A 57,671-nucleotide genomic window follows, 5' to 3' on the forward strand; every position below is an offset into this window, starting at 1 on the left:
CCGGTCAGTAGTTGCCCAGGCCGCCACAGACATTCAATGCCTGTGCGGTCACGGCGGCGGCGGCCGGCGAGATCAGGTAGTCGACCATCGCGGCCACCTCGTCGACCTGGACGTAGCGGCCGATCGGCACCCGGGCGCTCACGCGCGCGTGCACCTCGTCGGTATCGACACCCCACAGACCCGAATACACCTCGCGAACCCGTTCGGCCATCGGCGTTTCCACGAATCCGGGGCAGACCGCGTTGACCGTGATCCCGGTCTTGGCCAGCTCCAGCCCCAGCGCCTTGGTGAAGCCGACGACCCCGTGCTTGGAGGCCGAATACGGCGCGCCGTGGAGCACACCCTGCTTACCGCCGGTCGAGGCGATGTTGACGATCCGGCCGCTACCGCGCTCGAGCATGCCGCCGGCGGTGAGCGCGGCCTTGGTGGCGTAGAAGACGCTGTGCAGGTTCGTCTCGATCACGTCGAGCCACAACTGGTCCTCGATCTGCGCGGTCACGCCGCCGCCGCTGCGACCGGCATTGTTGACCAGGATGTCGACCGGGCCGAACCGCCGGACCCCGGCATCGACGTACTCCCGGATCTGCGCGGCGTCGCGAACGTCGCAGCCCACCCCGTCGACCGCGAACCCGTCGTCCTGCAACTGCTTGGCCGTATCGGCCACCCGCTGCTCGTCGCGAGCACAGATGAACACCGCAACACCCTGTGCCGCCAGGTTTTTCGTGATCTGCAAGCCCATTCCGCTGGTCGCTCCGCTGACCAGCGCCACACGCTGACTGTCCGCCATATCTCCTCCATCGGTGCTGGATCCGGTTACGCCGGCCCGTCCGGCCACCAGCGTCGCGAAAGGCCCTATAAGACCGGTCAAATCGGCGCGGGCTCGACCGAATCTCGAGTGCCGTCGGCGACCGTGGAGCGCGATCGAGGTCCGCCCGGAACACCGGCGGCCACACCGTCTTCCGAGGAGCCGTCCATGACCACTGTCGCCAGCCGTGCCGAGCTGTACGCCGAGGTCCAGCAGTTCTACGCCGATCAGATGCAGCGCCTGGACAACCGCGACATCACCGGATACGCCGAAACCTTCACCGAGGACGCCGAATTCGAGCACACTCCGGGCCGCCCGCCCGCGCGCACCCGAGCCGGGATCGTGTCGGATCTGGTGGAGTTCCACAAGCGCTTCGACAGCGATCCGATGCAGCGCCGGCACTGGTTCAACATGATCAACCTCTCCCCGCGCGACGACGGCAGCATCGGCGCCACGATGTACTGCCTGGTGGTCAAGATCCGGCCCGGCGCGGCGCCGGAGATCGCGCCGAGCTGTGTGGTCCACGACGTGCTCGTCCGCGTCGACGGTGAACTACGCACCCTTTCCCGCCGCGTCACCCACGACTGAACGAAAACTTCACCCCCACAAGGAGTTACGCTGTGAGCACCGCTCAGCCCACTACGCACCTGCCCCTCGCGGCCGAAGCCCAGGACCTGTTGTTCCGCACGGCCCGCACCGCCAACACCTTCACCGACGAGCCGGTGAGCGACGAGCAGATCCGCGAGATCTACGAGCTGGTCAAATACGCGCCGACCTCGATGAATCAGCAGCCGCTGCGCATCGTGCTGGTGCGCGGCGCCGAGGCTCGCGCCGCCCTCGTCGAGCACATGCTCGACAACAACAAGCCCAAGACCGAAAAGGCGCCACTGACAGCGATTCTGGCCGCCGACCTCAATTTCCACGATCACCTGCCCAAGCTTTTCCCGCACGCCCCCGACGCCAAGGACTACTTCACCGACGACGACTACCGGGCCGAATCGGCGCGGTTCAACGCACTGATCCAGATCGGCTACTTCATCCTCGGCATCCGCGCCGCGGGCCTGGCCGCCGGCCCGATGAACGGGTTCGACGCCGCCGGTGTCGACAAGGAATTCTTCCCCGAGGGCACGCACAGCGCGCTGGTCGTGGTCAATATCGGCAAGCCGGGCCCCGACGCCTGGTACCCGCGCTCACCGCGGCTGGAATACGACGAGGTCGTCACGACCGTCTGACCCGCGCCCGCCCGAAGCCCGATCGGAATGTCCGATCGGGCATTTCGTGCGTCATCGAAGGGACTTTCGCCTCTTGGGCGCCGCCCCGCGCCTCGGCACAGTTGTCGTGCGTCGAAACGGGTCGGGTGAGCGAGAGAGGTCGATCGGGTGGTGCGGGAATCTCAGGGATGGTCGTCGACAGCGTTCCCGGACATCGTCATCTTCGCCCGCGGGCCGGTGCCCGCACTCGAGGCCGAACGCGTGGCCGGCGCGGTGGGCCGGCTGCTGGCGCGCCACTGCGTCACCGGCGGCGCCCGGGTTCGGATCACCGCCGCTGCCGGCGATGCCGAACCTCTTCTGGTGCAGGTGAATCTCGCCCGGCACGATCGCCCGGTCCGGATGCAGGTGCGCACTCGCGGGCCCAACGAGGTGCTGTCGGTGGTGGTCCGGCTGGAACGCCAGCTCACCGGCGGAACCGTCCGGGACTGGCCGGATCCGGCACGACCGGCGCTGGCGGAAGCCGCCGTCGGAAAGATCGTGCGCCGCAAGGTGTTCGCGCTCGACACCCTCCGCCCGAAGTCGGCCGTGGCGGTGATGGACGCGCTCGACTTCGACGTTCACCTGTTCGTCGACGCCGAAACCGGTGAGGATGCCGTCGTCTACCGGGCCGGTCCGTCGGGGCTGCGGCTGGCGCGCCGGTCGCGAATGCATCCCCCGTCCGATACCGGCGGCCGGATCTTCACGGTGCACTCGCGCCCGACCCCGGTCCTCACCGAGCCCGGCGCGGTGGAGCGGCTGTGCGAGCACGGCCTGCCGTTCCTGTTCTACCTCGACGCCTTCACCGGGCGCGGACATCTGCTGTATCGCCGCTACGACGCGGACCTCACCCTCGTCACACCCTGTGCCGAGGTCGAATTCGACACGGAAAGGTAGATCACCAGCGTGGCACGAGAGTTGACGCAACGGGAAATTCTCACCGAACTCGAACCGGTCGCCGCCACGGCGCTGAACCGGCATCTGTCGATGGTCAAGGAGTGGCATCCGCACGACTACGTCCCCTGGGACGCCGGGCGCAACTTCGCGATGCTCGGCGGAACCGATTGGGAGCCCGGGCAATCCACGCTCAGCGAGGTGGCGAAGGCGGCGCTGGTGACCAATCTGCTCACCGAGGACAACCTGCCCTCCTACCACCGCGAGATCGCCGAGAACTTCTCGCAGGACGGCGCCTGGGGAACGTGGGTGGGCCGCTGGACCGCCGAGGAGAACCGCCACTCCGTCGTGCTGCGCGACTATCTCGTGGTCACCCGCGGCGTCGACCCGGTCGCGCTCGAGAACACCCGCATGACCCATATGACCAACGGCTTCACCCCGGGGGTGGCCCGGCTCCTCGACGGCGCAGCGGGTTTCCTGTATTCGGTTGCGTACGTGAGCTTTCAGGAACTCGCCACCCGCGTCAGCCACCGCAACACCGCCAAGGTATGCGACGATCCGATCGCGGACCGCATGCTGCAGCGCGTCGCACTCGACGAGAACCTGCACATGATCTTCTACCGCACCCTGTGCGCGGCCGCGTTGGATCTCGTTCCCGATCAGGCGATGACGGCCATCGACCTCATCGTCGAGAACTTCAGGATGCCCGGCGCCGGAATGCCCGACTTCCGCCGCAACGGGGTGCTGATGGCCAAACACGGTGTCTACGATCTGCGCCAGCACTACGAGGACGTGCTCGAACCGGTGATCCGGCAATGGAACATCTTCGGCCGCACCGACTTCGGTCCACGCGGCGAACAGGCCCGGGAACGACTGGGCGCCTTCCTCGAGAATATGGAACTGGTGCAGATTCCCCGCTTCGAGGAACACCGCGACCGAGCCCTGGCCCGCGAGCGCGCCCGCGCCTGATTCAGCGGGGACGGCCCGGTATGCGGGTGTGGACGGTGAGCAGCAGATGGTCGAAGGCGGTGAGTGTCTGCGGCTCCGCGTCCGGAAGGGTCGGCAGTTCGGCGATCAGCTGGGCGGCCAGGTCGCGGAGTTTGGTGTTGGTCTCCTGGGAGCGCCAGGACAGGATTTTGAACGCCTGCTCGGCACTGACCCGATACATCCGCATCAGCACCCCCTTGGCCTGTTCGATCACCGCGCGATGCTCGATGACGTCGGGCAGAGCCGCCGACAGCGTCTCGCGTTCGCTCTCGGCGAGGGTCTCGGTCAGGTCGATGTAGAAGCCGGCGGTGCCGGTGACGGCACCGGCCTCGTCGTAGAGACGGTCGGCGACCACCATCACGTTGTGCACAGTGCCAGCGGTATCGATGAACCGATGCCGGCTGGAGAACGATTCCCCCAAGTCGACCGCGCGGGCGATGCGCGCGGCCACATCGTCGCGGTCGTCGGGATGTTTGTGCGACAGCAGCAGTTCGGTGGTCGGCACGACGCTGCCGGGGGTGTAGCCGTGCATCCGGTACACCTCTTCCGACCATTCCCAGCGTCGCGTCGCGAACCAGAACCGGAAGGATCCGACCCGCGGCACGCCGATCGGCTCAGCCGGTGCCGTCTCCCGTGCCGTGTGATCGTGTTCGTTGTCCATGCCGTTGCGCCGCACGAAACGATTATGGCCGGTGGAGACCGTGCGGGTAGCGGAGTCCGGGACGGCAGTGCCGAAAACCGCGCGTCGTTTCGCGATGCTGCTCACATGAAGGGCCACAGGTCCGCGTCGCGGTGAGTGCTCCGCGCCAAGCGGGGGTCGTCGGCGGGACGCAGCCACCGCACCGGCACCCGGATCGGTTCGATCGAGGGCAGGCACGCCACGTGTCCGGTGCGGTCGACAAGCGACCCCACGACGCGATATCCCTGCTTCGGGGCCAACCCCAGAGCGGCGGCCTGGTCGTCGGTGAGCGTGACCTCGGTGTGCGAGCGTTCGATGAGTCGCAGTCCCTCGACCGTCACCGGATCGGTGTCGTAGTCGACGTTGGAGGCCGTGAGCCGGAAACGCGCACCCGTCAACAGGCTCGCCACCCACATCGAGGTCCCCAGTCGCTCGCGATCGGGATAGCGGGCGACCGGCAGTCGATGCGGGACCAGCACCACATAGGTATGCCCGATCTCCACGTCACGGGCGCGCATGGCATCCAGAGTCGTCCTCCCGGCGGACCCGCGCAACGTTGCCGGTACAAGGTCGCGCGCATCGGGGCGGCCGCGGATCGGCACGAGGCCGCGGCACGTGCCCACGATCGCGCGGCCGCCCGCGAACAACGAGTCGAGGCAGCGCGCGAGTTCGGGAACGACCCCGCCGAACAGCCCGTCGACACTGGTGGGACACGTCACAGGCCGGGACGGAAATAGCGCGCCGGGTATCGCGGTTGAACCCCCTGTCGGCGTCCGAACAGCCCCGGGCCGCACCCTTCAGTCGCTACGAGCGACCACTCGCCGAGAGGCGCTTGTGGGACGTCGACCAGATACGGACGCCGCCGGGAATGCCACCCGGCGGCGTTCTGCTGTCGGCTCACCCGGTGTCAGATCACCCAGCGACCACACCTGCGCTGGGCAGATCGTCGTACACCGAGACCATCCGATCCAGACCGGTGACCTGGATGACGCGTTTGGCCGCACCCGATGCGACCACGCGCAACCGGCGGGGAGTCACCGTGGTCGCCGCCGCGTGCAGCACACTCAGCCCGGCCGATCCCAGGAAACCCACCCCGGACAGATCGATCACCGGCGCGGCCTGATCGGCGTCCTCGAATGCCTCGCTCATCCGGTCCAGCACACTCTGCAGTTGATCGGCCGTCATCGCGTCGACATCACCGTGCGCCGATATGACGAGCGCGCCGCCGGTCCGGTCGACCTCGACGCTCAAGCCGCTGTCATCCACCAAGACACTCATCTCCTCGTCACCGCCGTACCTCACACTCGTATACAACCCCCCTCACGCGAGCCCAAACCTCTTTTTTTCGCAGCACTCGTCCGCGGTCTGTGTGCTGTTCCGACTTCGGCGCCGGATTTTCGTGATATTCACGCGAGTGGAGCCGGACGGCCGAACACTCGCGGGCGGGCCGGTAGCTTGGCCTCGCCTCGCCCCCACATCGGTCCGGTGCGGTGAGCGGCACGCGCCAGGTCCGAAGCGATGGAGGTTGAGCAGTGAGCAATCGGGTCCCCCACGGCCGCATCTCGCGCGGCAGCAAGATGGGCCGGCTCGCCGCGGGACAGGCGCTGCGCGGGGTCGGCTCCCGGCTGTCGATGGTGGGCCGCACCGAAGAGGCCCGCCGGCGCTTGAGTGAACGCTCGGCGATGCAGGCCGCCCAGCAACTGGTCACCGTGCTCGGCGGCATGAAGGGCGCCGCGATGAAGCTCGGGCAGATGTTGTCGGTGCTCGATCTCGATCTGCTGCCGGAAGAACAACGCGAGATGTTCCGCACCAAACTCGCGCAACTGCGCGATCAGGCGCCGGCGTTCCCGTTCTCCGCCATGCGCACGGTGATCGAGAACGACCTCGGCCCGATGGCGCGCATCTTCGCCGACTTCGACGAGACCCCGATCGCCGCCGCCTCCATCGGGCAGGTCTACCGCGCTCGGCTGCGCGACGGACGAGCGGTCGCGGTCAAGGTCAAATATCCCGGTGTCGACCGCGCGGTCGAAGCCGATATGCGCAATCTGATGTTGATCAGCCGCCTCTGGAAGGCGGTCCTGCCCAGCGCCGCCGACGAAGAGGTGCTCGCCGAGATCGCCCGCAACATCGGCAGCGAACTCGACTATCCGCGCGAGGCCCGCACCCAGCACCACGTGGCCACCCGCTACCGCGGCCATCCCTATATCAGCGTGCCCGACAGCATCGAATCCTGCTGCGGCCCCAACGTTCTGGTCACCGAACTGGTCGACGGCGAGCCGTTCGGGCACATGCGCGCCCTGCCCGACGCCGACCGCACCCGCCTCGGGGAGCTGATCTACCGCTTCTACATCACCTCCCTGTTCACCGACCACGAGTTCTGCGGCGACCCGCATCCGGGCAACATCATGCTCGCCTCCGACGGGCGGCTCGCCTTCGTCGACTTCGGGCTCTACACCGCGATGAGTCCCGCCGACGTCGAACTCGAACGCGACATCATCTGCGCCGCAGGCGAATACCGCGCCGAGGATATCTACCACGCCTGGGTGGCACAGGGCATCGTCGATCCCGACGCCGGAGTCACACCCGACGAATGCCTCGGCTACATCTGGGCCGCGACCGGTTGGCATCTGATCGACGAGGACATCACCGTCACACCCGAATTGGCCACCAGCGCGGTGGTACTCGCCGTCGACCCCCGCGCCGCGGAATTCAGCGGCATGCGTCACCAGCGCCTGCCACCCGAGCACGTGTTCTCCCGCCGCGCCGACCTGTTCACCTACGCCGTCCTCGGCCAACTGCACACCACCAACAACTGGCACCGCCTCGCCCGCGAATGGCTCTACCACGAACCCCCGGCCACCGACATCGGCGCCGACATCGCACGCTGGCGGCTCACGGCACGATCGTCGTGATCGGTACCGCGCCGGGATAGCCCCGGTCGCGGGCATACCAGCACAGGAAGCCGTCGCTGTCGGCCGCCAGGTCGGTCACCCACCAGCGTTCCATCCCGTCGCACAGATCCATATAGGTGCAGCAGTCGCGCAACTCCGCGAACGAACCGCGTTGCCGCGCCGCGCAGACGAGTGCGGCGACGATCCTCCTGGCCGGAGGATGCCCGTAGACGACCCAGCCGTATCCGTCCTCGAGCGGTTGCAGCCGGACGCTGTAGAAGTGGCGGCCGAACAACCGGCCGACCGTGGGATCGATGGCGTAGCAGTGCAAGTCGCGCATGGGTACCTCCGGATTCGTCGTCGACACCGAACGCCTCGGCCGCGCGGTGGCGGGCATCGAGAGCCGAGATGCCCACCGGGTGGTGGTCGATCCACCCGGTGGGCACGGCCGCCGCGATGGGACGGCTGCGATGGGGAGTGTCGGTAACACCCACCGCGGTCCCGCGGCGGAGGATGCCCGCCGGTGCGCCGGGAGGTCCACGACTCCTCCCGCACACCGGCGAGCAAGCATCACGGGGTCAGAGCTTGCCGCCGCCACCCACCAGCCACGGGTTGAAGCTGCAGGTCAGCGCCGGGGTCTGAGCCGGATCGAGGGCATGCAGGATGATCGAGAGCACCCGCGGCGAATACATCATCGTCAGGTGATCCGACACGTCCTGCTCACATCCGTCCTGCAGGGTGATGTTGTCGACCGTCGCACCCGGGCCGGGCTTCAGGAACGTCAGATCGTAGGGGTTGGTGATCTCGTCGTAGCGACTGCCGACCACCGTGTAGTCCACACCCGGCATCGTGTCCCCGCCGGCGTTGAGCTGGTTCACGAAATCCGAGCCGATCGTCTGCTGAATGCCCGCGTGGCCGACGAAGATCTCCACCAGCCCCAGCACGTCGATGCCGAGATTGTTGATCATCCGTCCCAGCGCGCCGATGCCGTCCAGTGAGGTGCCGTGGTTGGTGGCGCCGAAGGTCATCATGTGATGCACCTTCGCCGCACCACCGTCGAACTTCAGATACCACCGCGACATCGCGCCACCCTGGGAATGGCCGACCAGATTCACCTTCTGCGACCCGGTCGCCGCCAGCACCCGATCGACGAACTGCGCCAACTGTTTCGACGAATCCTGGATGTACCCGGTGCCGTTGGTCCCCGGCAGCACCGACCCCAGGCCGCCGCCCTGGATCAGGTTCGACTTGCCGTAGTTGAAGGTGAACACGCAGTAGCCGGCGTCGTGGATCGGCTGGCTGATGTAGGAGAAGTTGTCATAGGCGTTCTCCCACGTGCCGTGCACCAGCACCACCGGCTCCGGATGCGCCGCGGTGGGTTTGCAATTCCAGTCGTTGGTCCCCGGCGGCGCGACATCCGGATTCAGCAGCCCGTACCCGAAGGCGGCCAGGAACGAACTCTGCGCCGGACCGTAACCCACTGTGTCACTGGAGGTTCCACCGGAGGATCCCGAACTCGAACCCGAACCGCCGTAACAGTCACCGGACCCGTTGCCCGATCCGGCGCCGCTGCCCGAGGTGCAGGCCGAACCGGTGCCGGAGCTCCCGGAATCGGCGATCGCATGCGCGGAGGGATTCTTCAACCCGTGCGTGATCATCTCCGCGAGCTGCTGCTCCTGCTGCTGATCGCCGACGGGATCGGCGCCGGCGCCGACGCCGGTGAGCCCTACCGTGAGTGCGGCGGCCGCCGCGACAATGGCCGCACTCGTACAACTGCGGCGAAGACTTTTTTTCATGGTGTTCCTGACATCGTCGAATTCGCTGCCCGGAAAGTCGCCGATCGACGTTTCCGGAATTCGCGAGCAAACGCTACGGAGACAATCGAGCGCGCGGCGTGCGTTGCGGCGATGTCTTCACGGGTTCACGAAACAATTCCGGGGGCGCCATGACTCCACACAGTCGGTTCTTTCACTGTGCCGATATCGCGGGACGACCGGACGGACAATTCATCGCTCACCTGCGCGACACGCATTGTCGCCCGCGCGGTTACGCCCGACGAGTCGCAATCGGGCGCGGGATCCGGCCGCGCTCCGGACGGGCGGATCCCGACGCGAACCCAGGCTTCGGAGCGGCACGGGCTTGCGTCGCCGGCCACGGGGTCGCGAGGGTCCATCGAACCGCGTGTAAAAGTGAGCGGTCGGACAGTTATATGCGTTCACCGCTCTGGATACTGCGTCCAGTGCAGCTGTTTACGCAGTTCAGAGCAGTGACAGATACCAGCAGAAAAGTCTGCGAATCCGAGTAGAAGGTGAGCCAGGACTCGCATTATCTTCGAATCCTGGACGGCGGCACCATGCCGGCGGCCGGACACCACCCCGCAGCCGTGACGAGGAGGTCACCTGTGACGACCCGATCAGCGCCGCGAGCCCCGATCGCGCCCACCCCGAGTCCCGGAGCCCTGACCGCCGGCGACGCCGACCGCCTGGCCGAGCTCCTCCTGTCGCATCTGCGCACGAAAATCCACCCCTTCACCGCACTGCCGCGCCCCCTGCTCGACGGCGACGTGAAAGCCATGATCCGCGTGTGCATGCGGTGGGCGAGCGAGCGTGGAACCGCGGCCGCCACCGCCGATCCCGCGGCGTTCCTGCAGGTCGCGGCCGCTCGATGGGCTCGCGCCGACCTGCCGATCGAGAAGGTGCTGCACGCGATGCACGTCGGATTCGGCGAAGCCCTCGAGGTCGTCGTCGCACGCTCGGGCGAGCCGAGTTGCGATCGCCTCATCGCGTGGACGAGCGCCGCGGTGGAGCTGTCGGACCTGTGCACCGGCGCCATCAGCAGGGCGTACGTGCGCGAACTGAAGGCCACCTCCGGCGACCACCACACCGCCGTCCACACCCTCACCTCGGCGCTGCTCGCCGGGCAGGCCAGCTCGAAAGTGGCTCGAGAATGCGGCATTCCGATCGCCGACGAGTACTACGTGCTCGCCGTCCACGTGGGCGCGCATCCCGACGAGAACCGTCCCGGTCTCGATCGGCACGTGGTCGCCGGACGCAAGCTGCGCCGCATCCAATCGGCGCTGACCCGCCAATTCCAGGACCGCGCACTGGCGATGCTGTCGGTCGACGGCGGAACGATCCTGCTGCCCGCCGACGTCTGCGGCGAGCCCGAACTCGACCGCGTGGTCGAGGTGGTGGCCGACTACGCCGCGGCTGCGGTCACCGCGGTCATGACCCGATGCGCCACCGGCGCCGTCCCCGCGGCCGCCCGACGAACCCACGAACTTCTCGACACCACCGAATCGATCGGAATCGGCCCCGGATTACACAAATTCGACGACCTCGCGCTGCAATACCAATTGACCCGCCCGGGAATCGGCCGCCGGATATTGGAAACGCGTATCGCGCCGCTCGACGATCACCCCGAACTTCTGCGAACGCTGCATATCTTCTTCCACACCGATATGAATCGCCGGCGTACCGCACGGCAATTGAATATCCACCCGAATACCATCGATTACCGGCTCCGGCGCATCGGGCAATTGACCGGCTTCGACCCTTCCCGAAGCCAAGGTCTGTGGTATCTGCGCTCCGCACTCATCGCTCGCGGCGGCACCTCGTCGACGGCCCCATCGACGTCCCCGGATCGGGCGGGACAGTCACGCCGGTCCGCCTGATCCGCGACGCACGGCTCAGGCGCCGTGGTCGATGCGCAGCGTCATCATTTCGGGCCAGATCTGCGACCACGAACGAATCGGGTTGGCACACAACGACACCCGGATGCCATAGTTCACCCCTTGAAATCCACTCGGGTCGTCGAGACGAGCCACCGGGACGACGGTCGTGAAGCGAGCCGGCAACTCCCGCTGCAGATCGACGCCGCCGACGTACAGCACCAGGGTCGCGGAATCCGGTGGCGGCCCGAAGTAGCCGTAACCCCGGCTCGCGCTGTACACCGGCGGAAGATTTGCGGACCCGAGCACCGCCAGCGCACTGGCCTGCCAGTAGTTCTGGGTCACGATCACCAGGCGGGCCCGCTCGGCCTCCGGCACGGTGTCGACGGCGCGGGAGACGGTGTCGACGAGTTGCGGCCACCCACGTAATCCGAAGAACTGCGCGCGAATCGCCATGTCGCCGTTGCGGATCGCGGGCCCGTGCAGCCAGGACTGCGGGAGCGGCAGTATGCACACCGCCGCCACCACGACCACCATTCCGGCGGCGCAGTAGCCCGCGAGCGCCTTGCCGACCCGGCCCCGCAGCCCGTCTCCGACGAGATGCACCGCGGCCGTGGCGAAGAAGAGCGCGAACCCGTCGCCCAGGTAGTACGGACGCAGTCCGGCCACCAGCACCGCCGCCAACGGCAGCAGTCCCAGGGGCAGGAGAAACCGCACCCACCGCAGGTCCGGCGCGCGGAAGACCGCCCAGATCCCGATCAGCAGCAGGATCCCGCCCGGCCCCGTGGTCAGCACGAGTTCACGCACCGCCGAGGCGAATCGCCCGTCGACCATCGTCGTCTGCTCCCCCTCGATCGCCGCCCCCATGGCGAGCTGCGGCCAGCCGTGGCGCGCCTGCCACACCAGCGCCGGCACCATGGACACCGCGACGATCGCCACGCCGATCCAGAGCGCGGGCCGACGCAACACCTGCCGCGGCCCCCACACCAGCACCCCCAGCCCGAGCAACGCCCAGACCGCCAGGATCAGCCATTTGACCTGGAAATCGACAGCGGAAGCGAGCGCGGCCACGATCAGCAACGCATCCCGGCGCGTGCGCACCCACCGGATCACCAGCCAGCAGACGAGCGTCGTCAACGCGGCGTCATAGGCGAAGGTGCTCAGCGCCGCCGACTGCTGCACCGCGAACGGCGTGCACGTGTAACCGAGCGCCGCCGTCACCTGCGCGGCCCGTCCCCCGCCCAGTTCCCGAGCGATCACCGCCGCGAGCACAACCGTCGCAGCCGTCAACACCACTACCGGCAGTCGCAACACCACCGCCGAACCGGGGGCCACCAGATCCGACAGATAGGCCTGCAACGGCACCAACGGCCCCTGATCGGCATAACTCCACGACAACCGCCGCCCCGCCGGCACCATGTACAACTCGTCGCCCCACAACGGATACCGCCCCAGCCGCGCGGTCAACAGCACGAGCAGGCCGCCGACGAGGATGGTCAGTTCACGTAATGCGAACGGGGGGAGGTTTTCCGAGGTGTGGGAACCGGTGGCATCAATGGCGGCGCTCACGGGCGACCTCCGACAGTGCAGACACGACGGGCGCACATTCGCCGCCCGGTGAGATAAATCCTATGGCCGACAACGGCTTTCGGCGCAGCGGCTACGGTTCGTCACAAAGCCGCACGTTACCGTTCGTGAACCATTCCGAAGTCCCGCACCACACGTAGACTGCTCGACCTCTGGCCACCTGCCGTCAGCCCCGGACGAGTCGCACCAACCATGGTTCAGCTTCTACGGTCGATTCCATGAGCGTCGGGATCCAGGAGGCCGTGTGCGAGTTTCGCCAGCCCCGCGGCGATCTGCTCGGAACCGAGCCCGCGCTCGCGCTGGTGCCGGTACACCTCGGCGGCGAGCGGTGCGAGCAACGCGTCCACGAGTGAATCAGGTTCGGCCACACCGGCTTCGGTGAGCAGCGCGCGTACGTGCATCGCCCAGAATTGATAGGCCCCGGTGCGGAACCGCGCGCCGCCGGTCTCCGCACCGAGGACCAGATGGGCGTGAGTGTCCAGCAATTCGACCATCGCAGCGTAGAACGCGGCCAGCCGTTCACCCGGCGGTGCGCCCGGCCCGAGCGGTGATTCGCCGCGCAGCAGCTGCTCCTGCAGTGCCCGCTCATGCTCGTCGAGTAGGGCGACGGCAATGGATCTCACGTCCGGATAGCGCCGATACAGCGTCCCCCGCCCGACCCCGGCAGCCTTGGCGATGTCGTCCATGGTGACCGTGCGCGGGTCATGCTCGGCGAACAGCGCCGCCGCGGCGGCCAGCACCTTGGCCCGGTTACGAGCGGCGTCGGCGCGCTCGGCGGGCGCGGACGGGTCGTTGAGCAGTGGGAGGCCGGAGCTGTCCATGCAGCTCACTGTAGCCCCCGAGGATTCAACTGGACAATCTGTCCAGTTAGGTTCTAGCATCGGAGCAGTAAACGGACATGCTGTCCAGTTGATCGGAGACTGACCAAATGACCACCCTGCTGCACCTCGACGCCAGCGCCCGCCGTACCTCGATCAGCCGCGAACTGGGCGCCGCCTTCGCCGCCGCCTGGCGTGCCGAACATCCCGACGCCACCTACACCCACCGCGATCTGGCCGCCGATCCGATCCCGTTCATCGACGAGGGCTGGACCGAACTGTGCGACCGCGTGCTGGCCCACGGCGCCGCCGACCTCGACCGCCTGGGCGAGCTGGTGGATTCCCCCGCCCAGCAGCGTGCCTGGGAGATCGTCGAGCCGCTGCTGGCCGAACTCCGAGCCGCCGATGTCGTGCTGATCGGCACGCCGATGTACAACTACTCGATCCCGGCCGGTCTCAAGGCGTGGCTGGATCAGATCACCTTCCCGCGAATGTCACTGGCCCCCACCCGATTCGTGGTCGTCACCGCGCGCGGCGGCGCGTACTCGCCGGGCACACCGAAGGCGATCTACGACTATCAGGAGCGCTATCTCCGCGACTTCTTCGCCGGCCATTTCGCCGTCGAGGACACGGTTTTCGTCAATGCCGAACTGGTGAACTCGCGCCAGGACCCGGCGCTCGCCCACCTACGCGACAAGCACGACGCCTCCTACGCCGCCGCGCTCGACACCGCCCGCACCCTGGGTAAGGAGTACTGAAATGAACTGGCTCGTCCTGGGTTTGGCCGGTGCGGTCGAGATCGCGTGGTCCCAGTCCATCAAGCCGACCCAGAATTTCACCAAGCCGCTACCCACCCTGCTGTGCTTCGTACTCGCGGCGATCGCGGTGTACCTGCTGTCCCATGCCATGCAGTCACTGCCGGTGGGCACCGCCTACGCCATCTTCACCGGCATCGGCGCGGCCGGCGCGATCGCCCTCGGGATCGTCGTACAGAAGGACCCGGTGAGCGCGGGCCGGATGCTGGCGCTGTCCATGATCATCGGCGGCATCATCCTGGCTCGGATCACCAATCCCGATGGCGAGAAGGCGTCGACTGGCACTACTTCTACTGCGACGGGCTCTTCCGACACGGCAACCGCTTCCACGACCGGGAGCGGTGCGACCACGACCACATGGGGCTACCACCGCCGGCACCACTGAGTCGATCGCAGGCCCCGGCCGGGCCACTCTCACGGTCGACACCAGCGAGACCGCCCCGGCGACAGTCCACCGATGCTTGACCCTCTCGTGGCGTGAGGCGGCACAGTGGCAGTTATGGAAGCCATCGAACACACCGTCGGCGCGGTTGCGCAGTCGACCGGTATATCGGTTCGGACCCTGCACCACTACGACGAGGTCGGTCTGCTACGGCCCAGCGGCCGCACCTCGTCGGGATACCGGCTCTACAGTGAGGACGATGTTGCGACGCTGCAGCGGATTCTGTTCTACCGCGAACTGGGTTTCGGCCTCGAGGACATCTCGGGCATGCTGAACAGTTCCGGCCTCTCCGACGAGGACCACCTGCGTCGCCAGCACGAACTTCTGAGCGAGCGGATCTCCCGACACCAGGCGATGATCGCACTGATCGATCGGGAGGTGGACGCCCGTAAGGCGGGCATCGGCCTGACGCCCGCCGAGCGGTTCGAGGTGTTCGGCGGCGACCGTCTCGTCGAGTTGGCCGACGAGGCCGAGCGGCGCTGGCACGATCGGCCGGAGTTCACTCAGCGGCGAGAGCGGACCAGCCGATACACCAAGCAGCAGTGGCTCGAGCTGCGCGCCGAACAGCGAGAAATCCACCAAGCCCTCGCCGATGCGATGCGTGCAGGCACCCCGGCGGGCGATCCAGCAGTCATGGAGATCGCCGAACGGCACCGCCGTCATCTCGAACGCTGGTTCCACGACTGCGACTTCGACACCCATCGACGCCTGGCCGAGGAATACCGCGCCAACCGCCGACTCGGCCTCAACTATGACGAATTGGCCCCGGGGCTGTCGCAGTACATCCACGACGCGATCCTGGCCAACTGCCGCCGCGGCACTCGATCCGCTGGCCGATGACCCCGAAGCGGTTATCGTCGCGGAGACCGAGTAAGCAGGACCGGAGGCGACAACTTTGAGCACGACAGTGACCGACGAACAGATTCAAGCGCTGGCCGCGACCGCGAAACCCTTCAGGCTGGCCGTGCTGCACTGGGGCCCGGATCGAGACATGGACGGCGCGAACGCAATTGAACTCGAGCACCAGCGCCGGATGGTCTCATTGCGATCCGATGGCGTGATCGCAGTCCGGTGCCCGGTCGTCTCCGACACCATCGCAGGCGTCGCGATCATGACCGTCCCCGCCGAACAGGCCACCGCGATCCTCGCCGGGGACCCATGCGTGCAGGCCCGGATGATGCACTACGAGGTACACCTGTGCCACGGTTTCCCCGGGGACTCCCTTCCCGCCTGAATGATCGGTTCGCCGCGGCGGAACCGGGCCGCTTTCAGTCGAGCGGCTCCGTAGCCTCGACCAGGTACGACGGAGACAGTCGGGACATGGCCTCGAGCGTCGGCTCGACCGCCACCATGGCTGCGGTGGCCCGGGCGATCGCGACGCGTGCCGATCCCCCTGCCACCGTGCAAACCCGGAGGGTCGCGCCATGACACAAAAGCCCGGCCACGACCTCGACGAACTGCGGGACGCCGTAGCAACGCAGTTGAGCGGGTGGCGCACGGTGGTCAGCGGCGACGCCTTCGGGTTCACACATGCCCGCGACCGGCACGGGGCAGCGACTATCGAACGACGTTCCTGCCTGAGGCTCGACTCGAATCTTGTCGCAGAGATCGGCCGCCGACGAGCCGACAACGACGGTACGTTCGATCGGTCCGGTCCCGTGCACATGGTGACGCTCGTGCTGGCCATCGATCCAGCTGCTGCATCCGGCGAGACCGACACGATCGTCGATTACCGGGAGGCGACGGCATGGCGCGCAATGTTCTTCTGCCTCGAATGGCCCCGTGCTACCTGTTGGAGAATCCGAGCGATCCTGGAGCCCACTCGGCCCGGTCGTGGTTCTTCGCTTTCTTCTTCGGCTCCGACGGTCACCCACTGCCGGCGCCCGCCGACTTCGACTGGGTGGCACACCGGGTGCGGTACCGGGGATTGTTGGTATCACTGGTCGATGAGGACGGCCGTCGGGTCGAGACGGTGTACGAGAACCCGCGGTTCCCGCGGTTCTATCAGCCGTATACCGAAGCGCGCGGGAGGTATTGGGACATCGAAGTGAACACCCCACCGCCGAATGCCGGAATCTCTCGATGTTTCGAGGTCTTGGCGAAAGCTCTAGCACGCCGGGCAGCAATCGCTGATGGCCTGCGGCCGATGTCACTGTCGTGGCGACAGGGCAATCTAGCGGAACTGGTACTGCGCGACGAGCAGACCAGGCGCTGCTACAGCCTCGAGCTGACCGTCCCCACCGACGCGGACATCGACCGCGGCGACGTTCTGCTGCCCGCGCAGCCCGGCGATCTCAGCGCCGTGCTCATCGAGCCCGAGCAATACGCGGCCGGGCAGGTGCACCGTCTACGCGAGCTCGGACGAAACGGAATCATCCGGCACGGCATCCTGACGGACCGCCCTACTCAGAACCGCGATAACGAACGGTGACAGCGGCGCCCTCGCCGTCCGACGCGCCACGTAGCGGCTGATCGCAGCCGATCACGGCGTCACCTCACCGCGGCGCCGGTGTCGAACAGCCAGCGCTCGATCAAAGCGGTACGGGCGCAGCAGCATTCGTCGCGCCACCTGCGCAGCATCCACATGTAGCGGCCGTAGACCTCAGCCGCCACGCGTTTCTCGTCAAACCTGACCAGCGGATGGAACAGCATCTACAATCGTCCCAACAACGAAAGGTTGCGTCGACCAGTTGAACTCACCCGATACACCTCGGTGAAATTCACTGAATCTCTTGCTCTGCAAGGACTCTCGGCATCGACAGGTTCGGTTGGAGATGCCTACGACAACGCTCTTGCCGAATCGATCATCGGCCTGTTCAAGACCGAGGTCGTCAACCGGCACTGTCCGTGCAAGACCCTCACCGAAGTCGAATTCGCGCTCATGGAATGGGTGGATTGGTTCAGAGCGCCACGAGGCGCTGTGGGATCGAATGGAGGTGAGAGACCTTCGTCTGCCTGCTGTCGCGGCAGCAGGTTGAAGCTGGGGGCAGCCTGATCCGGGGGACGCCGGTGAGGGTGGAAAGCAGCCCCGACAACGACGGGACGCGTCGGCACTGCCAGACGACGTGGGTTCGGCAAGCAAGACGGGACGGTGTACGTGAGAAACCAGTGTCTGAAAGCTCCTCAAGTCTGTTCCCACCAGCTCGAACCTGGCGGATTTGGGCTGGGCAGCGGCGCGCACCCGTATCACGTTGTGAACGGGGAACTCCGGGATCGGATTTGTACCTTCGGTCCGGAGGCCACGGTGAAGGCCCGCGGCGTAGTCGTGGCGATGTCGCAGGGGCATAGCTGGGCACCTCGCCCGTCGATCGATCCGACAGTGAACGTGGGAACCCGCACGGTGGTCCCTTTCCCGGACCGCAGCCAGTGGTCCGGCAGGAAGGCCCGTCGCCGGCCGATGCTGCCGTGCGGGGGCGGAGGATCCGTAGTAGTCCGAGACCGGGAAAGCCGGTCACATGGCGAAGGGATCCAGCATGTTCGCAGTCTCCGAGCGTCGAGTGGAGGTCACTGGTGAATACCGGTGCGCCGTGGCCGGAGCCGGAAGTGGCCTGGTTGCGGGTACGCAGGATGCAGCGGAAGCTGCACCGTTGGGCGGTGGCCGATCCGGGCCGCCGGTTCGATGATCTGTTCAACCTCGTTTATGACCCGGCTTTCCTCGTCGTGGCGTGGAGTCGGGTGCGGGGCAACAAGGGAGCACGCACGGCCGGAATCGACGGAATCGCACCATGTTCCATCGATGACGATGCCGGGCAGTTCCTGTCGCGGCTGCGGGACGACCTGAAGGAGCGCCGGTTCAACCCGGTGCCGGTGCGGGAGAAGATGATTCCGAAGGCGAATGGCAAGATGCGTCGCCTGGGCATCCCTACCACCGCCGACAGGATCGTGCAGGCGGCCGCGAAGCTGGTGCTGGAACCGGTTTTCGAGGCGGATTTCAAGCCGTGTTCGTATGGGTTCCGGCCACGACGACGCGCGCAGGACGCTATCGCCGAGATCCACCACTTCACCTCTGGCAACAAGGGATACGAGTGGGTCTTCGAGGCAGACATTACCGCCTGCTTCGATGAGATCTCGCATGTCGCACTGATGGATCGGGTGCGGATGCGGATCGGTGACAAGCGGATGCTGGCGTTGATCAAGGCGTTTCTGAAGGCCGGGATCCTCTCCGAGGATGCGGTGCATCGAGAGACGCCGACCGGCACGCCCCAAGGCGGAATCCTCTCACCGCTGCTGGCCAATATCGCCCTCTCGGTTCTGGACGAGCACTTCACCGACAAATGGGAAAAGCTCGATACGAACTGGAAGCGCACCAAGCACAGGCGCGCCGGAGGCGCCACCCATCGGATCGTCCGCTATGCGGACGATTTCGTGGTGTTGGTCAACGGCACTCGCGCCCAAGCCGAGGCGCTATGGGATGAGGTCGAGGCGGTGCTCGCGCCGATGAGCTTGCGCTTGTCGGAGGAGAAAACGAGGGTCTGCCACATCGATGAGGGCTTCGAGTTCCTGGGCTTCCGCATCCGGCGGAGGACCAAACCGGGCAGCAGAAAGCGGTTCGTCTATACGTGGCCGTCGAAGAAGTCTCTGGCTTCGATCATCGGCAAGGTCCGAAAACTGACACGCCGCAATGCACATCGAACACTGGCCACCCTGCTATGGCGGGTCAACACCACATTGCGGGGCTGGTGCAACTATTTCAAGCACGGGGTGTCCAAGCGCACCTTCTGCTACGTCGACCATTTCGCGTTCATCAGGGTCGCGTACTGGCTGCGCAAACGACACTTCGGCTTGACATGGGGAACGCTACGCCGCCGATTCTGGCCGGACTGGCAGATCAGCGACCGGCGCGTCGAGCTGTTCCGGCCACGCTCGGTCACGGTCAGCCGTTACCGATACCGAGGCTCGAAAATCCCTGCACCATGGGCAGATTGGCAACCCGACACGGGCGACGCGCCAGCGGCTTGAACATGTGGAGAGCCGGATGCGTGGAGACATGCACGTCCGGTTCGGAGGGCGGGCCGCAGAAACCCACCGCGTCGAAAGACCGGCAGGGCGCTGCGACCCGACCCCTACACAACGCCCGCCTGCACTAGCTGACCCCGGCCGAATACGAAACCGCGTACTACTCTCGACGATCGCCACGCCGACCGAGGTACTCGTCCCATTCGGCCTCGATCGGTAATCGACTCCGCGTTCAGAAACTTCCGCCGCCGGCATCGATGAGCTGGCCGGTCAACCACGCTGCGTCGGGGGAGGCGAGAAATGCCACGATACCGGCGATGTCGTCCGGTTCTCCGATTCGGCCCAGCGGAATAGTCTGCGCCGTCTGCTGCAACGCGTCGGGTGTCACGGTGGCGGTGAGCGCTGCTGTGCGCGTCGGGCCTGGCCGCACCGCGTTCACGGTTACCGAACGGTGCCCCACCTCGCGAGCGAGCACTCGTACCAGGGCCTCGCTCGCGGCTTTGCTCGCGGCGTAGGCTCCCGAGCCGGGGCGGTGAGTGACTGTGACGCCGCTGGAGACCACCACGATTCGGCCGCCGTCACGGATACGTGTCGCCGCCGCGCGCAGCAGTTGGAACGTGGCACGGGTGTTGGTGGCGAACATCGCGTCGAAGTCCTCGTCGGTGGTTTCCGCGACCGGCGCGAACCGTGCGGCCCCCGCATTTGCGACGACGACATCGAGTGTCCCGGCGTCGCGCTCGGCATGATCGAGCAGAGTTCGTAGCTGTTCGGGATCGGCGACATCCCCGGCGATGGTGATCGCCCGCCCGCCCCGCTGGGTGATCTGTTCCGCCGTGCGCGCGGCAGCGTCCGCATCGGTGCGGTAGTTGACCACCACAGTCGTGTCCGGCGCGGCCAGCCGGACCGCGATGGCCCGGCCGATGCCGCGAGAACTGCCGGTAACCAGCGCCGTACGCATGCACCGTCACCAATCGTCGAGTATGTAGTCAGTCGATATACTCGACTAATATGGTCGATAGTGTCAACAGTCGCTTTGCTAAACTGTATGCGTGGAGTTGGCCGAGTCGCTTGCGGTATTGAACCGGGAGATCGCCATGCTGCGCATGGTCGTTGCCCGCCGCTTCGATCTGACCGTGCAGCAAGGTGAGTTGCTGTGTCAGATCAACCGTGACAGTCCGTCATTCGGGGAGTTGGCGCTCCGGCTGGGATGCGACAAGACCAACATCACCGGCATGATTGATCGACTCGCGCAGCGCGGCCTGGTGAGCCGCCGACCCGACCCGACCGATCGCCGGGTCACCAGGGCGGTCCTCACCGCGGACGGCATCGAACTCGGGGCCAGGATCAGAGCAGCGTTTTCCGCCGAGGTCGAACGCCGTTGCGCGGATCTGTCACCGGAAGACTGTTCACAACTGATCCGACTGACCCGCAGCATCGCCGACGATCTCGCCGGCAGTAAGACCCCCTGACCGGAAACAGCCTGTCGTCGCACCCGCTGTCACTGGCCAGCCGTCGGGGAGTGTGGGGGTCGCGGCGAGGTAAATCGTAACCTCGTGATGAGCGGGACAGGTCTCGTAGTCGCGGACACAGCGGCGGTGGTCGACCAGTCATCCGAAGGAGCCCGTACGGGTAGGGCGACATCAACCACACCGGTAGCGGGCTGTCGCTCACCGCCGGACCGGCCACGGCCCAGTCGACCAACTTCGACATCGACCCCGGCGCCTCGGTGCTCTACGGCGGCGTCAGCGTCAACGGCGCCCCGGCGGCTACCCACGCACTGCTGTTCAACCTCGACGGCAGCACACCGCAGCCACTGCGCAACGGACCCGACGACACCGCCATCCTCCAGGGCACCCGAGTACTGATGTCCAAAGACGCCGCCGGACCGTTGAACAAGACGGTCAACACCGACGCGGTCAAGGAGGGACTTGCTGGTCGGCGTCGCGACGATCACACTGAACACGAAGTAGGTCCGGCCATGCCAGAAGAAGTCGTTTCTGGTGAGGCGCAAGGTAACTCACTGTCATCCAGACCGGATCGGACAGGGTGCTCATGACCACGAACAGCTCGAGCGCGAATCGGTCCGGTCGCGCACCGAGTCCGACCGACCAGCAGGCGCGGACGCGGGGAGAACCCCCCGCCTACGGCTTCCCGGCCGGCTTGTGGCGGGCGGTCGAGCGCCGTCGGCCGCGCGGGTTACCCGGCCCGCGGACCTGGCGAAGCCCGCTCCGAGGGCCATGGCTGACATCTGTTTTCGGTGCGGTGCTGCTGGCGGCTCTTCCCGTCGTCGTCGTCACCGGACTGCTCGACTACATCGCCTACGGACCACAGTTCGGTCAAGCGATGCCCGCCGATGCGGGATGGCTCCATCTGCCGTACTTCGACTGGCCGACCCGACCGGCCTGGCTGTTCCGCCTCACCGAAGGCCTGCACGTGGGCGTCGGGCTGATCATCGTCCCGGTGGTGCTGGCGAAGCTGTGGTCGGTGATGCCCCGCCTGTTCACCTGGCCACCGGCCCGATCGGCCGCGCAGATCCTCGAACGAGCATCGCTGCTGCTGCTGGTCGGCGGAATCGTCTTCGAGATCGCCACCGGCGTGCTGAACATCCAATACGACTACATTTTCGGCTTCAGCTTCTACACCGCGCACTACTTCGGCGCATGGGCGTTCATTGCCGGCTTCCTGATTCATGTCACCGTCAAAATGCCCCGCATGGTTCGCAATCTGCGCACCCGTTCCCTGCGGCGGGAACTGCGCACGACCCGGTCCGACACCCGCTCCGAACCCCTCGACCCCGACGGGCTGGTCGCCACGAACCCGGCTCCGGCGACGATGAGCCGACGCGGCGTACTGGCGCTGGTCGGAGGTGGGTCACTGCTGGTGGCGGGGTTGAGCGCGGGTCAGACGATCGGCGGGGTCACTCGCGAGGCGGCGTTGCTCCTGCCGCGAGGACGGGCGGCCGGGCCCGGCCCCAACGGGTTCCCGATCAATCGGACGGCGACCGCGGCGTCGATCGATCCGGCCGCGACCGGCGAGGCCTGGCGGCTGACACTCACCGGCGGACCGCGGACGGTCACACTCGATCGCGCCACGCTGGCCCGCATGCGGCAATACAGTGCGTGGCTGCCCATCGCATGTGTCGAGGGATGGTCGACCACCCAGCAGTGGACGGGTGTGCGTCTCCGCGATCTCGCCGCGCTCGCCGGGGTTGCCGGCCCGCGCTCGGCGCACGTCGTCTCGCTCGAACGCAACGGTCCGTTCGGCGCGGCGACGTTGCAGGGAAATCAGGTCCGGCATCCCGATTCGCTGCTCGCATTACGGGTCGGTGGTGTGGATCTGTCGCCGGATCACGGCTACCCCGCCCGGATCATCGTTCCGGCCCTGCCCGGGGTGCACAACACCAAGTGGGTCGGTTCGATCGAGTTCCGGAGCTGATATGGCTGCCATCATGTCCGTCGTGCGGCGCTATTACGGGGCGCGTCCCCTGCATTTGCTGGCCTTGACGACCTGTTTCGCGTTCGTCGGGTACGTCGTCGCGGTCATCGGGCCGAAGACGTTGTGGAACACCCAGGTCTGGTGGCAGTCGATCCTCGTCTGGTTCCTCGGCGCGATCATCGCCCACGACCTACTGCTCTTCCCGCTCTACTCGCTGGCCGACCGCTCCCTGCGCGCGGGCCTGCGGGCCGTGCGCGGGCGCACGCCGGCACCATCGCCGAAAGTGCCTCCCCTCAACTACATTCGCGTGCCGACGATGGGTTGCGGACTGCTTTTCCTGCTCTTCTTTCCCGGAATCGTCCGCCAGGGACAGGCGACCTATCTCGCCGCCACCGGACAGAACCAGCAGCCGTTCCTCGACCGCTGGCTGCTGCTGACCGCGCTGATGTTCGGGCTCAGCGCGGTCGTTTACGCCGCGCGAGTGTCGATACTCGCGAAACACGAACCAACGCAGCCGAAGTCGACGAGCGAATCCTCCACCGAAAGCCGGGAGCGGTCCCCGTGAGCGCATCGGCCTCGAACAACGGGCGAACGCAACTCTGCGATCGGCCTTTTCAGTTCGGTTGGCTGCCGATCGACCGCGCCAGGAACGGCCAGGAACGGTGCAGGTCGTCCTCCCGGTAGCCCCACGAATGGGTGCCGACCGGCCGATCGTCGACTGTCACCGGAATATTCAGCTCGTGCAGCCTGTCGGCCCGGTTCATCGTGCAGAAATGGACCGCGGCCTCGATCGGCCCGCCGAGCGCGGTCTGCGCCGGCAGCGGAATGCGCCCCTCCGCCACCCGCCGATCCGCCGGAATGTCGTGCGGTGCGGCCGGAACGCCGCTGCCCGAGCTCATATAGATCGCGGTCCCGCGCAGCCGATCCGCGTTCACCAGCGGGTCGTTCGCGCGCCAGAGCGGGCCGCCCGCCGGGCCCCACATATTCTCCACGCTGCGTGCCCCGCCCCAGTTCTCGACAGTGAGCCGCACGAACTCGTGCCCGATCGGATCCGAGGTCTGCGCGCAGCCGCTGTAGGAGGCCACACTCGCCCAGAAGCCCGGCTTGGCGATAGTCAGGTTCAACACCGACGTGCCACTCATCGACACGCCCACCACTGTGCGGTTTCCGTTGGCGCCCAAGAACTTCTCTATCACCGGAGGCAGCTCGTCGTTGAGGAAGGTCTGCCATTTCTCGACGCCGAGAACAGGGTCATCGCGCACCCAATCGGTGTAATAGGAACTGGCGCCGCCCATCGGGTTGACGACATTGACATCCTTGTCGCGCAAGAATTTCAGCGCATCGGTCTGCGCGTCCCACCCGCTCTCGTTCGGCCCGCCCTGTGAGCCGTTGAGCAGATACATGGTGGGCTTGTCACGAGCCGCCCGAACCACCCGCAACCTCGACTGGTTCGAAGTCGAATCGGTCCGCGGATACCTCGACGCCGACACCGTCGCCTACTACCAGGTCACCATGAACCTATTCGTCGGTGTCGTCGATTCGGAAGCCGACCTTTGACGGGCAGTGAGAGCGGGACGCGTCACTGACTCATGGTGCTCGGTGTCCAGCGGTCCGCCGCCGGAAGCACCCTTCGCCCACACGTGCACGCAGTCCGCCCGTTGACCAACGCAATTCGAAATCGACTTCAGGAGAAGCTCTTTCATACGTATCGCCACGGGCGGCATCTCCGTGACCGTCCCACAGCGCCCGTTTCGACCAGGCATGGAAGGTTATCGGGGCGATCTTGCCAACATGCGCGGTCAACGCAGGACGGATCGGGGCGACTCCGTACCGAGTGCGATACTCGGCGCTGAACGCACAGAATATCGGTGTCGCGGGTCGCTCTTCCCTGCGAGAAAATTTGTTGCCGCCTCATGGATTTCGATTGTTTCGGCGTTCTCGAGTTCGAGTTCGCGGATCTCCCGCGCGTCGTCGATTGAGACGCCCTCGGCTCACCCGCATCGACCTCGGCTCGGCGGAGCCACTTACGCAGTGCCACGCTGCGGTTTTCCCACGATCTCGATCGCTCCGAGCGCCTCAGCCTACCGGGAGTTTCACCACCGGATCGGCGCCCAGGTCGGTGATATAAATGTTGCCCGCCGTGTCGACTGCCACACCCTGGGGATTCTTCAGGCCGGTGAACGGCAGCGGAGTCGGCGTCGACGCACCCGCCGCCAACCTCACCACCCATTGATTACCCCAGTCGACGACGTACAAGTCTCCCGCCTTGTCGACCGCCACGCCCTGAGGATCCTTCAGCCCGGCGAACGGCAACGTGGTCGGCGTCGACGCACCCGCCGCCAACCTCACGACCCGCTCGGTACTCAATTCGGTGACATATACGTTGTGCGCAGCGTCGACCGCGACCCCGTGGGGATCTCGGAGCCCCGTGAACGGCAGCGTCGTCGGCGCCGATGCACCCGCCGCCAACCTCACCACCCGATCGTTGCCCCGGTCGCTGACGTACACATCTCCCGCCGTATCGACCGCCACCCCCTCGGGATCCTTGAGCCCGGTGAACGGCAGCGGGGTCGCCGTCGACGCACCCGCCCCCAACTTCACCACCCGATTGTTACTCGTGTCGGTGACGTAAACGTTGCCTGCCGTGTCGGCCGCCACACCCTGGGGATTATTCAGCCCGGCGAACGGCAGCGGGGTCGGGGCCGACGCACCCGCCGCCAACTTCACCACCCGATCGTTACCCATGTCGGTGACATATACGTTGCCAGCCGCGTCGACAGCCACATCGGTGGGCAAGCTGACGCCGGTGAACGGCAGCGCAGTCTGTGCCGAGTAGGCCGAGTTGACAGGCGGGGGCGAGCTGCCACCGCCGCCCGATTGCCGTTGAACACCGATGACGACAGCTACGGCGGCCACCACCGTAACCGCGACCGCGGCGGCGAGCAGCCCGGCGGTCTTGGGCGACAATCTGATTCGCCGCCCACGGCGCGCAGCCCCAGTGGTGCTGACCGCGGAATCGCCCAGCGCGGCGTTGGCCGCCGCCGCCAGCTCGCGTACGGTCTGGTAACGCTCCTCGGGGTTTTTGGCCATGCCCTTGGCGATGACAGTATCGAACGCAGTCGGTACATCGGGTGTAGTGGTGCTGGGACGCGGCGGCGGGGTGTGCAGGTGATGGGCGATAACACCCTGCACCCCCGCTGCGCTCGCGAACGGTGCTCGACCGGTCAGGCACTCATACAGCACGCACGTCAACGCGTAGACGTCCACTCGAGCATCGGCCTTGACCTCCGCGCCGATCTCCTCCGGCGCCATGTAGGCGACGGTGCCGATGGTCTCACCGATCGAGGTCAGCGTACGGTCGTCGGCGGCGTGGGCGATCCCGAAGTCGATCAGGGAGGCGAACTCATCGGCCCCCAGCAGGATGTTGGTGGGTTTGACATCGCGGTGTACCAGCCCGACATCGTGGGCCGCCTGTAGCGCGCCGGCCACCTGCGTGATGATCGACACCGCCCGCCGCGGCGACAAGGCCCCTTCTCGCGTAATCACCTTGCGCAGGTCGGTGCCCTCGATCAAGCGCATATTCAGATAGAGCCTACCGTCGATATCGCCGAAGTCGTGGATGGGGATCACATGCGGCTCGGTCAACTGCGCCACCGCCCGGCACTCCCGGCGGAACCTCTCGCGCAGCTGCTCGTCATCGGCAAAGCGCTCAGGCAACACCTTGAGTGCTACCACCCGGTTGGTCAGCGAATCATGCGCCCGCCACACCTGGCCCATGCCACCCTGACCCAGCAGCGTCAACAGCCGATATCGCCCGAACGCCTCCGCTGAGATCGTGTCCCCGCCACCAACTGACGTGTCATCCATTGTGTCGTCCCGTGACCATCCGACTGGCGAAAGGTGTACATGCCTGCGTCCCATCCCCGCCCTAGCTGGTACCCCACCCCAGTTGATTCAGCCAGGCCAGACAGTCGAGAGTCGGCGCTATCCAACCACAAACCTGTCGCGACACAAGCGTACCTCTTTGCTCTTGATTCAACCGCCCGTAACCGGTGTAGCCAGTGTCTGCCAGCCACACGACCACGTCACGGACCTGCGCGGCGGCTACCGCGGTGGCGTACACAACAGTCCATCGATCCTGTACGTTGTCTCGATCCTCGCGTTCGACGCACAGCCCGTCGGCCCAGATGCCTCTGGCTCCCGTGAGCAACCACCTGGGGGGAGTGTCGGGATAACGGCGGATCTGACCTCGGTCTAGACGACGGGTCGGCCGGAGGCCGAGATCGTCTCCAGTTACGCCTGCGCGCAGGACCGCCAGCTCTGCATGCCGATCACGGAACGTGATTTACGTCGTGATTGTTCGGTGAGAACCTGCGACGACTCTGAAGCTCTGCTTCAGAAGTGTCGTCGAGCATCTGCCTCACAACGAGGATCGAGATAGCGAAATACCCACATGCGGGGCACTTTTCGAAGAAGTTCAGAATCTCATGGGCAGCAACACGCACCGGAGCGTCACGACCACTCGAAATCGAGGTATACGAAAATCGTGACGGCGCAACGTATTCAGCAGCGCGACGAACCGTCCTCACCGCGGCGTGTAGGCCGGCATGACTTGAGTATCGCCGTTCTGGTCCATGGATTCTCCGATGGCGATCTGGGCCTGCTGCGGAAGCGTGTGCATGATCTCGAGGACCCGGCGGCGGCGACGTTCCACGGCCTGACGCACCGGCATACCCGGCTGCGCCTTCATCTGCGGCGGAATACCCTCGACCTCGTCGATACCCGAGTCGTAATGGCCGGCGTCGGCGAGGGCCTGCTCGCGCGCCATCTGGGCCTCGTCCTTCTCCTCCGACATACCGATCGGGCCGACCATGCGGCCGTTGAGGAATTGCTTGACCACCGGCTCCTCCGAGGTCAGCAGAACCTCGCGCGGGCCGAACATGACCAACTGCCGGCGGAACAGCATGCCGATGTTGTCGGGCACCGTCCGCGCCAGGTTGATGTTGTGGGTCACGATCAGAATCGTCGCGTCGATCTGCGCGTTGATATCGATCAGCAGCTGCGACAGATACGTCGTACGCACCGGGTCCAGACCGGAGTCCGGCTCGTCGACGAGGATGATCTGCGGGTCCAGCACCAGCGCGCGGGCCAGACCGGCACGCTTGCGCATACCACCGGAGATCTCACCGGGCAGTTTGCCCTCGGCGCCGAGCAGACCGGTCAGCTCGAGCTTCTCCATCACGATCTGCTTGATCTCGGATTCGCTCTTCTTGGTGTGTTCCCGCAACGGGAAGGCCACGTTGTCGAACAGGTTCATCGAACCGAACAACGCACCGTCCTGGAACAACACGCCGAACAACTTGCGGATCTCGTAGAGCTCCTTGTTCGAACAGGTTGTGATATCGGTCCCGTCGATGAAGATCGAGCCCCGCTCGGGGCGCAGCAGACCGATCAGCGACTTCAAAAACACCGACTTACCCGTACCGGACGGGCCGAGCAGAGCACTGACTTCCCCCGGAGGCAGTGTCAGAGTGACGTCCTGCCAAATACGCTGGGAACCGAAAGATTTCGTAACACTCTCGGTTTTGACCTCAACACCCACGACAATCCCTTCTCGATATCAGTGCGCAGATCAGCGCGGCGCACTACCCAGCGCGGAGTCGATTCCGCTGATCTCGGTGATTGTCCAGTTCTTGCCACTGTCGATGCTGAGTTTGTACGTTGCCGTCGATTGCACGCCGTCGGGAGCCTGGACATTTTTGGTGAGCACGTCGACGAAACAGATCACATGGAACACACCGTTGGACTCCGACTCCGTCTTCGCAGCGATCGGGTGGGCGGTGGATGACCATTGAAGCGGTCCGATGAGCTGCTCCATGGACGTAGCGGCCTTGCTCAACCGGTCGGTCAGTTCGGGCGTGGTGTTCTTCGTCAACCTGCCGCGCCACTCCTGAGTGTTCTGAAAACTCATCTGCGCCGCACCGGTCGCGTAGTCGAGGGCGACCTGTTCCGCGTGCCGCTGATTCGCTGCGTCGGTGTCCCGACGATCGAGCCCGTCGGCGGCCGAATGCCACTTCCAGCCGAGCACTGCGATAACGACGGATACCACCACAGCCGCCAGGATCGCCCCGGCCCTGCGCGTCACAATAGGTCGACGACTGTTCCGCCGCCACACCGCATTTCCTTCCGCGCGATCGGCGACTTCTGTGTTCTCGTTCTCTTCGATGACCGCTGTGGCCGATGACTTCTCCGGCATCAACCTGTTCCTTCCGATTCGGGACTTCTAATTAGGGGGCGAGACCGCTGGGACGTGCACGGTGAGTGCGCCAGGAGGATCCGTGGCAGCGAGCACGCGGCCCAGTAGGCTTCCGAGGTCGACCGTTCGCAGTGCGGCGCCGCCGGCCTGGGCAGCGGGCAAGAGATTTACGCCGATAACCTTCAGATCGGATGCCGTGTGATCGAGAAATTTTTGTAGTTCGCCGAAGAGTGGACTGGCACCGTCGCGAATACCATCCAGCAACGGGCCGCGCCGCATCGCGTCGCGCACCGAGTTCAGCAGATCCTGGAATCCGACGCCGAAACCGGCGAGCTGCGGACTCGTCGCAGCGAGGCTTGCGGGGACATCGCCGGATCGCATCAGCAACGGCTGTAGCGTGCTGAGCAGGGTGACCAAGTTGTCGGTCTGCTCGGTGAATTCGGCTGCGAGCAAGGAGCCGGCGCGGTTGAGGTCGCCGATCACTTGCACACCACCAGGCAGGCCGATATCGAGAGCGTGAAAGATCCCCTGGACCTGATCAGGGGCGACCTGCTGTAGCAGGTGCGTCAGCCGGGCCGAGAGTTCCTCGAACGTGGTCGGGACCGAAACTCGGTCCGCCGCGACCTGCGCACCGTCAGCCAGGTAGGGCCCGTTCGCGGTGTCGGGAAGCACGGAGATGTACGACTCGCCGAGCGCGGAAAGATTGTCGATCCGGAACCAGCTTCGCACGGGAATGTGATGGGAGTCCTCATAGCGAAGGGCGAGCCGGACGCCGCCTGCCACGGGCGTGATCGCGGTGACCTTTCCGATGGGCACGCCGCGCAGCAAGACGCGGGCGCCGACCAGGACGCCGTTGGTGTCCGGCACTGTCATGGTGGCCGTGCGGGTGTCGCGGAATCGGTCGACATCCAGGCCGACGCGCTGGATATAGAGCAACGACAACGCGGTCAAGGCCGTCATGGCCACCACCGAGACACGGGTGCGGGTGATCATCGAACTGCTCCCAGCATGCGCAGAATGGATGTTGCGTCACCGATGAGCTCGTCACCGTTGCCGCTGCTCACCGAGGTGACGTTCACAGCGGGATGTTGCGCGAAGGGCAGCAGCGTGGTGCGAAGGAAGTTGTTTATCCGCACCATGGTCGCGGGCGCGCCGTCCCAGATGCCGCGTCCTGATTCCGCCGTTCCGGCCAGTGAATTCAACATCGGAGTGAGCCAGAGCCCACCTTCGAAGATGGATCCGACCGACGGTAGCAGCGTGCTGATGTGAGCGACGACGGCGCGCGCCACATTGTGCCAGTAGTAGGCGCCCTGCTCACCGAAGGCGGCCTGCCATTCGGTGGCCTTGTCGTCGACCGCAGTCGCGGTGTCGTTGAATCCGTTCAGCAGTCGATCGAGTTCCGCAGTGCCGGAAGCCAGATCGGACATGTCCGCCGCGACAGTGGAAGCCATTCGCCTGACGTCGGCAAGCGCCGGCATGGTCCGGTTCAACGTTGCCATGGTGTCCTGCATCTTCTGGATGCTGCCGCCGTTGACGAAATAGGCGAGCACCGCGATGGTGTCCTCCAATTGTGGTGGTGACGTGGTGCGATTCATGGGGATCACCCCGCCCGGGCCGAGGAAGCCCTGATCGGGGTCTCGGTCGGTGTTCGGGATCAGCGCGATGTAGGTGTCGCCGAGCAGAGTGTTCTGCCGAATGATCGCACCGGCGTCGCCGGGCACCTTGGTGTTCCCGCTGAGCCCGACGGTGACATCGACCCCGTCCGGAGTAGATGTCAGCGCTTTTACCTGCCCTACGCGCAACCCGTCGAAGAGGACGTCCGCGCCGGAGGGCAAATTCATGACATTGTCGAATTTGACCGTCACCGTGTAGTCGGTGTGTACGCCCGCACGAACAGAAGGAAGATCGTTGGGGCCCAGGGAACATCCGGCAACCGATAGTGCGATCACCGTTCCCACGGCGATGGCGGATACCCGCAACCCGCGGCCGATTTCGGAACTTCTCACGACGCCCTCCGAACGATCAGGGACAGCAGATTCACTGTGCCCGGGGCGAATTGGTTGTTTACGCACTGCGGCCCGAGCAGTTCGCACGCGGCGGCGTCCACCGGAACCGATGGCGGCTGGTATGGCACCGACAATCCACCGCCGGAGTCGGCCTGGTAGTTCGCGGCGGTGACGATCGCCGGGACGGTTCCGTACAATTTCGCGAGATCCGGTGCGCGGGTGGCGGCCAGATGAATCAGTTCGGCGACCGGTCCCTGCATGAACGGCCACAGTTGTTCGCCGTAGTGGCGCTGGATGTCGTAGATGGTGGCGACCAGCCAGCCGACGCCTCGATCGAAGCGGGCGACGAACCCGAACAGTTCGGTGCCTTGGGCGGCGATTTGCGGCATCCGGTCGAGGATCGAGCTGATGCGATCCCAGTCGTGCAGGGCGTTCTCCGTCAATGGGGCCATGTTCATGATCGACGAGCCGATATCCGAGGTGACCTGGTCCGGGCTGGCGGCAGCCGAGGCCGCATGATCCAACATGGCGTGGATGGCGGGGCCTGTTCCGTCGAGTGCGGTGTCCAATCCGGCGACCGAACCTCGTACGCTCTCGTCGCTCGTCGCCGACAGCGCGTCGATGAAATCCGCTGCCGAACCGGCGATCTGGGAGATGCTCTTCGGGGTGTAGCTGCGGCTGATGGGCACACATTGCCCCGGCCGCAGGACGGGACCGGCGGTGTAGTTGCCCACCAGTTCCAGGCTGCGGTCGGCGAGAAGCGATTTCGAGCGGGTGACCACCCGCACGTCCGCGGGGTAGCGTCGACCGCCGTCGAGGGCGAACTCGACGCGCACGTGGTCACCTCGCTCGGTCACGGCCCGTACCTTGCCGACCCGAAAGCCCATCTGCGTCACCGGATTACCGGGGTACAGGCCGATGGCATCGGGCATATCGACGCAGTAGCCATCGCTTGCCGCGACCGGTGCGGTGCCGACCGATCCCGTACCGCGGGCGTAGTGCACCACTGCGGTCGTGGCGAGTGCGGCTGTGGTGGCGAGCGCCAGTGTCACTACCGTGGTTCGTTTGGATACGCGCATATCAGCACTCCCGCCCGGGTATCGGAATACACAGAGAGCTGGCCAGCACACCGCCGCCGAATTCGGCCATGCCCGCCGGCGTGAGCCATTGCTCGAGTTGTCCGCGCAGCTGCGTGAGATTGTCGATGGCCGGACCGAGGTGCTGCTGCATTTCGGTGATCAGCTCCCGCAGATCGCGGAAGTGGGCGAAGACTTCCTCGGAGTGGGCCAGATAATACGACTCCAGCGGTTGCAGCCTCGACAGCGCACTGCCGAGTAGTTCGTACGCGTAGTTGAATCCCGCCGCATTGTTTTGATAGGTGGTGAGAACGGTGTCGATCTTGCCGATCAATTCGAAGATGAACCCGCGGTTGGCGTTGAAGGTCTGTAGATACTCGGCAGCCAATGCTGCCACCTGGTGAATCTGCTGCCGTTGCCGATCGAGGACTTCCGCGACGGAGTTCATGCCGTTGACGATCGTGCCCAGCGAGGTGGTATTCGCCTGCAGTGCTTGTGCGACCTGGCGCAGATTGGCGTTCATGGTTGCGGCATCCACATGGTCGGTGACAGTGGGTGCGCTCTGCAGCACATCACCGATCGAGTACGGCATCGCGACCCGGTCTACCGGAATCACGCCGTTGTGGTCGGTACGGGAACCGAGCGGGATGAGCGATACCGCGTAGCCGCCGACAGGGGTCAGCATTCGCACCTCGATGCGGGACTGGTCACCGACGTGGATGGTGTGGTCGATTCGAGCGCGCACGGTCACGGTGGAAGCGCCGATGGCTATGTCGGAGACCTTGCCCACGCTGATGCCGGCGACACGGACGTCGGCACCGGGTTCGACGGCGGAAGCATCGGTTGTTTCGAAGGCGATGGTCTGCTGTCCGGGCGGATGCAGGTACAGCCCGGCGAAACCGACGACGACGACCATCGTGGCGCCGACGACAGCGGTTCCCAGGAGCACGTCGTTGTGCCACACCGTGCGTGCCCGGTCGCGCAGTCCCCTTCTACCCCTTGTTATTTGGCGTTGCACAGTACGACCTCACTACCATTGAGCAGGACCTCCATATCGGGCGGCAGGTGCGCGTGCCCGTTGCTGCATCGAGCGGCCTCCGGACGAGGGTGCGCGACCTGCAGCCCGGCCAGCGCACCCGGCATCAGCCGAAACGAATCCACGGCCTCGGTGAGCGAGGCGAATGCGTGGCCGACCAACGCGTCCACGTCCAGGTCGCTGCGAAATCCCAGCGCCGCGAGCAGTCGCTCGATCGGCTCGACCAGCGCCGGGCCGGCCGATGCGGTCTTGGGGAACTCGTCGAGCACCGTCATGGCGTTGCTGATGGGCAGACTCATGGCCTTCAGGAACTCGATCACATACGGTGACCGGCCGCCCATGGAGTCGGCGATCCGCGCGACGTTGCCGGTCAGGGTAGAGATCAGCCGCTGACGGTCCTGGGCGCAGGAGGCCAGCCGCTGCGCACTGTCCAACATCGGCGCCAGCCCTCCGCCATCGCCCTGCAGCACCGCGATGGCGTTCTCGGCGAAAGCATTGATCTGGTCGGTGTTCATGGTCGACAGCACCGGCTGCAAACCGTTGAACAGGGAAGTGATGTCGAACGAGGGGCGCGTGGCCGAGGCACTCAGGTGATCGACCGGTTTCCCGGGCTGCGCACCCATGCTGACATCGATGAAGCGGACTCCGGTCAGGTTCTGATACTTGATCGCGAGCGTGGTGGTATCTGTGAGCTGATACCGGCGTTCCATCGAGAAGGTGACCCGCGCGGCCATCCCAGCGCCCTGATGGATCAGTTCGACGCCCGTTACTTTGCCGATACGCAACCCCTCGAGCCGCACATCGCCGTTCACGCGGAGGCCGGAAACATCGGTGAATTCGGCGGAGTAACCACGGGTGCTCTGCTCGACCGGGTTGCGCATCGCGTTGAGCACGATCACGAAGAGCAACACGGTCACCACGGCCACCGCCGCGAGTTTGATTGCGGCCCAGAGTCGTCCGCGTCCGCTCGCCATCAGTGTCCCCCTCGCGCCGGTCCGGAGAGCGCGCCGAGCTGTGCCAGCGGTCCGGCGAGCGCCGGTACACCGTCCAGCACGACCCGCAGTTGCAGCGTCTTCTGCTCCGGGGTGCCGCTGAACGACGATTCGATCCTGTCGACGGCGGCGTTCAGTTCGCTCATTCGGCCGTTGCCGAGCAGGCCGGGCAGTGGAGCGACGACCTCGTTCACCGATGCGGTGACCGGGGTCAGTTCGCTGTCGTGCGAGGCCAGCAGGGAGCCGGCCAAGCCGAAAAGGTCCGATGCCGCCAGGGTCAATGCTTGATCGGTTTCGGACATGAAGGCGTCGTCCACACCGGTGCTTCCGTCCGGGCGCTTGTTGTAGGCGCTGTTGTAGATCGCATACAAGGCGTCGGCCGCGCCCCGGCCGAAGGCCGGTAGCTGTGTCAGCACGTCGTTGGCACGGATCAGCAACTCGACCGGCATGTGCTGCTGGGTGCGTGACATCTGCTGGGCGATGATCACGCCGGTGCGAATCAACGGTGCCAGGCCGTTGGCATAGGTCATCATCTTGTTCAACGTGGCGATCATGCTCGAGGTGAGCGTGCCGTCCACGACCGTCGATACCTGCTCCAGCATCGTGGACATGGTGAAATCGGGTGCTGTGGTGCGCTGTAGGACCTCGCCGCTGGTGAGGGCCGCACCGCCGGGACGTTCGATCAGGTTCACCGCGGTGACACCGAAGTAGTTCTCCGGCCGGAAATCGACATCGAGACTGTCGGTGAGGATCGTGTCCATCCCTTGGTCGAGCACGAGAGCCACTTTCACGGTGCCGGGGCCGAGCGCGATGACCTCGGTGACATTGCCGACCTCAGCGCCACGGACGAGCACCTTCGATCCGGCTTCGACACCCGGTCCCAGTGCGGGTACCACGATTTGCAGCCGGATCCCCTGCGGCGCTGTCACTTTCGAATAGGTCCAGGATCCCGCGACTACCGCGATCACCATCACGAGGGCCGCGGCGCCGCCACACAGCGCCAGTACCCGTAGTTGGCTGCGCCGGTCGCCTCGGATGAAGTCTTGATTGATATGTCTGGCCATATTCATCCCCTGAATGGAAGTTCGGGGTTGAGGCCCCAGATGGCAACTGTCATCAGAAAATTGAGAACGACGATGGCGACCAGGCTCGCCCGGATGGCACGCCCGGAGGCGATTCCGACGCCCTCGGGTCCACCTGCGGCGAAATAGCCGTAGTAGCAATGGATCATGGTCACCATGGCGCAGAAGACGAGTGCCTTGGCCACGGACGCGACAAGGTCACCGGCATTGACGAACTGGGCGAAGTAATGGTCGTACGTACCCGAGGGTTGCCCGTACCCGATCTTGATGATCAGGCCACCGGTGATGAAGCTGACCACGATGGCCATCAGATAGCCCGGCAGTACCACCAGCATGCCGCCGACCAGACGGGTTCCCACCACGAACGGAATCGCTTGCAGCCCCATCGATTCGGTGGCATCGATCTCCTCCGAGATGCGCATGGCGCCGATCTCGGCGGTCATCCGGCAGCCGGCCTGGGCGGCGAAGCCGATCCCGGTGATGATCGGCGCGATCACTCTGATGTTGCCGAACGAGCCGATGATGCCCGTCAACGCGCCGAACCCGAGCAGATCGAAGGCCATGAACGCCTGAATCGCCACCACCGCGCCGACCGCGACGCCCAAAAAGAACATCAAGCTCAGCACGCCACCGTCGACGATGAGCGAGCCGCTGCCCCAGGCCATATCGCTCATGGTCTTGAGCGTCTGCTTGGAGTAATGCCGCACCGTCTTCGGCAGGGACGTCAGCGTCTTCCAGGTGAACGCCACGATCTGCCCGAACTCGTACACGAGGCCCAGCAGCGAGCTGGTCGCAGCGCGCCCGGTGCGCGCCAGTGGTCCGGGCCGGGTCAGCGGGTAATTCAGACTGTCGATACTCATGCCAGCCTCGCCGGAAAGAACATGTTCTGCAGCTGGCTCACGGCCAAGTTCGTCATGAAGATGCAGAAAACACTGAGCACGACGGAGGCGTTGACGGCGTTGGCGACCCCCTTGGGGCCACCGGTGGCCTCCAGACCACGCAGGCTGGCGATCGTCACCACGATGATCGCGAACAGAAGAGCCTTGACCACAGAGAAGACCAGATCGACCGGCGTGGCGAAGGCGCCGAAGGACTGCCAGAAACTGGCCGGCACCACCCCGTTGACGTTGGTCGAAATAATAAGACCGGCCGCCACACCCGCCGCGATGATCAAAATGCACAGCGCCGGCGCGATCGCGACCATCGCGATGAAACGGGGAACCACAAGTCGCTGCACCGGATTGACACCCATCACGCGCATGGCGTCGATTTCTTCCCGGATGGAGCGAGCGCTCAGGTCCGAGGCGATGGTGGATGCGGCCGCTCCACTCATGAGCAGGCCGGCGGCCATCGGCGCACCCTGACTCACTACGCCCAAACCGCTCGCAGCACCGGCAAGCGAGTTGGCACCGACCTGATCCATCACGCCCCCGACCTGTACCGACACCTCCGCGCCGATCGGCACTGCCATCAGTAGCGCGGGTAATGCGGTGACTTTGAACAATTTCCACATCTGCTCGATCACCTCGCCGACCGGCAACCGCGCGCCGAATGTGTCGACGACCGAGAAGCGTGTCACGTCTACGCCCAGGCGCGCCGATCTACCCAGCGTGCCGAGGCCGCGCAGGATACGGTCCACGAACGAGTCGCAGACACGCTGCGCAATCCCCCCGGATACAGAAATACTCACTGCACATCTCCTGTGGCAGGTCGGATCGAACGAACTGGGCGGGAACGACTCAGCCCATGAGGCGGCGCAGTATCTTCTGCATCGTCGCGCCATAGGGCGGATAGGCCGCCGCGGGGTCGGGCCGTGACGGCTTGCGCAGCACAGCCTTGTAGTGGCTGAAAGTATCGAACCCGTGTTTGCCGTGGTAGTTGCCCAGCCCGGAGTCACCGACTCCGCCGAAGGGCAGTTCGGGCACCAGCAGGTGATACAGCAAGTGGTTCACCACCACCGCACCGGAGGATGTCTGCTCCAGCACCGTGCGCTCGGTATCCCGCGAGGAGGTGAACAGGTACAGCGCCAGTGGCTTGGGCCGGCGATTGACGAATTCGATGGCATGCCGGACGTTTTCGACCGACAGCAGCGGCAGGATCGGTCCGAAGATCTCCTCGCGCATGAGCTCGGAGCTGGGGTCCGGATCAGTCACCAGGGCGGGTGTCAGGGTCAGCTTCGCTCGATCGATCGCACCGCCGAACTGTTCGCCACCGTGGCTGGCCAGCGCACCGGCCAGCCGGTCGAGTTGGCGTTCGTTCACGATGCGAGTGGTGTCGTTCGAGCCGTGCGCCGGCAGTTCCGCGAGCAGTCGTTCCACCAGTTGTGGCCGCACCGCGTCCTCGACCAGCACGTAATCCGGCGCGATGCAGGTCTGCCCGGCGTTGATGGACTTGGCCCAGGCGATCCGGCGAGCGGCGACCTCGATGTCGGCATCCGCGGTGACGATCACCGGACTCTTGCCGCCCAGCTCCAAGGTCACGGGAGTGAGATGCTGTGCGGCCGCCGTCATCACGGCTTTGCCCACCGTGGTCGAACCGGTGAAGAAGATGTGGTCGAAGCGCTGCTTCAGCAACCGGCGGTTGACCTTACCGTCGCCGAGGACCACTCGGACCGCCTCGGGATCGACATAACGCGGCAGCAACCGGGCCAGCAGCGCACCGGTACGGCCGGCGGCGTCGGAGGGCTTGAGCACCACGGTATTTCCCGCTGCAAGTGCGCTCACCAGAGGTTGCACAGTAAGCAGTACCGGGAAGTTCCAGGTGCCGAGGATCAGCACGACCCCCAGCGGCTCGGGCAGTGACCACGCCTTACCCGGCGCCGTCGCCGCGCTCATCCGCACCGGGTTCGGCCGCATCCAGTGCGCCAGATGTGACAGGGTATGGCGAATCTCGTGCCGCACCGGCCCGATATCGGCCATGAACGTCGCCATCGGACTCCGGCCCAAATCGGACTCGACTGCCGCCGCGATTTCGGGTTCGCATTCATCGATGAACCGGAGCAGCCCTTCCAATTGCGCGGTCCGCCAGGACAAGGAACGTGTCCGGCCACTGCCGAAAGCCGCGCGAGCACTGTCCAGGTCGGCGGTGAAATCCTGGTCGAACGCACCACTCGCCTTCGCGGTGGCCGCGGCGGTCATCGCTGGACTCCAGCGCGATCGCGGGATGTAGGGGCGCCCCCCACCATGGCCACAAAAGTGGCTGGAACAGGAATAACTTCGAACATGACGAGCACCATACATAGTGTTCAGATGTAATGTCAATCACGTTCTCTACCCGGCCGGAAGGCGTTGCGAATTGGGGGAAACATCTTGTCTGTACATTGTGTATGGACTACGCTGCCGATCCATGTCCGACTGGGAAATTGTTTCTCGTACAAATGTCCTCGAAATTCGCCGTTCCGGTGCCATTTCACAATTGGTCCTGGCTCGCCCGCAGGCCCTCAACGCCTTCGACCTCGCGCTGCAGAGCGAATTACGCAATGCCGTGGAAACGGCGGCTACCGACGATTCGGTGCGCTGCGTGATACTCACCGGCGCCGGTCGTGCGTTTTCTGCCGGCGCCGACCTTTCACTCGATGACCTGTCCGACGGAACCCGGCTGGCACCACGGACCGAGGAAGAGCTGCGCCTGCGGTACAACCCGACAGTGCGTGCCCTGCGAAACATGCCCAAACCGGTGATAGCCGCGGTCAACGGCGCCGCCGTCGGCGCGGGATGTTCGCTCGCGTTGGCCTGCGATCAGATCGTGGCGGCTCGGTCGGCATCCTTCACCCTCGCGTTCGCGCGAGTCGGTCTGACCTTGGACGCCGGGTCGTCACTGCTGCTCGGAGCACGGGTGGGCCTGGGCCGGGCTACCAGGATGGCGCTGCTGGCAGACCGCGTCGACGCCGAGACCGCCCTGAGATGGGGCATGGTCGATGAGATCGTGGACGACGACGCGTTGCCCGGACGCACCGGCGAACTGGCTGCCCAGCTGGCCGCCGGACCCACAGGCGCGTTCGCGGCGACCAAACGCAGCCTCAACACGGCGCTGCTCTCCGGACTGGACGCGAGTTTCGAAGTCGAGGTGGCCGGCCAGACGCGATTGGTCGATTCACCCGATTTCCGGGAGGGGGTCACCGCCTTCACACAGCGACGGCCCCCTGCGTTCACCGGAAACTGAAAGTGCCGCCGCTCAGTCTGTTTCGGCAAGAGCGGCAAGCAGCGCCGCATCGAACTCGGCAGCGGCTTCCAGCATCGGATAGTGGCCGGTGTCGAGTTCGACGAGCGTACTGCCGAGACGCTCGCACACCCAGCGCGCGCCGCGCACCGACAATGCGGGGTCGGCAGTGCCGATGATCTGAGTCACCGGTATCGCCACCCGGTCCAGGATGTGGGTCTGATCGGTGCACAGAAGGGTCCGCATCGCGGCCCGGGCCGCCCAGCTCGGCGTCTGCAGCGAGACTCTGTGCAGCCAGTCGAGCAGGTCCGGGTTCGGCGGTTGCTTGAATGGATCGCCCACCGCACTGCGGCGCAGGGCGATCCGGTCGCGGTGCTCGGCGTTGAGGATGGCGGTCAACGGCCCCTCGGCGGGCACGCCGAAAGGGAAGGACTCGGTACGAGACGCGGCGACACCATTCGAGGCGACCATGACGACGCGTTCGACCGCGGCCGGATGATCACAAGCCAGGCGCAGTGCGACCATGCCGCCGAGCGACCAGCCCACCACCGCCGCGATCGGAATGCCGAGGGCGACCAGCACGTCGGCCGCGTCCTCGGCGAGTGATCCGATGTCGTACCCGTCCAGCGGCGCGTCGGAACCGCCGTGACCACGCATATCCATGGCCAGCACCTGATAGCCGGCGTCCGCCAATACTCGGATCTGCCGGTCCCAGACCTCCCCACTGAGACTCCAGCCGTGTATCAGGAGGACCGGTCGCCCCGTCCCCAGCACCCGGACGTTGATGCGCACATTGTCACGGGTCTCGACGAGGCGTTCGGACATGGTTCTCCCTCAATGGATTACGGATGGGGCGGCCCGGGACGGGCGGTTCGGACGGAGCCGAGAACTACAGCGGCCCCGGAAAACTCAGGAGCGCACAGGCTCCGGGGCTGCGTGTGCGGCCGCGAGTGTGCCGCCCTCGCCGGCCAGCGCGACCAGTGAGGCCGGCGGTGCGAAGCGGTCGCCGTAAGCGGCGGCCAACTCCTCGGCACGGCGCACGAAACCCGCTACGCCTCCGGCATATCCGTCGATGTACTGCAGAACACCACCGGTCCAGCCGGGATAACCGATGCCCAGCAACGAGCCGATGTTGGCATCGGGCACCGACTCCAGAACACCCTCGTCGAGACACTTCACCGACTCGATCGCCTCGACGAACAGCATTCGCTCCTTGACATCGGTGAACGGCACATCCGCCCGCGACGCCCCGAAAGCCTCTGCCAGATGCGGCCACAGTCGCTGCCGGACACCGTCGACGTATTCGTAGAAGCCGGCCCCCGCCAACCGACCGGCGCGGCCGAACTCGTTCAACATGCGATCGAGCACCGCCTCGGCCGGATGCGCGACCCAGGTGCCGCCCGCGGCATTCGCGGCGTCGCGGGAAGCGTCACGCACTCGCCGCAGCAGTTCCAGATTCAGCTCGTCGGCCAGTTGCAGTGCCGGGGCCGGGTAGCCCGCCCGGGTCGTCGCCTGTTCGATCACCGGCGCCGGCACACCTTCTCCCAGCATGGCCAACGCCTCGTTGACGAAGGTGCCGATCACCCGGCTGGTGAAGAACCCCCGGCTGTCGTTGACCACGATCGGTGTCTTGGCGATCAGACGCGCCAGATCCAATGCGCGGGAAAGGGTTTCCTGCGAGCTGCGCCCACCCTTGATGATCTCGAGCAGCGGCATCCGGTCCACCGGGCTGAAGAAGTGCAACCCGATGAAGCGTGCAGGGTCGGTGACACTGTCGGCGAGCCCTGTGATCGGCAGGGTAGATGTGTTCGATCCGATCAGCGCGTCGGGGGCCAGCAGCGGCTCGATCTCACGAAGCACATTCGTCTTGAGCGCTGGATCCTCGAAGACCGCCTCGATCACGAGATCGGCACCGGCCGCGTCGTCGGCATCGGCGGTCGGCTGGATACGAGCCAGCACCTCGTCCCGGAACTTCGCGGAGACCAGCCCGGACTTCACTCGCTTGTCGAGCACCCGCTGCGAATAACCTTTGCCACGCTGTGCGGCCTCGGCGGTCACGTCTTTGAGTACGACCTCGATTCCCGAGACCGCACACTGGTACGCGATTCCCGCACCCATCATCCCGGCACCGAGCACGATCGCCTTACGCGGCGACCACGGCTCACGCGCCGCATCACGGCCGCGAGGTCCGCTGACCACTTGCATATCGAAGAAATTCGCCTGAATCATATTCTTCGCGATCTGGCCGGTCGCCAGATCCAGGAAGTAGCGCGCCTCGATCGTCAAGGCGTTGTCGACATCGACCTGAGCGCCTTCGACCGCTGCGGCGAGGATGTTCTCCCGCGCCGGGCAGGGAGCGCCTTTCGTCTGCGCACGTAGGCTGGCCGCCAGGGCGGGCAGGGTCGCGGCCAGCGCCTGCCCGCGGTCGCCCGGAGCGCCGCCGGGAATGTTGAATCCCGTTGTGTCCCATGGCTGTCGAGCATCGGCGTGCTCCCGGATCCAGGCCGCTGCGGCCGCGGGTAGTTCAGCTACGGTGGACACGGCTTCATCGACGAGACCGAGTTCGCGCGCGTGGGCCACCGTGTGTTTTTTGCCGGTGAGCAGCAGTTCCTGCAGTGCCACCCGGACTCCGAGCATGCGCACCGATCGCACCACGCCCCCCGCACCGGGCAGCAGCCCCAGCGTGACCTCCGGCAGTCCGAGGCGCAGATCGGGCGCATCGACGACGATTCGGTGGTGGGCGGCCAGGGCAAGTTCCAGACCGCCTCCCAGTGCCGAGCCGTTGATCGCCGCGACCACCGGAACCGGCAGTTTCTCCAGCCGCCGCAGCAGGGCGCTGTTGCGTTCGACGAACGCGGCGAACTCGTCGAGCCGGTCGCGGCTCGCCGTGCGCAGGTCGTTCAGGTCACCACCGGCGAAGAAGGTCTTCTTGGCGGAGGTGATGATCACCCCCGTCACATCATCGGCCCGCTCGATAGCGTCGAGTTCGGCGGCGAGGGACTCCACGAACAGTGAATTCATCGTGTTGACACGTTGATTCGGGTCATCGATCGTCAAGGTGACGATCCCGTCCGGATCGCGCGTCAGGTGAATTGCGCTGGCAGTACTCATCGTATTTCCGTGTCCTTTTGGGTTCGTCGACGATCAGAGGGCTTCTACGACGGTGGCGATGCCCATCCCGCCACCCACACACAGCGTCACCAGGCCATATCGGCCGCCGGTTCTGTGCAGTTCGTCCAGCACGGTGCCTACCAGCATCGCCCCGGTGGCGCCGAGCGGATGGCCCATCGCTATCGCGCCGCCGTTGACATTGACCTTGTCGAGATCGACGGCGAGATCCTTGACGAAACGCATGACGACCGAGGCGAATGCCTCGTTGACCTCGAAGAGATCGATGTCTTCCACGGCCAGGCCCGCCTTGGCCAGTGCCTTGCGCGATGCCGGGGCGGGGGCGGTCAGCATGATGGTCGGGTTGTCGCCGGAGACCGCGGTGGACACGATGCGTCCGCGCGGAGTCAGCCCCAGTTCGGCGCCCGCACGCTCACTGCCGATCACCAGGAGCGCCGCCCCGTCGACGATGCCCGAGCTGTTGCCGGCGTGGTGGACATGATCGATCCGCTCGACGTGCGGGAATTCCTGCAGCGCAACAGCATCGAATCCAGCGGAGGCGCCCAGCGCGGCGAAGGATGGGCTGAGCTTGGCGAGCGACTCGACACTGGTACCCGGGCGAATGGTCTCGTGGCGGTCGAGCACGATTCGGCCGTTGCGGTCGCGCACCGGCACCACCGAACCCTCGAACCGCCCCTCCGACTCGGCCTTCGCGGCGAGCTCGTGCGAGCGTGCGGCGAACTCGTCCACATCGGCGCGCCCGAAACCCTCGATGGTGGCGATCAGATCGGCGCCGATGCCCTGGGGCACGAATCCGGTGACGAGGTTGGTCATCGGGTCTTCCATCCAGGCCGCCCCGTCGGAGCTCATCGGCACCCGGGACATGGATTCGACACCGCCTGCCAGCACCACGTCCTCGAAGCCGGAACGCACCTTCTGCGCCGCGAGGTTGACCGCTTCCAGACCGGAGGCACAGAAACGGTTTATCTGCACTCCCGCGACGGTGTGCGGCAGCCCCGACACCAGCGCGGCTGTCCGGGCGATGTCGCCGCCCTGCTCCCCCACGGGAGTCACCACGCCGAGCACGATGTCGTCGACTCGACCGGGATCCAGCGATGGGTTGCGCTCGAGCACAGCTTCGATGGTCCCGCTCGCCAGGTCGATCGGTTTGACGGTGTGCAGGGAACCGGAATTCTTACCCCGGCCCCTGGGGGTCCGGACGGCGTCGTAGATCAGCGCCTGTGTCTCCGGCATGAGGACTCCTTACCTATTGATATTCGCGAGTGCCGCTGCGATCAGGCACTTTCCGGACCATACAACGTGTATGAACTACATGTCTAGCCTTCGCAAAATGTCGCTAATTGGTTCAGGTCCTGCCGATCGGTGCGATAGGAGTTGACCGGGTGATCGTCATCGGCGTAGCCGAACGAGATTCCCACCAGCACCTGCCGATTCGCGGGCAGGCCGAAGTGCCGCCGTATGAGGGGCGCCTGAGTGGCCAGCGCGGCCTGCGGAATGGTTCCGATCCCGCGGCTGTGCGCGGCGAGCAAGAAATTCGAGACAAAGATCCCGCAATCGACGGCACCATAGGAGCCGAGCGCCCGCTCGGTGGTCACAATCGCGACGTGCGGCGCATCGAATAGTTCGAAATTGCGCAACATCTGCCGGCCAGAAGCGATCCGATCACCCTTTTCGATGCCGAGACTCGAATACAGCTGCCGGCCGCTGATCTGCCGCCGCTCGCGATATACACCTTCATACGCTTCCGGAAACGCGATGTCGGGCGACTGCTGCAACCCATCGGCAATAGCGGAGCGCAACGCAGCGCGGAAGCGCTCGGTTTCGGCCCCGCTCGTCACGTGCACATGCCAGGGCTGGGTGTTGCACCACGACGGTGAGCGACGGGCCAGGTCGAGTATCCGCAGGATCTCCTCGCGCGCAACAGGTTCCGGCCGGAATGCGCGACAACTCCATCGATCGGCCAGCAGGCGTTCCAGCGCCGCGGTGGCCTCGTCGTCGGAACGGAGAACAGCAGTGTCAGGCATGGCGGATTCCTTACCGAAGATGGCAAACGACCGGCATCGCGGGCAAGAGCCTTACGAACAACGAAGCCAGACAGTCAGTGTAGACATAGTGTTCAGTCGGGTCTACCCTCGCTGTAACCACAGTCACAACGAGGAGATGGAAATGACCAGCGCATCGACGCGCCCGGAGGCCCGCACCTTCCGCGGCGACTTGGATGTCCCGCCCGGACTTCCCCGCGGCATAGACCTCGGCCGCATCGCCAACAAGGACAAGGCGATCGCAATGTTCGGCCGTGAGATGGTCGAGAAGCTGACCGATCACGCACTGCTCGCCGACGACTACGCCTATCAGGCGATGCTCGACTTCAAGGACAAGAGCAACACCACCAACTGGCGCACGTTCGATCTGGCCCTCGAACAGGGAATCGACGCTGTCGAAGACCCGAGTCCCGGCCTGGTCGCGCTGTTCGAGCAGTTCGACCGGATCCCGGATTGGGTTGATTTCGACCAGCTCTACCGAGGCGCGGTCGCCTTCTGGCGGGCCGGCCCCATCGTCCCGCCGGTGTTGGCATGGGCGACCATCGCGGGCGGGTTCTCCATGTACAGCGCAACCAGGCCGGTGCTGTTCAGCGGGCGGCTGCAACACTCGGACAGGGTCGGCACCCGGCTGATCGAGAGCTTCCGCTACGTCGTCGCCGCCTACACACCCGGAGGAATGCACCGCTTCGACGAGGGGTTCCGGCTCACTGCCAAGGTACGAATGATCCACGCCGCGGTCCGGCACAGTCTGGGACGTTCGGAAGCCTGGGACTGGGCCCGATGGGGTGTGCCGATCAATAACCTCGACGGTATGGTCACCCAGGCGGGACAGTTCGGGGTGAAATTCATCGACGCCGTGCAAAACTCGGGCATCCGCTACAGCGATCGCGAACTCGAGGACATCTTCGCGCTCAGCCGCTACGTCGGGTACGTGATCGGAGTCCCGGAAGACATCCTGCACACCGGCTACGAAGACGCGCGGCGCAAGACCGAACTCCACACGCTGATCGAGCAGCCACCGGACGATTTGTGCCGGGAAGTGGTGCATTCCATCATCAAGTTCAGCGTTGAGAATCCGCCCGGCGACGTAGAGGTACTTCCCGGCCCGGTGGCGAAATTCATGACCACGGAGCGCCGCCTGTCCTTGGCCTACGGTCTGTTGCACTCCTGGATCCCCGCCGACGTCATGACAGCACTCGGCGCCGAACGAACGCGCTGGCGACATGTACTGCCCGCCGTCCGCCCGTTCGTCTCTGCCGCCGACCGGATCAGCCGGCTCCTCCCCCATGACGACGAACGCACCGCCTTCGATATTCTTCGCACCTTCAACGCCGCGATCGAAGTACCCGCCGGGCAGAAGGCCGCCGCAGTCGCCAACCCGGACGAAGTGCACGCCGACATCACCGCCAACAAGGGGGGCATGCCCCGGGTGAGTTCCTCATGACGCGGCCGCCCCTCGATGGAGTGCGAATCATCGAATTGGCCGGTATCGGCCCCGGCCCGTTCGCGGGAATGATGCTCGCCGACTTGGGTGCCGAGGTGATCTGCGTGGACCGACCGGGCGGCAATCCCTGGGCGGCCCAAGGACATTCGATCCTGTTTCGGAGCAGAAGACATCTCGCCCTCGATCTGAAGAACCCCGCGGGCGCGGAAGTGGTGCGCAAGCTCTGTGGCGAGGCGGACGGCCTCATCGAGACGTTCCGTCCCGGGGTGGCCGAGCGGCTCGGCGTGGGACCACAGGACTGCCTGGCCGTGAATCCGAATCTGGTATACGGCCGGATGACCGGCTGGGGGCAAACGGGGCCGATGGCATCCATGCCGGGCCACGACATCAACTACATCGCGCTGGCCGGCGCCCTACACGCGATCGGCCGCAAGGGCCAAGCGCCAGTCCCTCCGTTGAACTTGGTCGGCGACTTCGGCGGCGGCGGAATGCTGCTCGGTGTAGGCATGCTGGCCGGGATCCTGTCCGCACGCGCCGGCGCCGGTGGCCGGGTTGTCGACGCCGCCATGATCGACGGCATCTCCGCGTTGATGGCGATGTTCCACACTTACCGCGCCGAAGGAACCTTCACAGCCGAGCGCGGCACCCATTTACTCGACTCCGGCGCCTTCTTCTACGACGTCTACCGCACCCGAGACGGGCAGTGGGTGAGCATCGGCGCCATCGAATCGGCCTTCTGGCAGAAACTGTGCGACCTCCTCGAGATGCCGGACGAGGTGCGAGACAACCAGTTCGACATCGAGAACTGGGACGAGTACCGCCGCATCCTGGCCGAGCGGATCGCCGGCTACGACCGGGCAGAGTTGGACGAGCTGTTCCTCGGTACCGACACCTGCTACGCGCCGGTACTGTCGCTCGCTGAAACGGTGGAGCATCCACATCACCGCGCACGCGGCACCTTCGTCGATATCGACGGTGTGGTCCAACCCGCACCCGCACCCAGATTCGACGGCGTCGCGCCCACCGCACCGCGTCCGCGCCGAGCGCCGGGCGCGGACAGCCGCCAGATCCTCACCGACCTCGGCTACCCGCAGCAGGCGGTGGACGCACTCGTCGCCGGCGGGGTCGTCGCCGACTGAGCGGCGAGACGGTCGCACCGCGTTGCCGAAGCCGCGAGAAGATCAGCGCGGCAACGGTATCGCGGTGCGACCGTCCTGGACCGCAAGGACTAGAGACCGAGCGACCGGCCGACAATCTCTCGCATGATCTCGTTGGTGCCACCGTAGATGCGCTGCACCCGCGCATCGCGCCATCGCCGCGCGACCTCGTACTCCTCCATATAGCCGTAGCCGCCGTGCAACTGCAGGCAGGCGTCCAGCGCCTCGAATTCGAGTTCGGTGGTGGAGAACTTGGCCCCGGCTGCCTCCGCGGCGGTCAGCTCACCGCTGTTCTGCGCTTCGATGCATCGATCGACGTAGACCCGAGCGAACCCGACCTTGGTGGATAGCTCCGCGAGCCGGAACCGGTTTGCCTGGAACGAGCCGATCGGCCGGCCGAAAGCATTGCGTTCCTTGGCATATGCGATCGCGGTCTCGACGGCGTACTCGGCGCTGGCGACCGCGACCACCGCCATCGACAGCCGCTCCTGGGCCAAGTTGCTCATCAGGTAGTGCAGGCCCTTACCCGGCTCACCGAGCACATCGGTCTCCGGCACATGTACGTCACGAAAGAACAGCTCGGCGGTGTCCTGGGCACGCCGGCCGATCTTCTCGAGTTTGCGGCCACGTTCGAACCCGTCGCGGTCCGACGGGACGACGAACAGGCCGAATCCTCCACCGTCTCCCTCCGGGATACGGGCGGCCACAATGATCAGGTCGGCTTGGATGCCGCGGGTCACGAAAGTCTTGGCACCGTTGAGCCGCCAGCCGTTTCCGTCGCGGACCGCAGTGGTTTTGATGGCCCGCAGGTCGGATCCGGTGCCGGGCTCGGACATGGCCACGGCGATCGCGATGTCGCCGTTGACGATTCCGGGTATCCAACGCCTCTGTTGTGCGGGCGCGGCAATATCCAGGAAGTACGGCAGCACGATGTCGTTGGTGAGCGAGAAGCCATCACCGACCGTTCCGGTGCGCACTACCTCCTCGTTGAGCACGGCGTTGAACCGGAAGTCACGCAGACCCGCGCCACCGAACTCCTCCGCCGCCGCGAATCCCACCAGTCCCTGTGCCGCTGCGGCTTTCCAGAAACCACGGTCGACCTGCCCCGTGGCCTCCCATTCAGCGGTGTGCGGCACGGCGTGGCGATTCAGGAAGCTACGTACCGAGGCACGGAACTGATGGTGTTCGTCCGCGAAGATGGTCCGTTCCATCTCAGATACCCATCGCTTTCCCGACGATCTCCTTCATGATTTCGCTGGTTCCGCCATAGATCCGCTGCACCCTGGCATCGGCGTACGCGCGGGCGATCGAGTACTCGGCCATGTATCCATAGCCACCGAACAGCTGCAGGCAGGCATCGACCACACGACCCTGTACCTCGGTGGCTTCGAGCTTGGCCATGGCCGCGCGATCGGCGGTCAGACGCCCGTCGAGGTGTTCGCGCAGGCAATCTGTGACGAAGGAGCGCACCACCTCGGTGTCGGAGTACGCCTGTGCCAGCGCGAACCTGGTGTTCTGGAACGCCGCCAACGGCTTTCCGAATGCCCTCCGCTCGCGCACGTATTCGGTGGCATGCTCCACCGCGCGAGCGGCGGCCGCGGCACTCGCCACCGCGATGGTCAGGCGCTCCTGTGGCAGATTCGACACCAGCGCGGTGAATCCGCTACCCGGATCGCCCAGCAGGTTCGCCGCGGGTACTGCGGCATCCTCGAAGAACAGTTCGGCCGTGTCCTGGGCGTGCATCCCGATCTTGTCCAAATTGCGGCCGCGAGTGAACCCTGGAGTGTCGCGTTCGACCACGATCAGCGAAAGTCCGTCGTGCCTGCCCGCATCGCGATCGGTACGTGCCGCGACAATCACCAGATCGGCATTGATTCCGTTGGAAATGAAGGTTTTCGCACCGTTGAGCACATAGTGGTCACCGTCGAGTACGGCGGTGGTCTCGATACCGGCGAGATCGGAGCCGGTACCCGGCTCGGTCATGGCGATAGCAGCGATCAGCTCTCCGCTCGCGAGCCCGGGCAGCCACCGCTTGCGCTGCTCGTCGTTCGCATAGCGCAGGAAATAGGGCACGCAGATGTCGTTGTGCAGGTTGACGCCGAACGACATCACCCCGGCCCGCGATACCTCCTCCGCGATCACCGCGTTGAATCGAAAGTCGTCGACGCCGCCGCCACCGAACTCCTCGCCGATAGCCATACCGAGAAAGCCATGCCCGCCTGCCTCGGCGAACAACCGCCTCGGGATGATGCCGTCCTTCTCCCACTGCGGGTAGTGCGGAACCACACGGGACTCCAGGAATTTTCGGAAACTCTGCCGGAAGGCTTCGTGTTCAGCGTCGTACACCGACCCTGCACTCACTCGTTGCTCTGATGTCGTCATACAGGCGACAATACATGCGATCCATACATCGTGTCCGTACGGTTCGTAATACTTTCTCACCAGCATCGAACGCAGCCCGAAAACGCAATTGACACTGTATCTGAACAAATTGTATGGTCGCCGTATGCCGCAGTCGAATCCCCCTTCGAGCCCAGCCCGCTGGGGTCTGCAACCGCTCGGAAGTTTTCAGCCGTCGCCCGATTTCACCGACGACGAACTCGCCGCCGCACTCCACGAGGCGAATCTGCCCGTGTTGCTCGGTGCGCTCGCTGTACTGACCGGACAGGACCGCTGGATCAAGGCTCCGTACCTGCCGACACCACCACCCGACCTCGGCGACCACGATTCGGGCGGCTTCGACGAGGTTGTGCGGCAACAGATCATCGACGAGGCGACGGAGGCGCTTCGGGCCTGGCGAGACGGAACCGAGACGTTCGGACACACTCCCCCGGAGCCCGACCGGCTCGCGCTGGTGCTCTCGGTCATGCTGGGCGAAACGATCCCCGCCGAATACGGCAGATTGCTCGGCGAGGAAATGGGAATCTATCCCCGCCACACCGAGCCCTCGGCACCGATCGACCCGACGTTTCGGGTGATCATCGTCGGCGCCGGCGTCTCCGGCCTGGCCATGGCGATTCGGCTGGGACAAGCCGGTGTCGACTACCTCGTGGTGGACAAGAACACCGAGGTGGGCGGTACCTGGCACGAAAACGTCTATCCCGGTTGCGGAGTGGACACCCCGAGTCACCTCTATGCGCTCTCGTTCGACCCCAAACCGGACTGGTCCAGCTATTTCGCACCGCAGTCCGAGCTCGCCCGCTACTGGCGCACCCTCGCCGAACGCCACGGAGTGCTCGAACACATTCGGCTGGGCACCCGGGTTCGCACAGCGATCTTCGACGAGCACACGAACCGGTGGCACCTCACGGTCGAATCGGCCGGCGGCGATTCCGAAACACTGACCGCCGACGTGGTGGTCAGCGCCGTCGGGCTACTGAATCAGCCCAGCGTGCCGGATCTGCCCGGGCTCGGAGAGTTCCGCGGATCCATCGCGCACACCGCGCAGTGGGACCCGGACGTGGATCCGGCCGGCAAACGGATCGCGGTCGTCGGAACCGGCGCCAGCGCAATGCAACTCGTCCCCACCAGCGCAGAGACCGCCGAGCACGTGACGGTGTTTCAGCGCACTCCGCAATGGGCGACTCCGCACCCGCTCAAGGGCCGTGCGGTGTCGTCGGCATTCCAGTTTCTCAGCGAGCACGTACCGTTCTATCTGGCCTGGTACCGCGCTCGACTGTTCTGGCGTATGGGCGACAAGGTGTGGGGCCTGCTACAGGTCGACCCCGACTACCCACACCTCGGCCGGGCGGTAAACAAGGCCAACGACAAACTGCGCCGACATCTGACGGCGTACATCGAACACGAACTGGACGGCCGCCCCGACCTGATCGCCAAGAGCGTCCCCGACTACCCGCCCTACGGAAAGCGCATGCTCATCGACGCGGGCTGGTTCCGTACGCTGCGCCGCGACAATGTCACGCTGGTGACCGCCCCTATCGCCACCATCACCGCCGAGGGGGTGCGCACGGCCGACGGCGCCGAGCATCCGGCCGACATCCTCGTTCTGGCAACGGGTTTCAAGGCCGTCGATGTGCTGGCCTCGATGGACGTGCGCGGCCGCGGCGGCCGCACGCTACGCGAGGTCTGGGGCGAGGGCGACGGCCGAGCGCACCTGGGTATCACGGTGCCGGGTTTTCCGAACTTCTTCTGCCTGTACGGGCCCAACACCAATACCGGACACGGCGGCACCGTCATCGCGAGTACCGAGATGCAGGTCCAGTACGTCACTGCCATGATCGCGGCACTGATCGACAACAACTGGGCCTCGGTCGAGGTGCGCCAGGATGTGCACGATGCCTACAACCGCGAACTGGATGCGGCACTGGCACAGACAGTCTGGGACTTCGGCGGAACCACCACCTACTATCGCAACGATCGCGGCCGCATCGTCACCAACAGCCCATGGCGCTACATCGACTACTGGAAACGTGTGCACGAGCCGCAGTTGTCGGACTTCGAGATCAGTTACCGCGACGCGTCCGTCGCCCCTACAACAACCCGATGATGTGAGGTAGTCATGTCCGAACTGGTCGAGGCCACCACCGACGGCGCGGCGCCCGGCATCGCCGCCGCCACACTGCCCGAGGCGTTTCAAGCCACTGTCGCCGCTCGAGGCGACTCGCCCGCGCTCGTCGCCCACGGCGAGGACACCACGCTCAGCTGGAACCAATTCGGTTCCGCTGTCGAAGAAGTCGCGGCCGGGCTGGCCGCGCTCGGCGTCGGCCACGGCGACACCGTGGGCATCCTGATGTCCAACAGCCCCGAATTCCACATCGTCGACATGGCAGCACTACACCTGGGCGCCACCCCCTTCTCGATCTACCTCACCTCCTCCCCCGAACAGATCGCCTATCTGTTCCGGAACGCGGGCAATGCCGTACTGGTGGCCGAGCAGCGCTACCTCGAGGTGATCGCGCGAACCGACGCGCCGTCGCTGAAACATATCGTGATCAGTGACGCCGACCAGGCCGCGGTCGCCGCCGATTCCGCCCGCACCCTCTCACTCGCCGAACTGCGCCGTCGGCGTCCTGACGGCTTCGATTTCACCGAAACCTGGAAATCGGTGCGGCCCAGCGATGTCGCCACCCTGATCTACACCTCCGGAACCACAGGCGATCCGAAGGGCGTCGAACTGACGCACTCGAACCTCATGTTCGTGATGCACTCCTGCAATATCCGTTTCCCGTTCACAGTCGAGGGGGCGGCCATCTCCTACCTGCCCACAGCGCATGCCGCGGACCGCGTCTTCTCTCACTATCTGGCCACCGTCACGGGATGGCCCATAACCACCGTGCGCGACGCCGCAACGGTTTTCGCCGCGGTCGCCGCCACCCGGCCGTCCTGGTTCCTCGGAGTGCCGCGCATCTGGGAGAAGCTGCGCGGCGCCCTGCTCAGCAAGTTCAGCTCCTTACCCCCGGCAGAGAGGGCCTCGACCGAACAAGCCCTCGAGGCCGCGGTCGAGTACGTTCGGATACGCCAGCGACAGGGCGCAGTCCCCGCCGACCTCCAGGCCCGGGTCGCCGCTGACGAAGAGCGGATCTTCAGGCCGCTGCGGGCCCAGCTCGGCCTCGACCGCATCGCATTGCTCATGACCGGCGCCGCACCGATCGCACCGGTGGTGCACGAGTTCTTCCTCGCCATCGGCCTCCCACTGCAGGAGGGGTTCGGGATGTCGGAAACCGGCGCCTTGGGCTTCACCAATCTGACCACCGATATCCGGATCGGGAAGGTCGGCCTGGCCCAACCGGGCACCGAGGCGGCTCTCGCGCCGGATGGCGAGTTGCTACTGCGCGGACCGCATGTCATGCGTGGCTACCGGAACGACCCGGCCCGGACGGCCGATGCCATCGACGCGCAGGGCTGGCTCCATACCGGCGACATCGCGGACATCGATGACGAGGGCTGGGTCTCGATCATCGACCGCAAGAAAGAACTCATCATCAACGCGGCCGGCAAGAACATGTCTCCGGTCAACATCGAGAACACCCTGAAGAGTGCGTCCGCGCTGATCGGCCAGGTATGTGTGATCGGCGATCGCCGACCGTTCAACATCGCACTCATCGTGCTGGACGCCGACTCGGGGCGAATCTTCGCGCAGCAGAAGGGTTTGTCCGATGCCTCGATAGCCGCGCTCGCCGCGCAGCCTCAGGTGAGGGCGGCGGTCAGCGCCGCGGTCGAGGAGGCGAACACGCGGCTGTCCAGGGTCGAGCAGATCAAAGCTTTCCGGCTAATGGACACTGAATGGCTTCCAGACTCCGAAGAACTCACTCCGACCATGAAAATGCGTCGGCGAGGCATCGCTCGGAAATACGCCGACATTATCGAGGATATCTATCGATCCACCGCACGCCCGGCGTGACTACGCCATTCGGACTCCGGGCGGGGTGAGGAATCGCTTGCCGACTCACCCCGCCCGGCTGCGACCTCACACTGTCGTGAATCGGCACAGACACCCACACCGTTCATTATGTCCAGACATCGGCTACTGTAGGCAGGTGGACATGGAATCGCTAGCACGCCAGCGACCCCGCGCACATGACGGCGGCGCTGTTGCCGAACTCGCGGTGTTTGCGGCCACTGAGCAACTGCTGCAAGAGATCGCGCTGCACGACCTGACCGTTGCGCAAATCATCAAAAGTGCGGGGTTGTCGCGAGCTAACTTCTACCACTACTTCGCTTCGAAGTTCGATGTGATTGTCGCCATGGTGTCCCGGCTACTCGATGACACCTATATCGAGGAAGGGCCGTGGAATTCCGATCTCGGGCGTTCCCGTCAGCGCGCTCTGGGCGACAATTTGCAGCGCACAATAGGGATGTGGTCCGAGCACGGACCGCTGATCTGCGCCGTCGTCGAGAACATGCACGGGACACCCGCGTTGTCGGCAGCGTGGAATGTCATGTTGCAGCGGTTCGTCTCCGCGATCGCCGAACAGATCGAGTTCGAGCGCGCGGCCGGCCGCGCTCCGGCAGGTGCACCGGCGCAGCTGATCGCCACGGTGTTGGTCTGCGCCTATGAGCGCGCTTTCTATATCGGGCAGCGTAAGCTCGACGCACGAATTCCCGACCCGGAATCGACAGTCGCGCCGATCACAGAGCTAACCTTGGCCGGCATTTACGGTGGGAAACGCCGTACAAAACGCTGCCGAAAGCAAAAGGTCACGGCGGCGGCGCCGTTGGAGATTTCCGACGAGAACATCGAGCCGGTGACGACCGGCGGCGATGCGGAGACCAAAGCAGCAATCCTGCGAGCGACGAGCGAACTGCTCGGCGAAATGACCCTGGATCAATTGAGCGTTGCCAAGATCCTGGAACGCTCACAACTCTCACGGGCGACATTTTACTTCTACTTCGGAAACAAAGACGAAGCCTTCATCGAACTGTTCCGAACCGTCGCCGAAGACATTGTCCGCGGATTCGTGCGGTTCGCCGCAATCGATCGCACCGACCCCGGCGGGATTCGAGGCGCGATTCACGCGTGGCTCGACCTCGACCCAGCCGATCTCGGTGTGCTGCGTAACGCCGTCCACGAATGGCCCCGTCGCCCCGAACTTCGCCAGCTCTATCTGCACACCGTGGCGAGGATGACGACGGTGATGGAGCGCATCATCGACGACGACCGCGCGGCCGGACTGGCCATCGAGGGGCCGCCGTCTCCAGAACTCGCCGCGGTGCTGTTGTGGACTATCGAACGCAGTATCGCCGGCTCACTCGCGGGTGAGACGAGCCTCCAAGATATCGACGCGGTCGCCTCCTTCCTCGGCGATCTGCTGGCATCCGCGGTCTACGGAGTTTGACGGTCAGTGAGCGCTACGAATGCCGGGCGGTAGCCGCAGTGTCCACAACACCAACAAACGATTGCCACTGGCCGTTCCGGCCGTCGAGTTGCCTTGCGATGGCGGTGAATCGGACCTTTTGCCCGCTGCGGTGAGTTTGCTGGAAGTGTTGGGGGAGGTCACCGATCCGCGGGCTCGTCGCGGCGGGAGGTATTCGGCGCACGCGATTCTCGCGGCCGTGCTGGCGGCCGTGGTCGCGGGTGCACGCTCGTTGACCGCGATCGGTCAATGGGTCGGCGAAGCGCCCGCGGCGGTGTTGTCGGAGTTGACATTCGGCGCCTCGGTGCCGGTGGAATCGACGATCCGCCGGTTGCTCCAAGCGGTAGCCACCGACGCGTTGGACGCCCCTGCCGCGCTCGTAGGTGGACAAGCAGAAGACCGGTGCCATTCGCGAGGGGCGGAGAACAACGGCTACAACGTTTCCGGCCGCGGCCGCATCCAAGCCGACATCATCAAGGCATACAACAAGGCCAGCTAATCCCACCGGTAGCAGCGCGGAGCCCGACTGAAGCACGAGTGCCCGGCGACGCGCCTGCAGCCGTTTTCGACACCGGCACGGCCGCGCGCCAGGCCCCAATAGTGCCCCTACACCGCTGATTTCGTGGGATCGGTATCACTGCTGGATGCGGTCGTTGAATCAACCTCGTCCGACCATCCGGCGAATGATCGCCGACGGGCAACTCCCCGCGTACCTGTCCACGGAACCGGTTGCATAGACAAGAGTGGACCTGGCTGGTTTCAAACCACCGACCTCTCGCGTGCGGCTACCGCCCTTCCGCCCGCGGCGGGGCGGGCGTTGCAGTCCCACCCGCGCCGAGCCGCGCCATCGACAGACATGACATGGCGGGAACCTGACGAGCGTTGAATCCAGCCCAACACCCTGAGAGGCTCCCAAGAAGGCTGGCCCAAATGGGCAAAACTCCTTCCCTTTTGGAAACGGAGATGGGATCCTCGACTTCATCTGGCGTAGAGCGAGGGACTCGATCAAACCGAATCGAGGCCTTGTCTATGTTGCGACTCCACCATCTTCGCTGTGTCGATTGCAGCAGTAATCCCAGGTGCACCTGCACGCACCATTGCCTGAGCGCGATCGCCATACGCTGTTGCTCCAAGCCTGCCGACGAGCGACCCTGTTGCGCCCTCACCCATTCCGTTAAGCGGCGGCAGCACGCGGCCATCCCCCGCGGACCATCAGCAAGTGCCACCCTGCTCGACGCTCGGCTTTGCCTGGCCAGCAAGGAATTTCATTCGAGCGAGGCCTTCAGAGGCTGCCATGGAATCTGACGAAGTATGGCTCAGCACCGATGAGATCGCCGAGCGTCTCAAGGTTCCGAAGAAGACGTTGGCGAGTCGGGCGGCCGCGGAGCGCGGCCCGCGCTTCGCACGCATGGGACGGTACAGGCGGTGTCGCCTGTCCGATCTACTGAGCTGGGAACAGAGCCGACTGGACGAAGGCGGAGGCCAGCGCCGAACGCCGGATTGCTGAAGCACGTGCAGATCCAGGTCCCTTTGACCGACTTCGGCCCACCCTTACAGCTACCAACTAGCAATCTTCACGCCCTTGTGGGGTGTCGGTTGCCAGGGTGAAGGGACCACTTCGGAGCTGGTTTTGCCATGTGGATGGGACCACCCCGTTTGCCATTGATGGGACCACCTGACTAGCGGTTTTGCCAGTTATGGGACCACCCGGCGTGGCTTGGGTGCTTTCGGTTGCTCGGCCGCTGTATTTAGCGGATGAGCTACCGGGAGGTGTCGGTGATCGAGATCAGGGAGATGCTGCGGTTGTGGCTGCAGGGTCGCGGGTTGCGGGAGGTGGCCCGATTGTCGGGCACCGATCGTAAGACTGTGCGCCGGTACGTCGAGCGGGCCCAGTCGTGCGGTGTGGACCGTGACGGCGGTGTCGAGCAGTTGACCGACGAGCTGCTGACGATGGTGATTACGGGCGTGCGGCCCAAACGCCCGACCGGCAAGAGCTCTGCCTGGGCGCCCTTGGCCGGGGAAGCCGAGCAGATCAAGGCGTGGCTGGATCAGGGTCTGACGTTGACCAAGATCCACATCTTGCTGGGCCGGCGCGGGGTGGTGGTGTCGTATCGGACGTTGAATCGTTACGCGACAACAGAATTGGAGTTCGGCAAGCGCCGCACGACAGTGCGGGTGACCGACTGCGAACCCGGTGCGGAGGTGCAGGTCGACTTCGGCCGGCTGGGCCTGCTCACCGACGTCGAGGGCCAT

Annotated in this window: 56 protein-coding genes (1 of these 56 running past the window's edge); 26 read left to right on the forward strand and 30 right to left on the reverse strand. The window is 65.4% G+C overall.

All coding sequences use genetic code 11. The annotated features are described in order from the left end of the window. Positions 1 to 4: 4 nt before the first annotated feature. Positions 5 to 787 (reverse strand): SDR family NAD(P)-dependent oxidoreductase, encoded by a 783-nt coding sequence (locus RJ03_RS34195; RefSeq protein ID WP_036511325.1) that lies wholly within the window; start codon positions 785 to 787, stop codon positions 5 to 7. Positions 788 to 973: 186 nt separating this feature from the next. Here RJ03_RS34195 and RJ03_RS34200 point away from each other — a divergent pair, with 186 nt between their 5' ends. The 4 genes from RJ03_RS34200 (at position 974) to RJ03_RS34215 (ending at position 3,915) form a co-directional block, all read left to right on the forward strand. Further along, positions 974 to 1,393, forward strand: a complete 420-nt coding sequence (locus RJ03_RS34200) for a nuclear transport factor 2 family protein (protein ID WP_036511328.1) — start codon at positions 974 to 976, stop codon at positions 1,391 to 1,393. A 32-nt stretch (positions 1,394 to 1,425) separates the two neighbouring features. Next, positions 1,426 to 2,037 (forward strand): malonic semialdehyde reductase, encoded by a 612-nt coding sequence (locus RJ03_RS34205; RefSeq protein ID WP_051025651.1) that lies wholly within the window; start codon positions 1,426 to 1,428, stop codon positions 2,035 to 2,037. A 147-nt stretch (positions 2,038 to 2,184) separates the two neighbouring features. Further along, complete coding sequence (locus RJ03_RS34210) at positions 2,185 to 2,949, forward strand: sigma 54 modulation/S30EA ribosomal C-terminal domain-containing protein (protein ID WP_051025652.1); 765 nt, start codon at positions 2,185 to 2,187, stop codon at positions 2,947 to 2,949. A 9-nt stretch (positions 2,950 to 2,958) separates the two neighbouring features. Further along, complete coding sequence (locus RJ03_RS34215) at positions 2,959 to 3,915, forward strand: acyl-ACP desaturase (RefSeq protein ID WP_036511332.1); 957 nt, start codon at positions 2,959 to 2,961, stop codon at positions 3,913 to 3,915. A 1-nt stretch (position 3,916) separates the two neighbouring features. Here the strand turns inward: RJ03_RS34215 and RJ03_RS34220 are convergent, their stop codons facing one another. From RJ03_RS34220 to RJ03_RS34230, 3 genes are all read right to left on the reverse strand, one after another. Further along, positions 3,917 to 4,594, reverse strand: a complete 678-nt coding sequence (locus tag RJ03_RS34220) for a PAS and ANTAR domain-containing protein (RefSeq protein WP_036511576.1) — start codon at positions 4,592 to 4,594, stop codon at positions 3,917 to 3,919. A 101-nt stretch (positions 4,595 to 4,695) separates the two neighbouring features. After that, on the reverse strand, positions 4,696 to 5,331 hold the full coding sequence (locus RJ03_RS34225) for a hypothetical protein (RefSeq protein ID WP_036511334.1): 636 nt from the start codon (positions 5,329 to 5,331) through the stop codon (positions 4,696 to 4,698). A 193-nt stretch (positions 5,332 to 5,524) separates the two neighbouring features. Beyond that, entirely contained in the window at positions 5,525 to 5,890 is a 366-nt protein-coding gene (locus RJ03_RS34230; protein ID WP_036511337.1) for an STAS domain-containing protein, read from the reverse strand. Positions 5,891 to 6,144: 254 nt separating this feature from the next. Here RJ03_RS34230 and RJ03_RS34235 point away from each other — a divergent pair, with 254 nt between their 5' ends. Beyond that, entirely contained in the window at positions 6,145 to 7,524 is a 1,380-nt protein-coding gene (locus tag RJ03_RS34235; protein WP_036511340.1) for an ABC1 kinase family protein, read from the forward strand. On the opposite strand, the gene RJ03_RS34240 is transcribed toward RJ03_RS34235, so the two are convergent. Then, positions 7,505 to 7,843: a hypothetical protein gene (locus RJ03_RS34240; protein WP_157163602.1), complete on the reverse strand. Its 339-nt coding sequence runs from the start codon at positions 7,841 to 7,843 to the stop codon at positions 7,505 to 7,507. The two genes, RJ03_RS34235 and RJ03_RS34240, sit on opposite strands and share 20 nt — an antisense overlap. A gap of 238 nt (positions 7,844 to 8,081) precedes the next feature. Then, on the reverse strand, positions 8,082 to 9,299 hold the full coding sequence (locus tag RJ03_RS34245; protein ID WP_036511346.1) for an esterase/lipase family protein: 1,218 nt from the start codon (positions 9,297 to 9,299) through the stop codon (positions 8,082 to 8,084). Between the two features lie 605 nt (positions 9,300 to 9,904). Here RJ03_RS34245 and RJ03_RS34250 point away from each other — a divergent pair. Then, positions 9,905 to 11,176 carry a PucR family transcriptional regulator gene (locus RJ03_RS34250; RefSeq protein WP_245552481.1) on the forward strand — a complete coding sequence of 424 codons (1,272 nt, stop codon included), beginning with the start codon at positions 9,905 to 9,907 and terminating at the stop codon, positions 11,174 to 11,176. Between the two features lie 15 nt (positions 11,177 to 11,191). On the opposite strand, the gene RJ03_RS35510 is transcribed toward RJ03_RS34250, so the two are convergent. Beyond that, a complete protein-coding gene (locus RJ03_RS35510) occupies positions 11,192 to 12,742 on the reverse strand; it encodes a glycosyltransferase family 39 protein (RefSeq protein ID WP_051025653.1) in 1,551 nt (516 codons plus the stop codon). Positions 12,743 to 12,957: 215 nt separating this feature from the next. Beyond that, a complete protein-coding gene (locus RJ03_RS34260) occupies positions 12,958 to 13,581 on the reverse strand; it encodes a TetR/AcrR family transcriptional regulator (RefSeq protein WP_051025654.1) in 624 nt (207 codons plus the stop codon). Positions 13,582 to 13,688: 107 nt separating this feature from the next. Here RJ03_RS34260 and RJ03_RS34265 point away from each other — a divergent pair, with 107 nt between their 5' ends. The 4 genes from RJ03_RS34265 to RJ03_RS34280 all read left to right on the forward strand — a co-directional run bounded on the left by RJ03_RS34265 (position 13,689) and on the right by RJ03_RS34280 (position 16,069). Continuing rightward, positions 13,689 to 14,336 (forward strand): FMN-dependent NADH-azoreductase, encoded by a 648-nt coding sequence (locus RJ03_RS34265; RefSeq protein WP_036511349.1) that lies wholly within the window; start codon positions 13,689 to 13,691, stop codon positions 14,334 to 14,336. A 1-nt stretch (position 14,337) separates the two neighbouring features. Next, complete coding sequence (locus RJ03_RS34270; RefSeq protein ID WP_083871556.1) at positions 14,338 to 14,778, forward strand: DMT family transporter; 441 nt, start codon at positions 14,338 to 14,340, stop codon at positions 14,776 to 14,778. 114 nt (positions 14,779 to 14,892) lie between these two features. Further along, positions 14,893 to 15,675, forward strand: coding sequence for a MerR family transcriptional regulator (locus RJ03_RS34275; protein ID WP_036511352.1), 783 nt, complete (start codon positions 14,893 to 14,895; stop codon positions 15,673 to 15,675). A 67-nt stretch (positions 15,676 to 15,742) separates the two neighbouring features. Beyond that, positions 15,743 to 16,069: a YciI family protein gene (locus tag RJ03_RS34280; RefSeq protein WP_218001057.1), complete on the forward strand. Its 327-nt coding sequence runs from the start codon at positions 15,743 to 15,745 to the stop codon at positions 16,067 to 16,069. A gap of 34 nt (positions 16,070 to 16,103) precedes the next feature. Here the strand turns inward: RJ03_RS34280 and RJ03_RS37680 are convergent, their stop codons facing one another. Beyond that, positions 16,104 to 16,499: a hypothetical protein gene (locus tag RJ03_RS37680; protein WP_157163603.1), complete on the reverse strand. Its 396-nt coding sequence runs from the start codon at positions 16,497 to 16,499 to the stop codon at positions 16,104 to 16,106. A 482-nt stretch (positions 16,500 to 16,981) separates the two neighbouring features. On the opposite strand from RJ03_RS37680, the gene RJ03_RS38215 reads away from it, so the two are divergent. After that, positions 16,982 to 17,266: a hypothetical protein gene (locus tag RJ03_RS38215; protein ID WP_218001058.1), complete on the forward strand. Its 285-nt coding sequence runs from the start codon at positions 16,982 to 16,984 to the stop codon at positions 17,264 to 17,266. 59 nt (positions 17,267 to 17,325) lie between these two features. Here the strand turns inward: RJ03_RS38215 and RJ03_RS37685 are convergent, their stop codons facing one another. Continuing rightward, positions 17,326 to 17,487: a hypothetical protein gene (locus RJ03_RS37685; RefSeq protein ID WP_157163605.1), complete on the reverse strand. Its 162-nt coding sequence runs from the start codon at positions 17,485 to 17,487 to the stop codon at positions 17,326 to 17,328. A gap of 61 nt (positions 17,488 to 17,548) precedes the next feature. Between RJ03_RS37685 and RJ03_RS39185 the strand changes: the two genes are divergently transcribed. Together RJ03_RS39185 and ltrA are read left to right on the forward strand one after the other, a co-directional pair. Next, positions 17,549 to 17,830, forward strand: coding sequence for an integrase core domain-containing protein (locus RJ03_RS39185; RefSeq protein ID WP_157163606.1), 282 nt, complete (start codon positions 17,549 to 17,551; stop codon positions 17,828 to 17,830). Positions 17,831 to 18,345: 515 nt separating this feature from the next. After that, positions 18,346 to 19,794, forward strand: a complete 1,449-nt coding sequence (gene ltrA / locus RJ03_RS34295; protein ID WP_036511366.1) for a group II intron reverse transcriptase/maturase — start codon at positions 18,346 to 18,348, stop codon at positions 19,792 to 19,794. 229 nt (positions 19,795 to 20,023) lie between these two features. On the opposite strand, the gene RJ03_RS34300 is transcribed toward ltrA, so the two are convergent. Next, entirely contained in the window at positions 20,024 to 20,749 is a 726-nt protein-coding gene (locus RJ03_RS34300) for an SDR family oxidoreductase (protein WP_036511369.1), read from the reverse strand. Positions 20,750 to 20,840: 91 nt separating this feature from the next. Between RJ03_RS34300 and RJ03_RS34305 the strand changes: the two genes are divergently transcribed. The 4 genes from RJ03_RS34305 to RJ03_RS34315 all read left to right on the forward strand — a co-directional run bounded on the left by RJ03_RS34305 (position 20,841) and on the right by RJ03_RS34315 (position 23,791). Further along, a complete protein-coding gene (locus RJ03_RS34305) occupies positions 20,841 to 21,260 on the forward strand; it encodes a MarR family winged helix-turn-helix transcriptional regulator (protein WP_036511372.1) in 420 nt (139 codons plus the stop codon). A gap of 257 nt (positions 21,261 to 21,517) precedes the next feature. Further along, positions 21,518 to 21,847: a hypothetical protein gene (locus RJ03_RS37690; RefSeq protein WP_157163607.1), complete on the forward strand. Its 330-nt coding sequence runs from the start codon at positions 21,518 to 21,520 to the stop codon at positions 21,845 to 21,847. Then, on the forward strand, positions 21,844 to 23,226 hold the full coding sequence (locus RJ03_RS34310) for a molybdopterin-dependent oxidoreductase (RefSeq protein WP_083871558.1): 1,383 nt from the start codon (positions 21,844 to 21,846) through the stop codon (positions 23,224 to 23,226). Before RJ03_RS37690 ends, RJ03_RS34310 begins: the two co-directional genes overlap by 4 nt. 1 nt (position 23,227) lies before the next feature. Further along, complete coding sequence (locus RJ03_RS34315; protein WP_245552482.1) at positions 23,228 to 23,791, forward strand: hypothetical protein; 564 nt, start codon at positions 23,228 to 23,230, stop codon at positions 23,789 to 23,791. 49 nt (positions 23,792 to 23,840) lie between these two features. Here the strand turns inward: RJ03_RS34315 and RJ03_RS34320 are convergent, their stop codons facing one another. Further along, the gene (locus RJ03_RS34320; protein WP_167332046.1) at positions 23,841 to 24,629 is read right to left on the reverse strand and encodes an alpha/beta hydrolase; all 789 of its coding nucleotides are present in this window, start codon (positions 24,627 to 24,629) and stop codon (positions 23,841 to 23,843) included. On the opposite strand from RJ03_RS34320, the gene RJ03_RS36650 reads away from it, so the two are divergent. After that, on the forward strand, positions 24,628 to 24,783 hold the full coding sequence (locus RJ03_RS36650) for a dodecin domain-containing protein (RefSeq protein ID WP_083871566.1): 156 nt from the start codon (positions 24,628 to 24,630) through the stop codon (positions 24,781 to 24,783). The two genes, RJ03_RS34320 and RJ03_RS36650, sit on opposite strands and share 2 nt — an antisense overlap. 519 nt (positions 24,784 to 25,302) lie before the next feature. Here RJ03_RS36650 and RJ03_RS34325 read toward each other — a convergent pair. The 12 genes from RJ03_RS34325 to RJ03_RS34380 form a co-directional block, all read right to left on the reverse strand. Then, positions 25,303 to 27,093 (reverse strand): serine/threonine-protein kinase PknD, encoded by a 1,791-nt coding sequence (locus RJ03_RS34325; RefSeq protein WP_036511375.1) that lies wholly within the window; start codon positions 27,091 to 27,093, stop codon positions 25,303 to 25,305. 718 nt (positions 27,094 to 27,811) lie between these two features. Further along, positions 27,812 to 28,828 carry an ABC transporter ATP-binding protein gene (locus tag RJ03_RS34330; RefSeq protein WP_086007366.1) on the reverse strand — a complete coding sequence of 339 codons (1,017 nt, stop codon included), beginning with the start codon at positions 28,826 to 28,828 and terminating at the stop codon, positions 27,812 to 27,814. Positions 28,829 to 28,858: 30 nt separating this feature from the next. Next, positions 28,859 to 29,482, reverse strand: a complete 624-nt coding sequence (locus RJ03_RS34335; protein WP_157163609.1) for a hypothetical protein — start codon at positions 29,480 to 29,482, stop codon at positions 28,859 to 28,861. 27 nt (positions 29,483 to 29,509) lie between these two features. Continuing rightward, positions 29,510 to 30,475, reverse strand: a complete 966-nt coding sequence (locus tag RJ03_RS34340; protein ID WP_036511382.1) for an MlaD family protein — start codon at positions 30,473 to 30,475, stop codon at positions 29,510 to 29,512. Then, positions 30,472 to 31,488, reverse strand: a complete 1,017-nt coding sequence (locus tag RJ03_RS34345) for an MlaD family protein (RefSeq protein WP_373281747.1) — start codon at positions 31,486 to 31,488, stop codon at positions 30,472 to 30,474. Before RJ03_RS34345 ends, RJ03_RS34340 begins: the two co-directional genes overlap by 4 nt. Next, positions 31,485 to 32,567 carry an MlaD family protein gene (locus RJ03_RS34350; protein WP_036511385.1) on the reverse strand — a complete coding sequence of 361 codons (1,083 nt, stop codon included), beginning with the start codon at positions 32,565 to 32,567 and terminating at the stop codon, positions 31,485 to 31,487. Before RJ03_RS34350 ends, RJ03_RS34345 begins: the two co-directional genes overlap by 4 nt. Position 32,568: 1 nt before the next feature. Beyond that, complete coding sequence (locus tag RJ03_RS34355; protein WP_245552483.1) at positions 32,569 to 33,513, reverse strand: MlaD family protein; 945 nt, start codon at positions 33,511 to 33,513, stop codon at positions 32,569 to 32,571. Between the two features lie 53 nt (positions 33,514 to 33,566). After that, on the reverse strand, positions 33,567 to 34,574 hold the full coding sequence (locus RJ03_RS34360; RefSeq protein WP_036511389.1) for an MlaD family protein: 1,008 nt from the start codon (positions 34,572 to 34,574) through the stop codon (positions 33,567 to 33,569). Further along, positions 34,574 to 35,662 carry an MlaD family protein gene (locus RJ03_RS34365; RefSeq protein ID WP_245552484.1) on the reverse strand — a complete coding sequence of 363 codons (1,089 nt, stop codon included), beginning with the start codon at positions 35,660 to 35,662 and terminating at the stop codon, positions 34,574 to 34,576. Before RJ03_RS34365 ends, RJ03_RS34360 begins: the two co-directional genes overlap by 1 nt. Beyond that, positions 35,659 to 36,534, reverse strand: coding sequence for an MlaE family ABC transporter permease (locus RJ03_RS34370; protein WP_083871560.1), 876 nt, complete (start codon positions 36,532 to 36,534; stop codon positions 35,659 to 35,661). Before RJ03_RS34370 ends, RJ03_RS34365 begins: the two co-directional genes overlap by 4 nt. Beyond that, positions 36,531 to 37,364 carry an MlaE family ABC transporter permease gene (locus RJ03_RS34375; RefSeq protein ID WP_036511395.1) on the reverse strand — a complete coding sequence of 278 codons (834 nt, stop codon included), beginning with the start codon at positions 37,362 to 37,364 and terminating at the stop codon, positions 36,531 to 36,533. Before RJ03_RS34375 ends, RJ03_RS34370 begins: the two co-directional genes overlap by 4 nt. Positions 37,365 to 37,413: 49 nt before the next feature. Continuing rightward, positions 37,414 to 38,811 (reverse strand): aldehyde dehydrogenase family protein, encoded by a 1,398-nt coding sequence (locus RJ03_RS34380; RefSeq protein WP_036511398.1) that lies wholly within the window; start codon positions 38,809 to 38,811, stop codon positions 37,414 to 37,416. Positions 38,812 to 39,019: 208 nt separating this feature from the next. Here RJ03_RS34380 and RJ03_RS34385 point away from each other — a divergent pair, with 208 nt between their 5' ends. Further along, positions 39,020 to 39,835 carry an enoyl-CoA hydratase/isomerase family protein gene (locus RJ03_RS34385; protein ID WP_036511401.1) on the forward strand — a complete coding sequence of 272 codons (816 nt, stop codon included), beginning with the start codon at positions 39,020 to 39,022 and terminating at the stop codon, positions 39,833 to 39,835. A gap of 12 nt (positions 39,836 to 39,847) precedes the next feature. On the opposite strand, the gene RJ03_RS34390 is transcribed toward RJ03_RS34385, so the two are convergent. From RJ03_RS34390 to RJ03_RS34405, 4 genes are all read right to left on the reverse strand, one after another. Further along, complete coding sequence (locus RJ03_RS34390; protein ID WP_036511404.1) at positions 39,848 to 40,657, reverse strand: alpha/beta fold hydrolase; 810 nt, start codon at positions 40,655 to 40,657, stop codon at positions 39,848 to 39,850. A gap of 84 nt (positions 40,658 to 40,741) precedes the next feature. Continuing rightward, positions 40,742 to 42,943, reverse strand: a complete 2,202-nt coding sequence (locus RJ03_RS34395) for a 3-hydroxyacyl-CoA dehydrogenase NAD-binding domain-containing protein (protein WP_036511407.1) — start codon at positions 42,941 to 42,943, stop codon at positions 40,742 to 40,744. 33 nt (positions 42,944 to 42,976) lie between these two features. Further along, positions 42,977 to 44,194, reverse strand: a complete 1,218-nt coding sequence (locus tag RJ03_RS34400; protein WP_036511412.1) for an acetyl-CoA C-acetyltransferase — start codon at positions 44,192 to 44,194, stop codon at positions 42,977 to 42,979. Between the two features lie 83 nt (positions 44,195 to 44,277). Continuing rightward, positions 44,278 to 44,985, reverse strand: a complete 708-nt coding sequence (locus RJ03_RS34405; RefSeq protein ID WP_036511415.1) for a nitroreductase — start codon at positions 44,983 to 44,985, stop codon at positions 44,278 to 44,280. A gap of 142 nt (positions 44,986 to 45,127) precedes the next feature. Between RJ03_RS34405 and RJ03_RS34410 the strand changes: the two genes are divergently transcribed. Both RJ03_RS34410 and RJ03_RS34415 read left to right on the forward strand, forming a co-directional pair. Continuing rightward, positions 45,128 to 46,447 (forward strand): oxygenase MpaB family protein, encoded by a 1,320-nt coding sequence (locus RJ03_RS34410; protein WP_036511607.1) that lies wholly within the window; start codon positions 45,128 to 45,130, stop codon positions 46,445 to 46,447. Then, positions 46,444 to 47,586 (forward strand): CaiB/BaiF CoA transferase family protein, encoded by a 1,143-nt coding sequence (locus RJ03_RS34415; protein WP_036511418.1) that lies wholly within the window; start codon positions 46,444 to 46,446, stop codon positions 47,584 to 47,586. Before RJ03_RS34410 ends, RJ03_RS34415 begins: the two co-directional genes overlap by 4 nt. 89 nt (positions 47,587 to 47,675) lie before the next feature. Here the strand turns inward: RJ03_RS34415 and RJ03_RS34420 are convergent, their stop codons facing one another. Then, a complete protein-coding gene (locus RJ03_RS34420) occupies positions 47,676 to 48,815 on the reverse strand; it encodes an acyl-CoA dehydrogenase family protein (RefSeq protein WP_036511420.1) in 1,140 nt (379 codons plus the stop codon). Between the two features lies 1 nt (position 48,816). After that, complete coding sequence (locus RJ03_RS34425) at positions 48,817 to 49,986, reverse strand: acyl-CoA dehydrogenase family protein (protein ID WP_051025669.1); 1,170 nt, start codon at positions 49,984 to 49,986, stop codon at positions 48,817 to 48,819. A 124-nt stretch (positions 49,987 to 50,110) separates the two neighbouring features. On the opposite strand from RJ03_RS34425, the gene RJ03_RS34430 reads away from it, so the two are divergent. The 5 genes from RJ03_RS34430 to istA all read left to right on the forward strand — a co-directional run. Further along, positions 50,111 to 52,111, forward strand: a complete 2,001-nt coding sequence (locus tag RJ03_RS34430) for a flavin-containing monooxygenase (protein ID WP_036511610.1) — start codon at positions 50,111 to 50,113, stop codon at positions 52,109 to 52,111. 12 nt (positions 52,112 to 52,123) lie between these two features. Continuing rightward, positions 52,124 to 53,965, forward strand: a complete 1,842-nt coding sequence (locus RJ03_RS34435; protein ID WP_036511426.1) for an AMP-dependent synthetase/ligase — start codon at positions 52,124 to 52,126, stop codon at positions 53,963 to 53,965. A 142-nt stretch (positions 53,966 to 54,107) separates the two neighbouring features. Then, a complete protein-coding gene (locus tag RJ03_RS34440; RefSeq protein ID WP_036511429.1) occupies positions 54,108 to 55,400 on the forward strand; it encodes a TetR/AcrR family transcriptional regulator in 1,293 nt (430 codons plus the stop codon). Between the two features lie 130 nt (positions 55,401 to 55,530). Next, positions 55,531 to 55,917 (forward strand): transposase family protein, encoded by a 387-nt coding sequence (locus RJ03_RS34445; RefSeq protein WP_036511432.1) that lies wholly within the window; start codon positions 55,531 to 55,533, stop codon positions 55,915 to 55,917. Positions 55,918 to 57,173: 1,256 nt separating this feature from the next. Beyond that, positions 57,174 to 57,671 carry the 5' portion of an IS21 family transposase gene (istA, locus tag RJ03_RS34455; RefSeq protein WP_036511438.1) on the forward strand. It continues 1,050 nt past the right edge of the window, so 498 of the gene's 1,548 nt are visible here — the first part of the coding sequence; the start codon lies at positions 57,174 to 57,176; the stop codon falls past the right edge of the window.

The organism is Nocardia aobensis NBRC 100429 (assembly GCF_000308375.1).
GTDB lineage: Bacteria > Actinomycetota > Actinomycetes > Mycobacteriales > Mycobacteriaceae > Nocardia > Nocardia aobensis.

Coding starts and splice junctions, on each gene's coding strand:
- RJ03_RS34195 (WP_036511325.1), bottom strand. CDS start 787: ATGGCGGACAGTCAGCGTGTGGCGCTGGTCAGCGGAGCGACCAGCGGA.
- RJ03_RS34200 (WP_036511328.1), top strand. CDS start 974: ATGACCACTGTCGCCAGCCGTGCCGAGCTGTACGCCGAGGTCCAGCAG.
- RJ03_RS34220 (WP_036511576.1), bottom strand. CDS start 4,594: ATGGACAACGAACACGATCACACGGCACGGGAGACGGCACCGGCTGAG.
- RJ03_RS34230 (WP_036511337.1), bottom strand. CDS start 5,890: ATGAGTGTCTTGGTGGATGACAGCGGCTTGAGCGTCGAGGTCGACCGG.
- RJ03_RS34240 (WP_157163602.1), bottom strand. CDS start 7,843: ATGCGCGACTTGCACTGCTACGCCATCGATCCCACGGTCGGCCGGTTG.
- RJ03_RS34245 (WP_036511346.1), bottom strand. CDS start 9,299: ATGAAAAAAAGTCTTCGCCGCAGTTGTACGAGTGCGGCCATTGTCGCG.
- RJ03_RS34260 (WP_051025654.1), bottom strand. CDS start 13,581: ATGGACAGCTCCGGCCTCCCACTGCTCAACGACCCGTCCGCGCCCGCC.
- RJ03_RS34265 (WP_036511349.1), top strand. CDS start 13,689: ATGACCACCCTGCTGCACCTCGACGCCAGCGCCCGCCGTACCTCGATC.
- RJ03_RS34270 (WP_083871556.1), top strand. CDS start 14,338: ATGAACTGGCTCGTCCTGGGTTTGGCCGGTGCGGTCGAGATCGCGTGG.
- RJ03_RS34275 (WP_036511352.1), top strand. CDS start 14,893: ATGGAAGCCATCGAACACACCGTCGGCGCGGTTGCGCAGTCGACCGGT.
- RJ03_RS38215 (WP_218001058.1), top strand. CDS start 16,982: ATGTCACTGTCGTGGCGACAGGGCAATCTAGCGGAACTGGTACTGCGC.
- RJ03_RS37685 (WP_157163605.1), bottom strand. CDS start 17,487: ATGCTGTTCCATCCGCTGGTCAGGTTTGACGAGAAACGCGTGGCGGCT.
- RJ03_RS34300 (WP_036511369.1), bottom strand. CDS start 20,749: ATGCGTACGGCGCTGGTTACCGGCAGTTCTCGCGGCATCGGCCGGGCC.
- RJ03_RS34310 (WP_083871558.1), top strand. CDS start 21,844: ATGACCACGAACAGCTCGAGCGCGAATCGGTCCGGTCGCGCACCGAGT.
- RJ03_RS34315 (WP_245552482.1), top strand. CDS start 23,228: ATGGCTGCCATCATGTCCGTCGTGCGGCGCTATTACGGGGCGCGTCCC.
- RJ03_RS36650 (WP_083871566.1), top strand. CDS start 24,628: ATGGTGGGCTTGTCACGAGCCGCCCGAACCACCCGCAACCTCGACTGG.
- RJ03_RS34320 (WP_167332046.1), bottom strand. CDS start 24,629: ATGTATCTGCTCAACGGCTCACAGGGCGGGCCGAACGAGAGCGGGTGG.
- RJ03_RS34325 (WP_036511375.1), bottom strand. CDS start 27,093: ATGGATGACACGTCAGTTGGTGGCGGGGACACGATCTCAGCGGAGGCG.
- RJ03_RS34335 (WP_157163609.1), bottom strand. CDS start 29,482: ATGCCGGAGAAGTCATCGGCCACAGCGGTCATCGAAGAGAACGAGAAC.
- RJ03_RS34340 (WP_036511382.1), bottom strand. CDS start 30,475: ATGATCACCCGCACCCGTGTCTCGGTGGTGGCCATGACGGCCTTGACC.
- RJ03_RS34350 (WP_036511385.1), bottom strand. CDS start 32,567: ATGCGCGTATCCAAACGAACCACGGTAGTGACACTGGCGCTCGCCACC.
- RJ03_RS34360 (WP_036511389.1), bottom strand. CDS start 34,574: ATGGCGAGCGGACGCGGACGACTCTGGGCCGCAATCAAACTCGCGGCG.
- RJ03_RS34365 (WP_245552484.1), bottom strand. CDS start 35,662: ATGAATATGGCCAGACATATCAATCAAGACTTCATCCGAGGCGACCGG.
- RJ03_RS34370 (WP_083871560.1), bottom strand. CDS start 36,534: ATGAGTATCGACAGTCTGAATTACCCGCTGACCCGGCCCGGACCACTG.
- RJ03_RS34380 (WP_036511398.1), bottom strand. CDS start 38,811: ATGACCGCCGCGGCCACCGCGAAGGCGAGTGGTGCGTTCGACCAGGAT.
- RJ03_RS34385 (WP_036511401.1), top strand. CDS start 39,020: ATGTCCGACTGGGAAATTGTTTCTCGTACAAATGTCCTCGAAATTCGC.
- RJ03_RS34390 (WP_036511404.1), bottom strand. CDS start 40,657: ATGTCCGAACGCCTCGTCGAGACCCGTGACAATGTGCGCATCAACGTC.
- RJ03_RS34395 (WP_036511407.1), bottom strand. CDS start 42,943: ATGAGTACTGCCAGCGCAATTCACCTGACGCGCGATCCGGACGGGATC.
- RJ03_RS34400 (WP_036511412.1), bottom strand. CDS start 44,194: ATGCCGGAGACACAGGCGCTGATCTACGACGCCGTCCGGACCCCCAGG.
- RJ03_RS34405 (WP_036511415.1), bottom strand. CDS start 44,985: ATGCCTGACACTGCTGTTCTCCGTTCCGACGACGAGGCCACCGCGGCG.
- RJ03_RS34410 (WP_036511607.1), top strand. CDS start 45,128: ATGACCAGCGCATCGACGCGCCCGGAGGCCCGCACCTTCCGCGGCGAC.
- RJ03_RS34415 (WP_036511418.1), top strand. CDS start 46,444: ATGACGCGGCCGCCCCTCGATGGAGTGCGAATCATCGAATTGGCCGGT.
- RJ03_RS34420 (WP_036511420.1), bottom strand. CDS start 48,815: ATGGAACGGACCATCTTCGCGGACGAACACCATCAGTTCCGTGCCTCG.
- RJ03_RS34425 (WP_051025669.1), bottom strand. CDS start 49,986: ATGACGACATCAGAGCAACGAGTGAGTGCAGGGTCGGTGTACGACGCT.
- RJ03_RS34430 (WP_036511610.1), top strand. CDS start 50,111: ATGCCGCAGTCGAATCCCCCTTCGAGCCCAGCCCGCTGGGGTCTGCAA.
- RJ03_RS34435 (WP_036511426.1), top strand. CDS start 52,124: ATGTCCGAACTGGTCGAGGCCACCACCGACGGCGCGGCGCCCGGCATC.
- RJ03_RS34440 (WP_036511429.1), top strand. CDS start 54,108: ATGGAATCGCTAGCACGCCAGCGACCCCGCGCACATGACGGCGGCGCT.